We start from the raw sequence: 43,365 nt of genomic DNA, 5'->3' as shown, positions 1-43,365 counted from the left end.
CCCCATCCACAACAAACCTCACTAACATCGTTTCGGCCAGCCTGCCCTACTGCCCTACTGCCCTACTGCCCTACCCCGCCTCAATCTCCGCCTGCAATGCCGCCATATGGGTCGCCGCCGCGGCAGCCGCCGCGCGCTCGATGGCGCGGAAGCGGCTGACCACCGCCAGGCCGACGGCCGTCAGTTGCGCGCCGCCGCCCTTGCGGCCACCGGTCTGCGCCGCGACCAGCGGCTTGCCGAATACCCGGTTCATATCCTCGACCAGGTCCCAGGCATGCTTATAGGACATCTCCATGCCGCGCGCGGCGGCCGAGATCGAGCCGAAAGCGGCGATCTGCTCCAGGAGTTCGATCTTGCCCGGTCCGATCCGCCCGTCGGGATCGAGGTTTATCCGCAAACTCAGCGACGGCATGTTGCTCCTCCGCGACTACACCCGACCCCATACTATAAGCTGTTCAGCGATATCGCTATTCCAAAAAAACATAGCGGTGGTCATCCGTCCGCTTCGACCGGCAAGCCGGCCCCGGTATTCGCCCGGTCGAAGCTCACCGTCTTGATCACGGCGAAGACCTGTCCCCCAAGCCGCAGCGCCAGCGCATGCCGCGATTGTTCGGTGATCCGGGCCAACACGGTTGCGCCGTTGCAGTCGACGCCGACCTCGACCGTCGGACCCTCGCCCGGGCTGATCGCGACGATCGTGCCGGGCAGGATGTTGAGCGCGCTGAGGCCCACCGGCCGTTCGGTGGCGATCATGACGTCGCGCGCGCGGACGCGAATGCGGACTGGCGCTCCCACCATCAAAGCCAACCGCGGCACTCGGATCTCACCGGCGGCCGAGGCAAGCACGGTCATGCCGAAGGCTTCGTCGTGACGCAGCACCTTGGTGTCCAGCACCGCACCGCCCTCGCCGCGCTCTTCAGCCGGCAACAGGTCGAGCCTTTGCATCACCGCCTCGGTCGGGCCGCTGGCGAGGACCTTGCCCTGCGCCAGCATCACCACGTCGCTGGCCAGCCGCGCCACCTCGGCAACCGAATGGCTGACATAGACGATCGGGATCTTCGTCTCGTCGCGCAGCCGCTCGATGTAGGGCAGGATTTCGGCCTTGCGCGCCTCGTCGAGCGAGGCCAGCGGTTCGTCCATCAACAGCAATCTCGGGCTCGCCAGCAGCGCCCGGCCGATCGCCACGCGCTGCTTTTCGCCACCCGAGAGCTTTGCCGGCCGCCTGTCCATGAGCGGCCCCATGCCAAGCAGATCGACGACGGAATCCAGGTCCGCGTATCGCTCCGCTGCCGGTGTGAACCAGCGGCCATAGCGCAGATTGCCGCCCACGCTCATATGGGGAAACAGCCGCGCATCCTGGAATACCATGCCGATCCGCCGCTTGTGCTTCGGCACGAAAATGCCGGCGCGGGTATCGACCAGCACGCGACCGTCGACTTCGATGCGGCCCTTGTCCGGCCGGATCAGCCCGGCAATCACGTTGATCAAGGTGCTCTTGCCGGAGCCCGAAGGTCCGAACAGCGCTGTCAGCCGCCCGGCGCTTTCGAAGCTGGCGTCGGTCGCGAACGCACCCAGCCGATGGTTGATATCGACAACGACCGTCATTCGATGTCCATCCGCCGGCCGATGCGACGCGCCAACACCTCCGAGGCAACCAGTGCCGCCATCGAGATGACGATCGAGATCAGTGTCAGACGGAGCGCGCCTTCATCGCCGCCCGGCACTTGCGTAAAAGTGTAGATCGCCGACGGCAGCGTCTGCGTCTCGCCCGGAATGTTGGAAACGAAGGTGATGGTGGCACCGAACTCGCCCATCGCCTTGGCGAAGGACAGGATGGCGCCGGCGATCAGCCCGGGAAGGATCAGCGGCAGCGTGATAGTGGCGAAAACCCACCAAGGATTGGCGCCGAGCGTTCCCGCTGCCGCCTCCATCCTGCGGTCGACCGCCTCGATCGACAGCCTGACCGCCCGCACCATCAAGGGGAAACCCATGACGCCGCAGGCCAGAGCCGCACCTGTCCAGCGAAACGAGAAGACGATGCCCAAATGCTCGGCCAGGAAGGCGCCGGCCGGACCGCGCCTGCCGAAGGCGAGCAGCAGCAGATAGCCGGTCACGACAGGCGGCAGGACAAGCGGCAGATGCACCAGCCCGTTGAGCAAGGTCTTGCCCCAGAACTGGCCCCGGGCAAGCAGCAGCGCGATCAATATGCCCGGCGGCAGGCTGGCTACCATCGCCACGCTTGCCACCTTGATCGACAGCCGGACCGCATTCCATTCGTCGGGAGTGAGGTCCAGCAGCCAGTCCATGCTGTTTCGTATCTCAGTTGCTCGGCGTGAGTACGGTAAAACCCTGCTCCTTGAACAGCGCGCCGGCCTTGGCGGACCGCAGGCACTTCAGGAAGGCCGGCGTATTCTTGTCCTTCGAATCGGCGGTCTGGGCAACCGGATAGATGATCGGCGGGTGCGAATCCTCTGGGAATGTACCGACCACCTTGACGCCCTTCTCGGCATGCGCGTCGGTGGCATAGACGATGCCAAGACCCGCTTCACCCGTCGAAACCAGCTTCAGCGCCGCACGAACATTCTCGGCCTGCGCCACCTTGCCCTCGACCGAGGACCAGACGCCGAGCGATTCCAGCGCCGCCTTGCCGTACTTGCCGGCCGGCACCGCCTTGACGTCGCCAATGGCGAGCTTGCCGTCGCCGATCAGCCTGGCAAGGTCGAAACCCTTCTCGATCTTGGTTTCCACCGTCGAATCCTTCGACGCCACCAGCACGATCTGATTGCCGAGCAGCTTCACTTCGGTATCGGGCCTCGTCAGCTTCTTGTCGGAGAGATATTTCATCCAGTCGAGGTCGGCCGAGATGAAGACGTCGGCCGGGGCCCCGCCCTCGATCTGCTTGGCCAGCGCCGAACTCGCGGCATAAGAGATCGTCGCGGCCCCGCCGACATCGGCCGCGCAGGCTTTGTTGACGGCGTCGAGCGCGTCCTTGAGGCTGGCCGCGGCAAAAACCACAACCTTGTCTTCGGCATGGGCGGCCGGCACGGCCGCCATCAGCATCGCCGCAAAACCGCCAATGGCGATCGCCCTCAATCCGAAACCGTCGCGCGTCATCGAAATCTCCCTAGCGTTTGGAACCAATCGGCTGTGGCTTGCCAACCGATATATCCGTATGAATATAACAAGGGAAGGCCCGACGCTCTTGGAAAGAGCCCGTGCGACATGGATTGCTCTGGTAAGACAGGCACCACAAACCGCGAACGGACCTCCATGAAGATCAGCGCCCGGACATCCTCAAAGGAACGATCACCGAGACCAACCAGGCCGTGGCCGATCTCAAGCTCGAAAAGCGCAAGCAAGTCTACGCCGCGGTCAGGCATCGGATGTGATGGTCGGGGTCGATTGAGGCCCGCGGCTCTAAGAGCAATTCCAGGAAAAGTGTGAAACGGTTTTCCCGGGAAAAGCGCGCAGCGCTTTCCCTTGGGAATTGCGTAAAAACAAAGAGATAGAGCGGTTCGGCGTTTCCGTGAAACGGTGAACCGCTCTAAACGGCGATCGGCGCCTTGATCGATGCATCGGCGACGTAGTTTTCGAGCCGGAAATCCTCGAAGCGGAAGGCGAACAGATCCTTCACCTCCGGATTGATCCACATCGTCGGCAGCGCCCTCGGCGTACGCCGCAACTGTTCGCGCGCCTGCTCGAAATGGTTCGAGTAGAGATGCGCGTCGCCCAGCGTGTGGACGAAATCGCCAGGCTTCAACCCGGTCACCTGCGCCACCATCAGCGTCAGCAGCGCATAGGAGGCGATGTTGAACGGCACGCCGAGAAAGATGTCGGCGGAACGCTGGTAGAGTTGGCAGGAAAGCCGCCCTTCCGAAACATAGAACTGGAACAGGCAGTGGCAGGGCGGCAGCGCCATCGCTTCCACCTCGGCCGGGTTCCACGCCGAAACGATCAGCCGCCGCGATTGAGGATTGCGGCGTATCTCCTTCAGAAGGTTGGCAATCTGGTCGATTGAGCCGCCATGGCCGTCTGGCCACGAGCGCCACTGCTTGCCATAGACCGGGCCGAGGTCGCCATTCTCATCGGCCCATTCATCCCAGATCGAAACGCCATGGTCGGTCAGGTATTTGATGTTGGTGTCGCCGGCCAGGAACCACAGCAACTCATGGATAATCGACTTCAGGTGTAGTTTCTTGGTGGTGGTGACCGGAAAGCCGCGCGCCAGATCGAACCGCATCTGGTAACCGAAGACGGAACGAGTGCCGGTACCCGTGCGGTCGCCACGGTCGGCGCCGTTTTCCAGCACATGCTGCAAGAGGTCGAGATACTGGCGCATCGGTTCCGCTCGATTCGGTTGTCTGGCCATCATAACCGACAGACAGGCTGCCGAACACAACAAAGCGGCGCTTGCGGTGCTTGCCCTATTTCACTTTCCACCGTTTGCGCCGCCCCTCACCTGCCTCCCGGCATCCTCTCCCCGTATAGGGACGGGGAGAGGGGCGCTGTCATGGGTGGTTTCGCCAATCGCCAGCGTTGCGAGATTGGCGCCAGCGCTGCGGCTGCCCCTTTCTCCCCGTCACTATACGGGGAGTTGAGGAGTGGTCCGCGTAGCGGACGAAAAGCCAATTGCTTGGCTTTTCGAACGACGAACGCCCGGCAGGGCAATGAGGGGCGGCGTCGACTCCGGCAAGTTAAAAATCAAACCGCCTGCTGCCAGCCTTGCAAATCGCAGCACCCCTTCAGAGAGACGCGAGCTTGCCCAGATCCTTTGCGACGAGATAGTAGAAAGTCACCCGGTTCTTGGTGTTGTCCGCGGTCATCGCCTTGCAGGTCTTCTCGATCGCGGCGTCGGCCTTCTGTGCGTCGGCGACGCCGAGCTTCTTGGCGACCCAGCTCTCCTTGACGCGCTCCAATTCCTTCGGATCCGTGCAGGATACCAGGGAGGAATCGCGATTCCTCAGCGCGATGCCGAGATGCTTGACGATTTTCTCGACCACGTTGGCATCGGCGCCAGCATCGTATTTCTTCACATCCGCAAGATAGTCGGCCATAAAAATCCCCTCGTCGGCGCCACGGATCCGATCGATGAGGGCTGTGGCGCGCTCCGCAACTCGTGCGCTCGTTCGGTAACTCCTCACCGTGACAAAGCTTCGGTTGAGACCGCGTGCAAGTCAACCCTCGGCGTCGCGATTTGACACAGGGACAAAGTGCCAAGGTGGCCTTTCATTTCATGCGGTGGCCCCCTATATTCGCTTTGTCGGCTTGACCGACTATGGCGATAAATGGGCGATGAAATAAGCCGTTCGGACCCGGGGGCGGTACCCGGCGCCTCCACCAAAAGCCGCTGTTGAACAGAGCGGTTTTTGCTGGGGGCGAAATAGGATCGACGAAGGTGTAAAGATCGTACTTTTGCCCGGCATTGTACCACCGTTATCGGGCTAAACTTGTAGTTGCCAACGACAACTATGCGGAAGCACGTCTCGCTGCTTAATGCAGTGCGATAGCTTCAAATCAAGCCCTAGGGGTTCGCACTTCTAGGCGGGGTTCGGAGGTACCTGGCAACAGAAACCTCCACTTCTCCCCCTTTCAATACACACGCATCGGCCGCGCCGGCCGGCAGACTTCGCACGACCCAACTTCGCACGGCCCTGGGCCGCGGAGCCGCCGCGTGCTTCTTTCCCAGAGGCGCGGCTGCGCCTCGTGCTGGCCGAGGCTGGACTGACATGAAAAAGGCCGGGTCGAACCCGGCCTTTTCATGTGTTCGTGGCCGCTTACTCCGCTGGCGCCTCGACGGCTTCGCGCGAGCGGCCGAGCGTTATCTTGGCCAGCGTGAACGAAATCACCGCGCAGAGCGTGATGCCGGCGACCATCGGCAGTGGCGTGCCGTCGAAGAACACTCCGGCGACGCCCATGGCGACCGCACCGATGGCGAAATGCAGCGTGCCCATCAGCGCCGAGGCCGTGCCGGCGATCTCGCCATGCTCTTCCATGGCCAGCACCGAGGTGGTCGGGATGACCAGGCCGAGGAAGCCGTAGCCGACGAACAGCAGCGCCGCCATCACGTCGAGCCGGTCGATGCCTGTCGCCATCACCGCGAACAGCACCACCATCGTCGTCGCGTAGCCGGTCACCGCGACACGCACCACGCGCCGCAGGCCGAAGCGCTCGGCCAGCAATCCCGTCAACTGCGACATGCCGATGAAGGCCACCGCATTGATCGAGAAGAACACGCTGTAGACCGAAGGCGACAGCCCGTAATGGCCGATCAGGATGAAGGACGAACTCGACAGATAGACGAAGAAGCTCGCAATACCGAACCCTGCGATCGCCACCAGGCCGAGGAAATTGCGGTCCCCCATCAGGAAGCGGTAGCCGGAAAGCGCCGTGCCGAAGGAGGAACCGACACGCTCTTCCGCCGATCGCGTCTCCTTGAGCGAGGTGGCGAGCAGGATGGTGGCAAGCACCGCCGCACCCGTCACCGTCCAGAACACGGCGCGCCAGCCGAAATTCTCGATGATCTGGCTGCCGGTCAGCGGCGCCAGGATCGGCGACACCGAAAACACCAGCATCAGCAAGGACATCAGCTTGGCGGCTTCATTGCCGGTGTGCAGGTCGCGCACGATGGCGCGCGGAATGGCCATGCCGGCGCTGGCGCCAAGCCCTTGCAGGAAACGGAAAGCGACCAGCCACTCGATGCTCGGCGCCAGCGCCGAACCGATGCCGCCGACCATGAACAGCGCAAGACCGCCATAAAGCGGCAGCTTGCGGCCGACCATGTCGGAGATCGGCCCGACGACGATCTGGCCAAAGCCCATCGACAGGAAGAAGATCAACAGGCTCATCTGCACGGCGGCGGTGCCGGCGTTGAGATCGGCGCCGATCGAAGGCAGTGCCGGCAGATACATATCGATGGCGAACGGGCCGATGGCGGACAACAGGCCGAGCACGACCGCGATGCGGAGGAATTTGGGACTCATGATAAGGCTCTTTCGAATTTGGTTGCCGCCGGCCGGCGACGTCTGACCCTAGGACGTTTCATCCCAGGAGATCCCGACACGTTTCCGCAGCGAAATCTCTTAATATTGTGTCCAGAAATTTAGACACTCTTGTCTAAATCGTCAATCACCTCTATATAGAATTTCATGAAATCGAGCGTCTCTCCTGACATTTTCCCGCCACGCGGCCACGAGGCCAAGCGGGTGTCGATCGTGGACGCCGCCGCTGGCGTGTTCTGCCGCGAAGGTTTTGCCGGCGCCAATATCGACCTGATCGCAGTCGAGGCCGGCGTCTCGCGCCAGACGGTCTACAACCACCACGGCGACAAGGAAAAACTGTTCATCGCCGTGGTGCGCGATCTCACCGAGCGCTGCAATGCCGGCATCTTCGCCACTATTGCCACCTTTCCCGACCAGCCGAAGGATCTTGAAGCGGATCTGACCGGCTTTGCCGTGCGCCTGAACCAGAATTGCATCTGCAACCGCGACGGCAAATTCCTGCGCAAGCTGATCCATACCGAAGGCGAGCGTTATCCCGAACTGTTCGCCGAGTGGCGCGAACAGGGACCGGGCAGGACATGGCCGGCAATCGCCGCCCGCTTCGCCCGCCTCGCCTATGGCGGGTATCTCACGATCGAGGATCCCGACGTGGCGGCACGCCAATTCCTTGGGCTTGCCAATGCCGAACTGCAGACCACCTTCATGCTCGGCGGCACGCCGAGCGAGGAGGAGGTAGTGCAATCCGCGAGGAATGGCGTGCGCACCTTCCTGCGCGCCTTCGGCAAGCGCCGGTCCGTGGCCCTGGTGGAAAAGCAGAGCGCCCTGGCTGGCGCCTGACAATCACGCCGCGGCGGAGCAGCCTACCCGATCAAATCGTCGGCAATAAGTCCTCGCTTCGGCGCGGCTATGGTCTATATGCGGTTTACGCCGCGCTCAAGCTTGATTACAGCTATGCGGACGATTCAACGGAACCCGACATGGCCGACGACCACATCCGCTACGACATTCTGGCCCAGGAGGCGTTGCGCGGCGTCATGCGCAAGGTTCTGGCCGAGGTCGCGCGCACCGGCCTCCCCGGCAACCATCATTTCTTCATCACCTTCCTGACCGGCGCGCCGGGCGTGCGCGTGTCGTCGCGGCTGCGCGAGCGGTATCCCGAGCAGATGACCATCGTCATTCAGTTCCAATATTGGGACCTCAAGGTGACCGACACCGGCTTCGAGGTCGGCCTTTCCTTCTCCGACGTGCCTGAGAAACTCGAAATCCCGTTCTCGGCCGTGCGCGGCTTCTATGATCCGTCGGTCAATTTCGAGCTCGAATTCGACGTCAAGACCGACGACGCGGCGGCCGAGGAGCCGACCGCGCCCGAGCCGCTGGCCGTCGTTTCGGAAAAAAAGCCGAAAGCCGAGAAAAAGGCGGCCGCAGAGGCCGAGAAGAAGCCTGCACCGGCCGATGCTTCCGCCAAGGGCGCCGAAGTCGTTTCGCTCGACGCCTTCCGCAAGAAATAAGCCTCCGAGCCAATGGCCGACATCGTCAATCTCCGCCAGGCCCGCAAGCAGAAGGCAAGGCTGGAGAAGGAACACACGGCCGACCAGAACCGCGCCTTGCACGGCCGCACCAAGGCCGAAAAGGAGCGCGACCGCATGACGGCCGACAGAAGCGAAAGATTCGTCGCCGGACACCGCCGCGAGCCATCCGGCGGCGACGGCGAACAATGACGGTGCCGGCGTGAGCGCCGTCGAAAAGCGTTCGGTGACGATCCGCGGCCACCGCACCAGCTATTCTCTCGAAAAGCCCTTCTACGACGATCTCGTCGCGATAGCCGCCGCGCGGCAATTGACGCTCGCCGCGCTCGTCGCCGAAGTCGATGAGACGCGGCCCCGCGACACCAATCTGTCCTCGGCGCTCAGGCTCTACGTCCTGGAGTGGGCGAAGCGCGGCGGCTAGATACCGTCGACCACGTGTTCCTTCTTCCTGCGTCCGGCGCCGAAACCGAGCAAAGTCGAGCGATCGCGCTCCTCGGCCTGCTTCCTTGACCGCACGCGCATCAAATCCTTCCAGCCGACATAACCGACCAGTTGCTGGCTTTCGCGTGTGACGACCGGCAGATGCGAGACATTGGCGGTCAACAGCTTGTCCGACAGGCCTTCCAGATATTCGTCGGGATAGGCGAGCGTCACCTTGCTTCCGGCAAGCAGGTCGCCGAGCGTCGTCGTCCTGTGCTTGCCGGCGCGTCTCCAGCGCAGGATTGCCGGCGGATCGATGAGGCCGAGCACATGTCCGTTCTCGTCGACCACCGGAAAGCTCGGATGCCGCGTTTCCGGGGCGGTCAGGAACGCGGCCGCGCCATGCAGCGTCATTGCCGCCGGCACGCTCTCGACCTGCGAGGTCATCACCTCGCGCACCCTGGTCAGGGCGAAAGGATCGACGCGATACTCGCGAACCAGATGATGTCCCCTTCTGGCGATCTTCTCGGTCAGGATCGAACGCTTCATCAGGAGCACGGTGACCGCATGCGCCGCCGCGCAGGCGGCGATCAGCGGCACCAGCATATGCGTGTTGCCGGTCAGTTCGACGGCGAAGAAGGTCGCCGTCAGCGGCGCGCGCATCGTGCCGCCCATGGTGGCGGCCATCGCCAGCAGCGCCCAGAAGCCTGGATCCGCCTCCGGCAGGAAACCGGAAAGCACCGCTCCCATTGCCCCGCCCATGATCAACAGCGGCGCGAGCACGCCGCCCGATGTTCCCGAACCGAGCGCAACCGACCAGATAATGCCCTTCACCACAAGCAGCATGAGCGCCGCGGTGGCGACCATGCGGCCGTCCAGCATCTCGGCGATATTGTCGTAGCCGACGCCGAGCGCCTGCGGTTCGATCAGCCCGCCGATGCCGACCACCAGGCCGCCGAGCATCGGCCACCACATCCAGTGAATCGGCAGCTTCTGGAAACCGTCCTCGCAGGCATAGACCATCTGCGTCAGCAGCCCCGACAACAGGCCTGCCGCGACACCGATCGCGATCCAGCCGGCAAGGCCGACAAAGGAAATCTCCATGCCGCCCTGAAACGGAAAGATCGGCCCGGGCAGATGCAGCATGGTGCGCTCGACCTCGGCAATGATCGCCGCGACCGCGACGGGAATGAAGCTGCGTGGTGTCCATTCGAAAAGCAGCAATTCGACGGCCAGCATGATGGCGGCGATCGGCGTTCCGAACACGGTGGTCATGCCGGCCGCCGCTCCCGCCACCAGCAGCGTCTTGCGTTCATTGTCGCTGACCGGCAGCATCTGCGCGATCAGCGAGCCGATCGCGCCTCCGGTCATGATGATCGGGCCCTCGGCGCCGAACGGTCCGCCGGAACCGATCGAGATCGCCGACGACAGCGGCTTCAGGATCGCAACCTTGGCGTCGAGTTTCGAACGCCCGAGCAGGATCGCCTCGATGGCCTCGGGAATACCGTGGCCGCGGATCTTCTCGCTGCCGAAACGCGCCATCAGGCCGATGATCAGTGCGCCGATCACCGGGACGATGACGGCGGCATAGCCGAGCGGCGTATCCTCAAGCTTCAGGTCGGCGAGCGAGAATTGGCCAAAATAGGCGACGTTGGTGGCAAGCCGGATCAGTTTCAAAAGCACGATGCCGGCAAACAGCCCCGCTGTCGCCACCACCACGGCTATCGCCGCCACAAGCAACACCCTGGCGTCGGTGGTGAAATCCCTGAGGTGGCCGGGATTGGGCTGATGCGTCTTCATGGTGGATTTGCTTCCTGGCGGCGGCCGTATCTGATCCGCGGCAGGGCCAACGCGACCGACCGGGACTGTCGGTTGGCTATGTATCGTAACACGATATAAATATTCAAGCCGGTTCTGTTCGAAATCCGTTTGAGCTTTCGCCGGAAAACAAACAAATGTCTGATATGACGCAGCTGCAAAAATCACGCCCCGCCATCAGTCAAGCCGATTACCAGCGTCTCTCCGAGTTTCGGTATCTGATCCGCCGCTTCCTCGAATTCAGCCAGGTGCAGGCCGAAGACGCCGGCCTGACCCCGCGCCAGCACCAGGCACTGCTGGCGATCAAGGGGTTTCCGGGCGGACCGGTCACGGTCGGCGATCTGGCCGAGCGCCTGCGCATCCGCCACCACAGCGCCGTCGAATTGGTCAATCGCCTTTGCGAGGCAGGGCTGGTCGCAAGGGATCAGGACAAGGACGATCATCGGCGCGTGCTGCTGCGGCTGACCGAGCGCGCCGATGATCGCCTGGCCGAGCTGTCGGCCGCCCATCTCGACGAACTGTCCCGCATCGAACCCATGCTGAGGCGCCTGCTCGATCGGGGCGCCGAGTGACTGCCGGCGTCCTTGGCGCGGACAACGCCGGTTATTTTCGCCAACGTCGAATCCTTTGGTCTCGCCGCGACGTCTTGGAGATGAGCGCCTGCGGAATGCAAGGCGGCCAAGAGGATAGGATGCGATGAAACACCACCTGATACGCTACAAGACCAAACCGGAACGGGCCGACGAGAACGAGCGCCTGGTCAAGGCCGTGTTCCAGGAACTGCGCGATAAATCGCCGGAAGGCGTCCGCTACATGACATGGCGGTCCAGCGACGGTACGTTCGTCCACATGGTCGAGATGGAAACCGAGGGCCATGCCGGCATCATTCCCGGGCTTGCCGCATTTGAGGCCTTTCAGGACGGCATCCGGGATCGCTGCATCGACCCGCCGCATCGCGACGTAATGACCATGGTCGGCCATTACCGGATGCAGGCCGAGTAGTTGCGGGTGCAACGACGTCACGGGGAAGGCGTATGAACATAACCGTTCCTGGCGACCAGAGCGCGCTCTTTGACCGGCTGTTCGGGGAATTGCGGCCCAAGCTGCACCGCTATTGCGCCCGCATGACGGGCTCGGTCGTCGATGGCGAGGATGTCTTGCAGGAGGCGATGGCCAAGGCGTTCGAGGCGTTGCCGGATGCCGGCCCGATCACCAATCCGGAAGGCTGGCTGTTCCGCATCGCGCACAATGCGGCGCTCGATTTCCTGCGCCGGCGCACCCGTGAAAAGGCATTTTCCGACGAGGAGCTGGATATGATCGTCGACCCGGCAAATCCCGCCATCGACCGTCAGGCGGCCGCGGCCGGCCTGCATACATTCATGCGCCTTCCCGTCGCCCAGCGAAGCAGCGTCATCATGATGGATGTCCTGGGCTATTCGCTGCTGGAGATCAGCGCCATGCTGGGGACCAGCATCCCGGCGATCAAGGCGGCGCTGCATCGCGGCCGCGGCCGCCTGCGCGAGCTTGCCGACGAACCTGACGACCGCCCGCTTCCCCGGCTGAGCACATCCGAACGTGCGCTGCTCGACGTCTATATCGATCGCTTCAACGCCCGCGATTTCGATGCGGTGCGCGACATGCTGGCCGATGAAGTGCGGCTGGAGCTGGTGGCCAAGGCGCGGCTCAACGGACGCAAGGAAGTCAGCACCTACTTCCACAATTATTCACGGGTCCAGGATTGGTGTTTCGTGCCCGGGTTTGTCGAGGACAGACCGGCGGTTCTCGTCCGCGATGGCGACGATCCGACGGCACCTCCGGCCTATTTCATCCTGCTGGCCTGGCAGGATGGTAGGCTTGCAGCCATCCGCGATTTTCGCCACGCCCGCTACGTCGCCGACAGCGCCAAAATGTCCATTCTTTGAAACGGTTGCCACCGCGGATTGAGCGACGGTAGCCCTGCTCGCTACTCCAACGATTTCAGCAGATTGTCGATCGTGAAGGGATTGGCCTTTGGCTTGGCCGGAGGCGGATTGTCGTTGGCGGGCGGCGACCGCTCGGGCTGCGGCGCCTGTTCCGCGGCCTTGCGTTCAGCCTCGAGCCTCGCCTTTTCCTGCGTGGCGATGCGCATTGCCTCTTCCGTTTTCCGCCGCTCCTGTTCGGCCTCGGCCTTGGCCGCTTCGTCGGCAGCCTGTCGTGCGGCCGCGGCCTTCGCTTCGGCTTCGGCTTGTGCCCTCGCCTCGGCATCCGCCTTGGCTCTCGCTTCCGCATCGGCTTTCGCCTTTGCATCGGCTTCAGCCTGGGCCTGGGCGTCCGCCTCGGCCTTCGCCTTGGCGTCGGCCTCGGCTTTCAACCGCGCCGCCTCCTCTTGTTGGCGCTTCTCCTCGGCCGCCTTTTCACGCGCGTCCTGCAGCGCCGCGTAGTAGCGCACCTCACGCCGCAGCCGCTGCTTTTCGAGCAACGCGGCCTGCATCGCTTCGACGCGCTGCTGCTCCTTTTCCAGCGCGCGCTGGGTCAGGAACTGCGCCAGCGGCTCACTGTCGAACTGCCGTTTCACGGCGCCTAACGGTCCCTCGGCGCTAAAATTCACGACCGGGTCCGAGCCGACCAGCGCCTCGTCGCCGGGCCGATAGGTGATCGCTCCCTTGGCGGAAACCATGGCTGTGTTGAGATCCGCCGTGATGTCGGCGGACAAGGTCGCCGCCGGAGTCTCGAGGCTGATCGGCGGCGCCCGCAGCGTGCCGCCGGCAATCGTGAAGGCGATGTCGGCATCCCCGGCGGCAAAACTTCCATCGCCAGCGATCTCAGGTGCAAAGCCGGCGGTCTTGGCCGCGTCGATGTCGCGGCCGATCGCATCGGCCTTGGCCAGGAACGCGCTGAACGCATCGGGATTGACGCCGGCAATCTGCAAACCCTTGAGCGTCGCCGTGCCGGAGCCGGACAGTGCGGCGACCATGGCGTCGACCGACTTGCCGCTGGTCGACAGCGCCGCCGAGAAGTCGCCCTTGCCGCCGATGCCGGCATCCGGCAGCACGTTGGCCAGATCGGCACCCGCCAGTTTCATCTGGCCGGTGAACAATCCGGTGCCTTCATTGTTCTTCAGTTCGAACAGGCCGGTCAGTGCCCCGCCGAGGAACTTTGCCTTGAGATCTGAAACGCGGATGCCTTCCTGGTCGAGCTTCAGTGAAAAGGCCGCGTCATAGGCTGCGGCGAACGACCCGGCGGCAAGTGCGGCTGTCGTCAGGTCGAGATCGGCCGTGAACGGCAGGCTGGATTTCTGGCTGAACGGAGCCGATGGCCAGACGCCATTCCTGTCGTTGCCGCTCTTGTCGGCTCCACTCTTGTCAGCCCCACTCTTGTCAGCCCTACTCTTGTCGGTCCTGCTCTTGTCGGCAAGAAAAGCGGAATCGCCGAACAGGGCCACGGCCATCGGATCGAGGTCGATTTCGTCAAGCGCCAGCGCGCCGGCCAGGTGTGGCACGCCGTCCTTGGCGTCGACATTGACGTCGCCGGACACCGCCGCTTCGTTGATGGCGCCACTTAGATTGCCCAGCACCAGCAGCCCGTTGCCGTAATCTCCTTGTGCCGTCAGCGACGTCGACATGCCCGCCCCCATGCCTGGCAGCCCAATGCCTGATGTCATCAGCCAGGGTTCGATGTCGGCGGCATCGAGGTTGATCTTGCCTTTGGCGGTGGGCCCTTGCGGCGTTTCCGCAACGGTTCCTTCGAAACCGGCCCTGAAATCATTGCCGGTGAGGTTGAAAGTCGTCGCCAGGCCGCCGCCAAGCGTGCCCTTGGCCTGGATATCCGTAGTAGCTTCCCCCAGCATGCCGAGCGGCAGCGCCGGCAGGCCGTAGAGGGCCAGCAGCGCGGTAGCGTCAGGGTTCCTGGCGTTGAAGGTCAGCGTCGCCGGCGCTTCGACAAGCTTGTCCACCGCTCCGTTCCCCGACAGAGAGGCCGAAAAGGATGATCCGCCGGCTTTGCCTTGCGCGCTCACCGCCAGGCCCGTGGTGGAGTCGCCATTATCGGCGGCACTTGCCACGACGTCGATGCGCGCATCCTGGAACAGGTCGGGATAGGCTGCGGCACGGCTCGCCAGCCCCTCCAGCACGGCATTGTCGGGATAGTGCTGCGCGGCGACGTCGATCAGCGGCTTGAGATCGACAGCAACCACGGAAGCGTCGAGCTTGCCGGTCGGGCTCGCCGGGAAATCCTTGATCCGGCCGGTGGCGCTGATCGAGGCGCCGGCCAGTCCGCCCAGCGACAGCCGGTCGATCTCGAGCAGCCCGTCGCGCAGCCTGAGCGCCGTGTCGACCGTGTCGGCGGTCAAACCGCCGGCGCTGACCGGGCCGGCCTTGATCTGGAAATCGAGGTCGCGGTCGGCGAAGCGGTTGGCGCCCTTGTCGCTGACGAAGATCGAGGCGAAGGCCGCCAGCCCGTCGACGTCGAGTTCGCCGCCCTCGAGCCGCATCAGCACCGACGGCCTGGCATTATCAGGCCGGCTGGAATCGATGCGGCCGGAGAACTTCGCCTTGCCCAGGATCAGTTCGAGGTCGCTGAAGGCCTGGCGCTTTTCCGTGAGATCGACCTTGGCCTTGAAGCCTGCGGCCGGCAGACGGCGGATCGCCTCGTCGACATCCTTCGACAGCCAGGCGGCAAAGCCGGAGGGTTGCGCCACCGCCAGCAAGAGCGAGCCGGTGAAGCCGAAATGGTCCTCGACGCTGAGCATGCCGTCGGCTTCCAGCTTGGCGCGGCCGGGCAAGGTTGCCGCCAGCGATTTCACCGACCAGCCGCCATCGACCGGCTCGGCCGAAAGATGCACGTCGCGTACCGTGGTATCGCCGGCCACCACCGCCGGCAGCTTGACCTCCACGGTGCCGGGGATGGTCGGCTTCGGAAGCCCGAGCAGCGCCTGCTCCAACCCGGCGATGCGCTGATCCAGCGTCAGGCCGGCGCCTGCTTCACCTGTCACCGCTTCGTCGAATTGCACCTGCGCGCCATTGGCCTCGATGGCGAAGCTCGGCTTCTGTCCGAGATCCACCGAAGCCTTGCCTTCGGCGGTGTAGGGATTGTCCAGCGGTCCGGTCTCGAAACGGAATTCGTCGACGCCGAGCTTCTGGTGGTCGAGCGAAAACTTGCCGTTCAGCCGAAAGCCCGGATCGGGCTTGCCGGCGCTGACCTTCACCGTCTTGCCATCGGTGCCGCGCAGTTCGGCGCTGTCCCTGTCGGCGGAGTCCTTGTCTGAATTCGAAATCTTGAACTGGCCGGAATAGACGGCGGCACCGTTGACGATGCCGGCATTACCGTCGGTCTCGATGATGAGCGGATAGGCGTCGGGATCGGCCCTCAGCCGAAGCCGCATCTGCCCGTTGCCTTCGGTCTTGCCGGTGGAGGCGGCGACCGTGGTGCGCAACCCATCCAACCGCAGCGTGCCGTCCAGCCGCCACGGCCCCGCCAGCGACTTGGCCGAAATGGTCGAGTTGATCTCCGACATGAAATGGCTGCGCCCGCCGGCGGCATGGCGCAGTTCGATCTGCCCTTCCGTCACCGTCAGCTTCTCGATCGAGATCTGGGCGGGATCGAAGGGCGAGGACGGCCGCATCGCCCAGTCGACGGTGCCGTCATTGGCGATGTCGATCGTCGCTTTCGGCCGCACCAGCCGCATGTCGAAGATCAGCACTTCGCCGCGCAGGAAGGGCGCCAGCTCGGCATCCATCGAAAACGTCTCGACGGTCATGGCCGGCTGGCCGTCGGGACCGCCGCTAACGGCGACGTTGGAGAAGGTCACCGACGGAAACGGCAGAAGCCGCGCCGTGGCGTCGCCCTGCACCGTCACCTTGCGGCCGAGGATGGCGCTGGCCTCGCGCTCGAAATCGGCGCGATAGCCGGTCCAGTCGACAAAATACGGCACCACCAGCGCCGCGCACAGCACCAGCACCAAAAGGCCACCAAAGATCACGAACAGGCGTGCGAGCATCAGCTCCGAATGGGTTTGATGAAATTCAGCCGCACTCTACCCGCATCCGCGTGTCGATAAAGAGGCAATTCATCCAGTGTTGCGCGATGTCGGACGATCTGAAAACAAATCCTGGAAGGCGGAGATTCTTGGATCTCGGGGAAGAACTGGGACTGCGTGCCGATCGATGCGCAGAACGTCGGCTCCGACCGCGAATGACGGAGCGGCCGCGTGCGAGGCAAAATCGGACTAGCTTCTTTGGCCATCGGGACTAGCTTCTTTGAAAAGTGTCCGCGTTCGTCGACATCGAGCGCCACCAATTCAGTTTTTCGATTTTCGCAGGCTGGCCCTCGCCGCTAGCCTTTATCGCTGCATCCGAGACGACAAACCACAACGTCTCCATTTTTCCCTCCCGAAGGAGACCGGTGTAAGAAACGATTGCATCGCCAGCCGCCGTTTTCCCACCGCCGGCAAAACTGATGCAGTCGCCGCGGTGGACGCCCAGAATCGGAATTTCCTGGCCATGGAAACCGCTGTCCGTCAGCGCGGTCCGAAACGATCCCGATATCCGATTGTCCGCATCGTCGGTGATTTCGACAATGGACCCGTATTGATTCTTCCAGACGCCTTTCCAGTTCATGGGCGGCCGCTCCGCTTTGACGATTTCCGTTGGTTGCCGCAACGTGAAAGCCGAGACTCGGTTCCGAAGGTGGCGGGCAACTGCCGAGCTCGGCTCGAGCCGCCTGGGAAACTTGCGTCGGAGGACTGGCCTAGTCCCTCGGCAATATCTTGCCCGGGTTCATGATATCAAGCGGATCGAGCGCCTGCTTGATGGTGCGCATGATATCCACGCCATGGCCTAGCTCGTGGCGTAAAAAGCCGATCTTGCCCTGGCCGATGCCATGCTCGCCGGTGCAGGTGCCATCCATCGCGATCGCCCGCATGTTGAGCCGCGCGACGAATTTTTCCGACAGCGCAATCTCCTTGGGATCATTCACGTCCATCAGCACCAGCACGTGGAAATTGCCATCGCCGGCATGGCCGACGATCGGCGCGATCAGGCCCATTTCGGCAATATCGGCTTCGGTTTCGGTGACGCATTCGGCAAAGCGCGAGATCGGCACGCAGACATCGGTCGACAGGCCCTTGGCGCCCGGCCGCAGCGTCAGCGACGACCAGTAGGCGTCGTGCCTCGCCTTCCACAATTTCGTCCGTTCCTCGGCGACGCTGGTCCACAGGAACGGCCCGCCGCCATTCTCCTCGGCGATCATCCCGAAAGTCTCGGCCTGTTCGGCAACGCCGGCATCGCTGCCGTGGAACTCGACGAACAGGCACGGGCTCTCCGGATAATCAAGCTTCGAATAGTTCTTCATCGCCCGCATCTGCAAGGCGTTGACCAGTTCGATGCGCGCCACCGGAATGCCCATCTCGATCGTGGCGATGACCGCGTTGCAGGCCGCCTCGACGCTCGGGAACGGGCAGACGCCGCCGGAGATCGCCTGCGGGATGCCTTGCAGCTTCAACGTCAGCGAGGTGATGATGCCGAGCGTGCCTTCCGAGCCGACCAAAAGCCGCGTCAGATCGTAGCCGGCCGAACTCTTTTTCGCCCGTTTGCCGGTCGTCACGGTCTCGCCGTCGGCCATGACGGCCGTCAGCGACAGCACGTTTTCGCGCATGGTGCCGTAGCGCACCGCATTGGTGCCGGATGCCCGCGTTGCCGCCATGCCGCCGAGCGAAGCGTTGGCGCCCGGATCGATCGGAAAGAACAGGCCGGTGTCGCGCAGGTGCCGGTTCAAATCCTCGCGCGTGACGCCGGGTTCGACCGTGCAGTCGAGATCCTGCGGATTGACCGCCAAGATGCGGTTCATGCGCGAGGTATCGACCGATATGCCGCCGCCCGGGGCGTTGGTGTGGCCTTCCAGCGAGGAGCCGACGCCGAAGGCGATCACCGGCACGCGATGCGCGGCGCAGGCGCGCACGATCTCCTGCACCTCGGCCGTGGTGTCGGGAAAGGCGACGCCGTCCGGCGCCTGCGTCGGGATGTATGTCGTCGTATGCGCGTGCTGCGAGCGGATAGCCTGGCCGGTCTGGAAGCGCTCGCCCAACCGCTGCTTGAGGATGCCAAGCACCGCGGCGATGCCTTCCTCGTTGCGTTCGACCGGATTGAGGTCGCTCAGAGCCATGATTTCCTCCGCGAATGGACCAGCGCCCATGCTTGTCATGCATCTATGGATGATGCCTAGTCTCTGTAGACACGCTCTGTCCAGCGCCAGAACAAGGAAGTTTCGATGTCCATCTCCGCCCCCTTCGTCTCCAAGCCCATGGACATCGAGAAGGACTGGATCGACTACAACGGCCATCTCAACATGGCCTATTACAACGTGCTGTTCGACCGCTGCTCGGACGAAGCCTTCGAGGCGATGGGCATGGGGCTGGATTACGTGAAGGGCCGGCGGCTCACCATCTACACCGCCGAAGTCCATGTCTGCTACGTGCAGGAGCTGCATCTGGACCATAAGGTCAGGGTTTCCTTCCAGCTCATCGACCACGACGAGAAGCGGCTGCGGGCCTACCAGGAAATTCGCCATGTCGATGGCTGGCTCGCCGCCACCTCCGAGACCCTGTCCCTGCATGTCGACATGTCCGGGCCGAAGGTGGCGCCCTTCCCGACCGATGTGCTTGCCAAGGTGGAAGCCATGCGCGCCGCGCATTCGGCATTGCCGATGCCGGAACGCGCCGGCCGCTCGATCGGGATTCGCCGCAAGACCGCTTGAAGCCCTCGACCGGCCGCATTAACCTTACCAAGGTTTTAACGGGAACAAGCCAATTGAGCCGTTGAACGACTCAGCGGAGCGGTCGAGAACGATCCGCACAGGGTTGCGATGCGGGCGGCGCGGCGAGCCGGTTCGAGGAACGTGCATGAAAACCGACATCAAGGTCGAGGTGGACAGGCTGGCGGCCGATCCGCGCATATCAGACTATGATTTCTGGCGCTCGCTCAAGAACGTCGACAACGAGATTTTTCATATCGCCAACAACAACGAGCCGATCCCGTTCGACATGATCCGCTGGCGCAGTATCCTCAAGCGCGCCCGCTTGAAGCGTGGTCACGCCTGATCGGCGTGGCAGTGAAATAGCTCCAGGCTTCCCTCATCAACTTGCCGGCCATCTCCTCGTCGCGCCAATGCGTTCCCGTGACGCTCACGGGCCGGGTGAATCGCACTGATCGGTCCTTGAACCAGCCAAAGATGCCCCGCACGGCGTGAATATCCGCCTATTGACACGAGATCGCGTTTGCCCATATAGATGATATGTCATTAAATGATATGTCATTGAACTGGGGCTGGAAATGAGAATACATGCCATCCAGACGGGATCCGTCCGCATCAAAACCGCGCAGATCGAGGGACGAGGGTACGGCCTCGCCAGCATTTTCGCCGACCGGAACTGGTCGGACTGGTTGCCGTCGTTCGCTTGGGCAATCGAGCATGATGAGGGGGTCATCGTCGTCGATACCGGCCAGGCGGCGCATCTGTTGCGTGGACATGGCCGTTCCCTGCATCCGTTTTTCCGCTGGGAGGTGATGTTTCGAGTTGAACCCGAAGAGGAAATCGGCCCACAGTTGCGAGCGCTGGGCATCGCGCCGCGTGATGTCAAACGCGTGGTGCTGACCCATCTTCACATGGACCACGATGCAGGACTCGTCCACTTTCCGAACACCGAGATTTTGGCGGCGCGCGGCGAGATTGAAAAGGCCAAAGGTGCTATGGGGATGATCCGCGGATACCTTCCGCAACGCTGGCCGAACTGGTTTGATCCGATCTCTCTCGAACTCGACGATGGGCCGTATGGACCCTTCGCGGCGAGCAAGCGATTGACCAAGGCAGGCGATGTCGTTGCTGTTGCCACGCCGGGTCACACGCCCGATCACCTCTCCGTGCTGGTCCACGATGGCGACACCACCATTTTCCTCGCGGGGGATACGTCCTACACTGAGAGACTTATGCTCGCCGGCAAAGTGGACGGCGTCAGCCCCGACGCCAAGGCCTCCGCCGCAACACTGGCGAACATCAAGCGCTTTGGTCTTGAACAGCCGACGGTATATCTGCCGACCCATGACCCGGACGGCGCCGCGCGCCTCGCTGCCCGCACTCCGGTGACGGCCTCGCTGCTCCGCCCGCTCGACCCCAGGGGGACCGCATGAGCCCGGAAGAGGAGCTGCGCTTCCTCATTTTAGGTGCGCAGCGAGAGGGAAACCGGCTTCTCGCCGAAATGCTGTCCCCCCTCGGGGTCACGCCGTCGCAGGGGGAAGTCATCTCGTGTCTCAGTACCGGCGGTGAGATGTCGCTCAGTTCGCTCGGCAAGCTGCTGGTCTGCGAGACGGGCAGTCCGAGCCGGCTGGTCGACACACTCGTCGGCCGCGGCATCGTGGACCGGCGTGAGAATGCGCTGGACCGCAGGCAGGTAACCCTGGCGCTGACCGAAGAGGGCAAGCAATTGGCCAAGGGCATCGTCGAGGTCGAAGACAAGCTCTATGGCTGGGTTTCGCAGCGCCTCGGAGCGGAAGGCATTGTGATCGCAGTCGGACAATTGCGGCACCTTGTCGATGGAACGCCGTCGGGTGACGCCATTGCGCGGCGCAAATTGGAGAGAAAGTCGTTCGACGAACCGCTTCCCGGTCGAAAAGGCTAAAAAGGGCAAAGGGGCAAGGAATGTTCGAAATATCGCTGAAGATCGAAAGGCCCGCGGCTACGGTATTCGCATACCTCCAGGATATCGAAGCCGCACCACGCTGGTACTCGGCGGTGGAATCGGTAACAAGACTGTCCGATGGCCCAGTGGGTTGCGGAAGTCGCTTTGTCTTCACTCGCCAAATTGCCGGACGGCGCATCCAAAACACGGTCGAAGTCACCGAATTCCAGGACGAAAAGCTGTTGACGCTCGCAAGCGTGAGCGGACCAACGCCGTTCAGCTATCGCTACCGGCTCGACCGGGATGGCGCCGCGACGATCCTGCACCTCGAGGGCACCATTAGCGGCGACGGGCTGGGCGGACCGATAGCACTTCTGGCTCCGCTCGCATCGCGTTTTTTCGAGCAGGGCATGCGGGCAAACATCGCCAATCTGAAGCGCATCCTTGAAGCAAGACTCGGCCCAGACGCATAGCGGCGCGATGTTTAGCGGATAATCGGCGAACGATTGCTTCGTCTCTTGAGCATCATGCCATGCGCCTGAGCGCCCGCAGCGGCGAACGCGCCGCCACCGGTGACGACTGGATGATGGCCGTGTTTGTCATCGCATAGGGAATGATGCGGTCGATCACTCGCTCCAGTTCGGCCACGGAGCCGACATGCGCCAGCGCGATGAAACAATCCTCGCCGGTCACCCGGTCGCATTGCGCGATCTCCGGCAGGTCGCGGATGATCTCGGCCACGACGGACAATTGCCCCGGCACCGGCCGGATGCGCAGCCATGCCGATAGTGGCAGGCCAAGTGCGGCAGGGTTGATCCTCACCGAATAAGCCTCGATCACGCCGCTCTCTTGCAGCCGTTTGATGCGCTCGGCGACGCTCGGCGCCGACAGGCCGACCGAGCGTGCCAGTTCCGCGGTGCTGGTGCGTGCGTCTTTTTCCAGCAAGCGCAGGATCTTCATGTCGGCCGGGTCGAGATCGATATTTTCGGTTCGAAGGCGTTTCACGAAAATCTCCTTGCTTTCGGCGAAGGGACGATCAAATCGCTTGAGCATCATCCATATAATTCGCGGATATCGCCTGCGATACTGCTCCGATGGATGACCAGACACAAGCCCCGGTTATCAGCTCAGCCCTCGGCGCGCTCGACAGCATGGCGACAAAACTGCCGCCGCATGTCTGGTTCGGCATCAGTGCCGTCTTCCACTATCTTGGACCGGCCTTTGCCGTGCTGCTTTTCCCGCATGTCGGCGTGCTCGGCATGGCGTGGCTGCGCATCGCCACCGCGGCGCTGATTTTCGCGCCGCTGACCCGCCCATGGCGAACCCTCGCCCATGCCGATCGCCCGACGCGGCTGCTCTTGCTCGCCTTTGGCGCCTGTCTGGCGGTGATGAACTGCTCGTTCTACCTGGCGCTCGACCGCTTGCCGATCTCACTGGTGGCAGCGATCGAATTCGTCGGCACCATCGGTGTCGCGCTTATCGGCTTCAGAAGCCCGCGTAATCTCGCCGCCCTTGCCGTCGCCGTCGTCGGCACCTTGCTGCTCATCGACATCAAATGGTCGAGCGATCCGCTTGGACTGTTCTGGGCCTTCCTCAACGGCGCGCTGTTCGTCGGCTACATCGTGCTCGGCCACAAGGTCGCCCGCGCCGGCGCCGGCATCGCTGGCCTGGGGGCGGCCATGGCGATCGCTTTCATCACCGTGCTACCGATCGGCCTTGCCCAAGCATTGCCGGCTTTCTCGGCACCGCAATTGCTGCTCGCCGCCGTCGGCGTCGGCATCTGCTCGTCGGTCATTCCCTACATCTGCGACCAGCTCGCCATGTCGCGGCTGCCGCGCTCGAGCTTCGCGCTGATGCTGTCGCTGCTGCCGGTCACCGCGACGTTGATCGGCGTCATCGTGCTGCGCCAGATTCCGGACGTCAGAGATTGCCTCGGCATCGCTCTCGTCGTCGCCGGCGTGGCCGCCCACAAGCCGGCGAACACAGGCTGAACCCTATGCCGGTTTCTCCTTCAGGCCGGTTTCTTCTTCAGGCCAGTTTCTCCTTCAGGAAAGCGATGGTCCTGCCCCAGGCGAGGTCGGCCGCTTTCTTGTCGTAGCGTGCCGCCGAGGTGTCGTTGTTGAAGGCATGGTTGGCGCCCTCATAGACATAGACTGTGTATTCGACATGCGCGGCGTCGAGTTCCTTCTTGAAGGCGTCGATGCCGGCATTGATGCGGTCGTCCAGCCCGCCATAGTGCAGCAGCAAGGCCGCCTTGATCTTGGACACGTCGGCTGCCTTCGGCTGCATGCCGTAATAGGCGACCGAGGCGCTGAGATCGGGGGCGTTGACGGCCAGCATGTTTGCCGTGCCGCCGCCCCAGCAGAAGCCGATGGCACCGACCTTGCCGTTGCCGTCCTTGTCGGCCTTGAGGAAGGCGACGGTCGCAACGCCGTTGGCGACGGTCTGCGCGGCATCCAGTTTGGTGAACATGTCGCGTGCCTTGTCCTCGTCATCGGGCGTGCCGCCGAGCGGCGACAGGAAATCCGGCGCCAGCGCCACGAACCCCTCAAGCGCCACGCGCCTGGCGACGTCGCGGATATGCGGGTTGAGCCCCCTGTTTTCGTGGATGACCATGACTGTGCCGAGCTTGCCGGTCTGGTTCGCCGGCTTGACCAAATAGCCCTTCATCTCGCCGCTGCTGCCGGGATAAGTGATGTCTTCGCCTTTCACGCGGGCATCGTTCTCGGCGACGATTGCCGCCTGGGCCGAGTTCGCCGCCAGCATTGGCGCGATCGCGGCCGCCGCCGCGCCCGATCCGGCAAGCCTGGTCAGTTGCTCCATGAAGCGGCGGCGATCGAGCGTCAAATGCGTATATTCGTCATAGGCATCGATCATCGCCTGGGTGATGACGGGCTTCGCCTGTGTGGTGTCTGCCTGTGTGGTGTTTGGTTCTGTCGTGGCGGCGGGTTTCGTCATGGCGCACTCCTCGGCTTCGATTTTTGCCCCCTGAGCTACATAGGGACCAGACCGGGATGATCCAGCCGGGCATTGCCGGCACCTTCGTCCGCGGTCGCCGCCCTGGCGCTGCGTTCGGTGGATCGACGGTCAGGGTCCGTGGCGACCGGAACCACCGTATGCAGATGCCCCTATTGACCAAGATTGGCGCCGGCCCACCAAAGGACAGCCCTACTTCGGCAGCGCATACGCCATCACGTAGTCCCCGGGCTTGGTGCCGACCGAGCCGTGGCCGCCGGCGACGATGACCACGAACTGGCGTCCGTCGGCCACCGTATAGGTCATCGGCGTCGATTGGCCGCCGGCCGGCAGCCGGGCCTGCCAGAGCTGTCTGCCTGACGTCAGGTCATAGGCGCGCAGATAGTCGTCGACCGCCGCACCCAAGAAGGCGACGCCGCCGGCGGTGATCACCGGCCCGCCAATGCCGGGGACGCCGACCTTGAGCGGCAGGGGCAGCGGCGTCATGTCGTAGACGGTGCCGTTGCGGTGCTTGTAGGCGATGGCGCCGGTCCGCAGATCCACGCCGGCGACATAGCCCCAGGGCGGCGCCTGGCAAGGAATGCCGAGCGGCGACAGGAACGGCCCCATGACTACCGCATAGGGAGCGCCGTCATTGCGGTTCAGCCCCTGCTCGCTGCCCTTGGTGTCGTCGCCGGGCGCAGGCACATCCGCGCGCGGCACCAGCCTCGACGTGAAGGCCAGATAGGTCGGCATGCCGAACAGCACCTGCCGCACCGGATCGACCGCGACCCCGCCCCAGTTGAAGACGCCGAAATTGCCGGGATAGACCAGCGATCCCTGCAAGGACGGCGGTGTGTAGCGGCCTTCATAGCGCAATTTGTGGAATGCGATCCGGCAGGCCAGCTGGTCGAACATGGTGATGCCCCACATGTCGGCATCCCTGAGCGGCGGCGGATTGAAGGACAGGTCCGACGCCGGCTGCGTCGGCGATGTGTGGTCGCCTTCGATGGCGCCGCCGGGCGCCGGCACTTCCTTGACCGCGATCACCGGCTCGCCGGTGCGCCGGTCGAGCACATAGAGATCGCCCTGCTTGGTCGGCCCGACCAGCGCCGGCACGACGGAGCCGTCGGCCTTGGTGATGTCGATCAGGCTCGGCTGCGCCGGGATGTCCATGTCCCAGAGGTCGTGGTGCACCGTCTGCCGCACCCAGCGCAACTGCCCGGTATTGAGGTCGAGCGCGGTGATCGAGGAGGAGAATTTCTCGACATTGTCGCTGCGCCCGGCGCCGAGCTGGTCCGGCGTCTGGTTGCCGAGCGGCACATAGAGCAGGCCGAGCTTCTCGTCGGCGCTCGGCGTCGACCACATGTTGGGCGAGTTGGCGGTATAGGTCTGGCCGGGCGCCAGCGGCGCCGTCTGGTCCGGATTGCCGGAATCCCAGTTCCACAGCAGCTTGCCGGTGGCGGCGTCGTAGGCGCGGATGACGCCGGACGGCTCCTGCGTCGAATAATTGTCGTTGACCGCCCCGCCGACGATGATCTTGCCGCCCGATATCAGCGGCGCCGAGGTCGAGTAGTAATAGCCCGACTTCGGATAGGGCATGTTGGCCAGAAGGTTCAGCGTGCCGCCCTCGGCGAAGGCGGGACAGACCTGCCCGTTGGCGGCGTCGAGCGCGATCAGCCGCGCATCGGACGTCGGCAGGTAGACGCGTGTCGCGCAGGGTTGCCCGGCGGCGCCGGCGGCATCGGCATAGTAGGATACGCCGCGGCAGGTCTGGTGCTGGCGGTCCTTGTCGAGCTTGACCTTGGGATCGTAGCGCCATTTCTCCTTGCCGGTCGCCGCGTCGACCGCGATGGCAAAATTGTGCGGCGTGCAGATGTAAAGCGTGTCGCCGATCTTGAGCGGCGTCACCTGGTAGGTGGTCTCGCCGACATCGTCCGGCCCTTTCACGTCGCCGGTCTGGTACGTCCATGCCGGCTTGAGGTTGGCGACATTGTCCGGCGTGATCTGGTCGAGCGGCGAATAGCGCTGGCCGAACTGCGTGCGGCCGTAATAGTGCCACTCCCCGGCCGGCACGTCATTGCCGAGATTGGCGTTGGGGACCACCTTGTCGGTGTCGAGTTCGCCGGCGATGTCCTTGGGATCCGTCGTCATCGAATAACCGGCGACCGCCAGCGAGGCGAGCACGGCCAGGATGAGCGGCGCGCGGCCGTCAGGCCCGGCAAGACCCCGCCTCGCCCATGGGGTCAACAGCCACAACGCCACAAGCACGATGATGCCGCCGCGCGGGCCCAACTCCCACCAGTCGAAGCCGGTTTCCCACACCGCCCAGGCAAGCGTGCCGATCACGATCGCCGCGTAGAGCCACAAACCGGTGGACCGGCGCCGGTAGAGCAGCCAGGCGGCGAGCAGGAAGGCGATGCCGACGACGATGTAGTACCAGCTGCCGCCCAGCGACGCCAACCAGATGCCGCCGGCGCCAAGCGCCAAACCGATGAGCAGAAGAATGAGGGAGGTGATGGTGACAGCCAAGATGATACTCCTTCGACTGTTGCGCCTGCGGCGCGGCCATGGGCAACCCGGCATTGCGCTTCTGCCCCGGACGCAACTTTCCCTCGCCTGCCCTGCCTGTCAAGCGTGGGTCATAAGCGGTTGAGCCGGCCTTTGTTCCCTTGGTAATGGCGGCCAGGCCGGTTGCCGCACAAGGTCTTGTGGCCGCATCAGGCACTTTACCCGGAACAAAACGTAGACACTTCTGGTCTTTCGCCCCCGAATCACTACATTCGGAGGGAAGATGTCCGGCTTTTCCGAAGACATGCCCTTTTTCGATGAACCCAATGCGCGGCCCACGGCCCCGTCGGGCATTGCCGCGCGCGCCATGGCTGCCCGCAGCGGCCAGAACAACGCGCCCGACTATCTCAAGGGGTTGAACCCCGAGCAGCGGCTGGCGGTGGAAACCACTGAAGGCCCGGTTCTGGTGCTTGCCGGCGCCGGCACCGGCAAGACCCGCGTCTTGACCACCCGCATCGCCCATATCCTCGCCACGGGAAAGGCCTTCCCGTCGCAGATCCTCGCCGTGACCTTCACCAACAAGGCCGCGCGCGAGATGAAGCAGCGCATCGGCATCCTGATCGGCGAAGGCAATGTCGAGGGCATGCCGTGGCTCGGCACCTTCCACTCCATCGGCGTCAAGCTCTTGCGCCGCCACGCGGAACTCGCCGGCTTGCGCTCCGACTTCACCATCCTCGACACCGACGACGTCGTGCGGCTGATCAAGCAGTTGATCCAGGCCGAGGGGCTCGACGACAAGCGCTGGCCGGCCAAGCAGTTCGCCCAGATGATCGACGGCTGGAAGAACAAGGGGCAAGGTCCAGCCGACATCGCCGAGGGCGACGCGCGCAGCTTCGCCAACGGCAAGGGCCGCGAGCTCTACAAAGCCTACCAGGAGCGGCTGAAGACGCTGAACGCCTGCGACTTCGGCGATCTTCTCTGCCATCCCATCCGCATCCTGCGCGCCAATCCGGATGTGCTGAAGGAATACCACAAGCGCTTCAAATACATCCTCGTCGACGAGTACCAGGACACCAACACCGCCCAATACATGTGGCTGCGGCTTTTGGCGCAGCGGCCCGATGTCGGACGCGCATCAACGTCGACGGATTTGCGATCGGCCGAAGGCCGCAAGCCCGACCGGGCGTCCGAGCCGTTGCGAGGCCCGCGCGGAGGGCCCGCGCCGGCAGGCGCGGAACAGCCCGTGAGCGAAAACAAAGTCAACATCTGCTGCGTCGGCGACGACGACCAATCCATCTATGGCTGGCGCGGCGCCGAGGTCGACAACATCCTGCGCTTCGACAAGGATTTTCCCGGCGCCACCATCATCAGGCTGGAGCGCAACTACCGCTCCACCGCGCACATTCTCGGCGCCGCCTCGCACCTCATCGCTCACAATGAAGGCCGCTTCGGCAAGACGCTGTTCACCGACCGCAACGAACCGGAGGACGCCAAGGTCAACGTCCACGCCGCCTGGGATTCCGAGGAGGAAGCCCGCGCCATCGGCGAGACCATCGAGGCCTATCAGCGCCAGAAGCACAATCTCAACGACATGGCGATCCTGGTGCGCGCCTCTTTCCAGATGCGCGCCTTCGAGGACCGCTTCATCACGCTCGGCCTGAATTACCGCGTCATCGGCGGCCCGCGCTTCTACGAGCGCATGGAAATCCGCGACGCACTGGCCTTCTTCCGCGTCGTTGCCAATGGCGGCGACGACCTCGCTTTCGAGCGCATCGTCAACGTGCCCAAGCGCGGGCTGGGCGAAGCCACCATCCGCCAGATCCACGACACGGCGCGCGCGCTCCGCATCCCGATGCTGGAGGCGGCGGCGACGCTCGCCGAGAGCGACGAGTTGAAGCCGAAGCCGCGCGCCGCCTTGCGCGAGGTCGCGGCCAATTTCGAGCGCTGGCAGAAGGCACTGGAAACCAAGCCGCACACCGAACTCGCCGAGACCATTCTCGAAGAGAGCGGCTACACCGACATGTGGAAGAACGACCGCTCGGTCGAGGCCCCCGGCCGGCTGGAGAACCTGAAGGAACTGATCCGCTCGATGGAGGAGTACGAATCGCTGCGCTCCTTCCTCGAACATGTCGCGCTCGTCATGGATGCCGAGCAGAATGCCGAGCTCGACGCGGTCAGCATCATGACGCTGCATTCGGCCAAGGGCCTCGAATTCGAGACCGTGTTTCTGCCCGGCTGGGAGGAAGGCCTGTTCCCGCACCAGCGCGCGCTCGACGAAGGCGGCCGCTCCGGGTTGGAGGAAGAGCGGCGGCTCGCCTATGTCGGCCTGACGCGCGCCAAGAAGAACCTGCATCTCTGGTTCGTCTCCAATCGCCTCATCCACGGCCTGTGGCAATCGACCATCCCGTCGCGCTTCCTCGAGGAACTGCCGGAAGCCCATGTCGAAATCGCCGAAGCGGGCAATTCCTATGGCGGCTACGGCAATCCCTATGGCGGCGGCTCATTCGCCTCCGGCCGTGGCGGCCAGGGGGCGGGAAGACAGAACCCCTATGGCGCCTCGCGCTTCGACAATGTCGGCGCGGAAAAATCTGGCGCTTTCTCCAACACCTATTCGACGCCGGGCTGGCAGCGCGCCCAAGCCAATCGCACCGAGGCGACCGACCGCAACTGGGGCACCCGCTCGGGCCACCAGGTCGAGCGCATCGGCTATGGCGAGACCGATTCCGGCTACGGCGCCGGCCGCACCTCGGTCAAGGGCCGCACCATCGATGGCGAACTGGTCGCCAAGTCCGTCGCCGACAAGCCGTCCCCGTTCAGCGTCGGCGACCGCGTCTTCCACCAGAAATTCGGCAACGGCAACATCTCCGCCATCGAAGGCAACAAGCTGACCATCGACTTCGACAAGGCCGGCCAGAAACGCGTGCTGGACGGGTTTGTCGCTGCGGTGTGAGTGTGCGCCCTGTTGTCCTACAAGCGACCATTCTCCGGCGGAAGCCCCTACCGTCGTCATCCACGGGCGGAGCAGGAGCGAAGCGACGTCGCGGAGACCCGAGGATCCATTCCGTGATCTTGGCCGAAGGGTGCAGCGGAGCAGAATTCTGCACCGTGGTGACGCGTTTAAGTCGCGGCACAGGATCCTCGGGTCTGCGCCGCGTCGCTACGCTCCTTGCTCCGCCCGTGGATGACGAAGCGATAGGTGTCTGCGCCGATCGTCAAGGCATGCGGTCCGCCAACGAAACAGCCCCTCAACGATACCGCGCCTGGTTCCACTTATGGCCGAGCAGCGACAGGATGATGATCAGGCCGTTGAAGAACTGGACGTAGAAGCCGCTCAGGCCGGCGGCCACGACGCCGGTCTGGATGAACGACACGGTGACGGCGCCGATGGCACCGCCGGCGACGGTGCCGATGCCGCCCCAGGTCGGCGTGCCGCCGACGAACACCGATGCCAGCACCGGCAGGAGATAACCGTCGCCGGCCGTCGGCCACCAGGTGAAGTTGATCATCACCGAGAAGGTGCCGGCGATCGCCGCCCCGATGCCGACGAAGACGAACACTTTCACCCGCACGCGCTTGACGTCGATGCCCATCTGCTGGGCGCTGTCGGGATTGTCGCCGACCACCTTTACCTGCGCGCCGAAGCGGTGGCGGTTGTAGAGCATCGCCGACAGCACCACGAAGGCGATGGCCCAGAATATCTGCACCGGAATGCCGTAGACCTGGCTGGAGAAGATCTTGTAGGCCCAGCTGTCGGCAAGGCCGGTCGGCGCCATCGACCTGCCCTCGTTGATGATCTGGATCAGGCCGCGCAACAGGAAATTCATGCCGAGCGTGGCGATCAGCGACGACAGCCCGCCATAGACGACCAGCGACCCGACCAGGAAGCCGAGCAGCGTGCCGGTGACGAGCGCGGCGATAATGCCGAGGAACGGATCGTAGCCGGCCTGCACCACCAGCGCGAACACCCATGAGGCAAAGCCCATCGTCGCCGGGAAAGACAGGTCGATCTCGCCGCAGGTGACGACGAAGACCAGCGGCACCACCACGAACAGCGCCACCGGCAGCGTCGTCAGCACGGAGCTGTAGAGATACCAGGTGGTGAAGACCGTCGGGTTGGCGATCATGAACACCGCCATCATGATGATGAACACGCCGAGCGTGCCGAGCGAGGCGCGGTTGTCGAGGACGAAGCCGCGCAGCCAGTGGTCGGACGGGTGCTTCCATTCCCTCTGGGGACCGGGGCGGGGAATGCCGGCGGCCGGCTCGTGCAGATCGGGTTCCATGGTCTTGCTCATCGCACTGCCCTCTCCGCATCGCCGGCTTCGTGCAGCCCGGGCAGTCCGCCCGGATGCGCCACGTCTTCCATGAAGTTGATGAGCTCCTCGGCCGACTTGACCTGGCTGCGATCGGTGGTCAATGCCACCTTGCCCCTGTCCAGCACAACGAAGCGGTCGGCGATGTCGAAGACGTGGTGGATGTTGTGGCCGATGAACAGGATCGAGCGGCCGCTCGCCCGCACCTGGCGCACGAAGTGGAAGACCTTGGCGGTTTCGGTCAGCGACAGCGCCGTCGTCGGCTCGTCGAGGATGATCAGCTCCGCCTGCTTGTAGATGGCGCGGGCGATCGCCACGCCCTGGCGCTCGCCGCCCGACAGCTGGCCGACGATCGAGTGCGGCGTGAACACTTTCGAGGTGAAGCCGATCTCGCGCATCAGCCGGCTCGCCTCCTCGATCTCCTTTTCGACCTTCAGCCAGCCGAGAAAACCGGTGAGCTCGCGGCCCATGAAGATGTTGCGCACGATCGTCTGCTGCACGGCCAGCGCCCGGTCCTGGAACACGGTTTCGATGCCGGCGTCGCGCGAACGCGCCGGGCTCCATCCGGTCACCGGCTTGCCGCGCACGAGAATCTCGCCGCTGGTCGGCCTGACCACGCCCGACAGGATCTTGATCAGCGTCGATTTGCCGGCGCCATTGTCGCCGATCAGGCCGACCACCTCGCCGCGGTCGACGCTGAGGTCGACTCCGCCCAGCGCATAGACCTGGCCATAGGACTTCTTGATGTCGCGCAGTTCGATGATGCGTTCGGCCATGACTGTCCTCGCTTCGTTTCCGGGTGCCGGCGGTCCCGCCGGCCGGGCCTGAGCCCCGGCCGGCGGCTTGGGAGGTTCAGCGCAGCGCCTGCTTGGCCAGCTCGGCGACGATCTCGTAATTCTGCGGCGTGACGAAACCGGCGCCGGTGTCGACATTCATCGGCGCCAGCCCCAGCACCACCTGCTGGCAAAGGCTGAGGATCGGCAGGTAGCCCTGCAGGAACGGCTGTTGGTCGGCCGTCAGCTGCACCCAGCCGCCCTTGAAGCCTTCGACGATCTGCGGGCTGGTGTCGAAGCCGAAGTTGAAGATATCGCCCGCCTTGCGTCCCGCCGCCTGCATGTAGGTGGGAACATTGCCGAGCATCTGCCCGCCGGGATAACCGACCGCCTTGACGTCGGGATTGTTGAGCAGTGCGGCGGTGATCACCGGGATCGCGAGGTTCGGATCGGACGCCCATTCGCCACTCGGCGGCGACGACAGCTGGATGACCTCGACGCCCGCTTCCTTCAGCGCCGCGACCGTGCCGCGCTCGCGCGCGCCGCGGCTCTCATTCTCGAACGGGCCAATCATGATCGCCTTGTCGCCGGCCTTCAGCTTGGCCAGCTTGAACGCCTCGGCGCCGAGCGCGCGGCCCTGCTGCTCCTGCTGGGCGCCGACATAGCCGCCGCCGAACGCTGCCGTCACTTTCGGCACCGGCACGTTCTGGTACATCATCTTGATGCCTTCCTTATGCGCCTGTTCGGCGAGCGGCATGATCGACGCATCTCCCGGATGGCCCATCATGGCGATGCCGCCGGGCTTGACGGCGACGGCTTCACGCAGCTGCTGCACCATCTTTTCGATGTCCCAGCCCGAGAAGATGTAGTCGACCTTGGGTCCGAGATCGGCCGCCGCCTGCTTGGCGCCATTGTAGACGATGGTGCCGAAAGCGTCGCCCTCGGCGCCGCCGACGAAGAAGCGGATATGGACGTTCTTGCACCATTGGGCGTCGAGTGCCTGCGCCGGCAAGGTGGAGACGGCGGCGGCAAGCGCCGTGGCGGCTGCCACGACGGTCGAGCGCAGAAATGTTCTCTTCGCAATGCTCATGCACTTATCCTCCCTTTGTGTCCTCGCTAACCGAGGGTTTTCGACATTCGCTTCGGCAGTGCTTTGCGATCTGGCCGGCCGGCTCCTCCCGCCGGCCGCTGTCACGCCGGGTTCGGCAGGTAGTTCGCACCTCCCCGGCATTGCTTGAGATAATCGAGCGCCCGCACCTGGCCAGTGATCTCGAGATCGTCGCGATAGACCGGATCGTGCCAGCCTTCGATGTCGATGGCGCCGCGATAGCCGGCCAGCCGCAATTCGCTGATCACCCGCGTCCAGTCGCTGTCGCCGAAGCCGGGCGTGCGCATCTGCACGAATGACAGCCGGCCGAACACGCCATGCTCGCGGATCACGTCCCAGCGCACCGTCGCGTCCTTGCCGTGGACATGGAAGATGCGCGGCGCCCATTTGCGGATCTGCGGCATCGGGTCGATCAGATAGACGAGCTGGTGGCAGGGCTCCCATTCCAACCCGAGATTCTCATCCGGCAATTCGTTGAACATCAGCTCCCAGGCGTCGGGATTGTGGGCGATGTTCCAGTCGCCGCCGGCCCAGTTGCCGTCCATCGCGCAATTCTCGAAAGCGATGCGCACGCCCTTGTCGGCGGCGCGCTTGGCCAGCGGCCCCCAGACCTCGCGAAAGCGCGGCAGGCTGTCGGGCAGCGGCTTGCCACGGATACGGCCGGTAAAGCCGCTGACCGTCGAGGCGCCGAACAGATGCGCATTGTCGATCACCATCTCCCAGGCCTTCAGCACGCCGCGATCGACATCGCCGCTCTCCAGCGGATTGCCGAACACGCCGAGCGAGGACACGGTGACGTCGGCGTCGCCGATCGCCTCGCGGATCTGGCCGGCCAGACGCGGCAGATCCTTGCCGCCCAGCGTCTGCCAGAAAAAGGGCTGGATGCTCTCGAAGCCAAGCGGCAGGATCTGCTTGATGTAAGCCGCCGGGTCGTCGAGGTTGGCCCGCACCATGGTGCCGATCCTGATGTCGAGAAGCGGGTTTGGCATCATCGTGCATCCTGTGTGATCGCCACGCGGCGTCCGCTCTCGGCGCTTTCGATGGCGCCGAGAACCATGGCCAGGCTCTTGATGTTGTCGGCGCCACGCGTTTCCGGCTCCGTGCCGGTCTCTATGGCCTGCATGAAATCCTTGATGATGCCGAGGTGGCCGCCGATGCGGTCGGCGGCGTCGAGCGGCGGCACGGCGATCGGCTGTGTCTGGTCGAACAGGCCCTCGCGCACCGGCAGCGCGACCTCTGCTCTCACCTCGTCATTGCCGTCCCAGACCAGGCTGCCGCGCTCGGCCACGATGCGCCATGTGCTCTCCCAGCTTGTGCGGAAGCCGGCCGCGCACCAGGAACCGGCATAGGTGAAGACCTTGCCGCCGCCGAGATCGAAGACGGCGCTGGCCGAAGATCCCTGGCTATACCAGGAATTGGCCGGCTCCCATTCCTGGCAATAGACGCTGGCCGGCTCGCCGCCGACCATATAGCGCGCGGCGTCGAACGTGTGGATCGCCATGTCGAGCAGCAGCACATGGCTCATCTCCTCGCGAAAGCCGCCGAAATGCGGCGCGACGAAGAAGTCGGCATGGATGCTTGTCGCCGCGCCTATGGCGCCGGATTCCAGGAACCGCCTGATCCGCCTGACATTGGCGACATAGCGGCGGTTCTGCACGACGGCGTGGATACGCCCCGCCCGGCGCGCGGCATCGACGATGATCCGGGCATTGTCCGGACTGTCGGCCAGCGGTTTTTCGGTGAGCAGATGGCAATGATGGGCGAATGCGGAAAGCGCGACCTCGCGCCGGGCGGCGGGAACCACGACGTCGAACACCGCGTCGGGCTTGGTCTGGTCGAGGACCATGTCGAGATTGGTTCCGATGACGGCGCCGGAAAGCCCGTATTCGCGCGCCCTCGCCTTCGCCCGCTCGGCGTCGAGGTCGACAAGGCCGACGATGGCGAGCCCATCGATCTGCCTCGCGGCATCGAGCCACTGCTTGCTCATCGCTCCGCAGCCGACAAGGACGACATTGATCATCCAGCGCTCCTCCCTCTCGGCCCCTCCAGACCGATCGTCCCGGCATCCACGGCAGCACCGTAAATGTTGTTCCGTAAACGTTTACGAGAACACACCCGAAGGCGTAGAATGTCAACCGGCCGCTGACGAAAATCATCATCGACCGCCTTGGCCTGAGCGGCGGCCGGTGCTAGCCAGAGCGGGGGAGAACTGTCCTTGGCGTCCAGCATCCACGACCTCGCGCGTCACCTGAACATTTCGATCGGCACCGTGTCGCGCGCGCTCAACGGCCGCGCGGACGTCAACGCCGACACGCGCCAGCGCGTGCTCGATGCCGCCAAGCAGTTGAACTATGCGCCCAACCAGTCCGGCCGCAGTCTCAGGCAAGGCGCCACCCGCTCGATCGCCTTCATGCTGCAGCCGCATCCGGGCGACCTGGAATATGGCGAGCCGTTCTTCATTCCGTTCCTGACCGGTTTGCAGGCTAGGCTAGCCGAAAGCGGGCTCGACCTGATCGTGGTGATGGGCGCGCCCGGCGACTATCAGCAGGAGCGCCTGCGCCGTGTCGTCGAAACGCGCCGCGCCGATGCGGTGGTGCTGGCCTGGACGCGACGCGAAGACGAGCGCATCGACTATCTCACCCAGGCCGGCTTCCCCTTCGCCACGCTTGGCCGCAGCCGCTCCGGCGGGATGGCCTATCCCTCGCTCGACCTCGATTTCGAGAAGGCCGGCGCCGACGCGGTCGACCGGCTGGTGTCGCGCGGCCACCGCCGCATCGCCGCCATCCGCCCATCGCTCGACCTGAATTTCGGGCATCTGTTCGTCGCCGGCTACCGCAAGGCCCTGCGGCGGCACGGCATCGAGGTCGATCCCGGGCTGATAGCGGAGGGGTTCATCAACGAGGCCGGCGGCTACCAGGTGACGCCGCGAGTGATGCTCGCGAAAGACCGGCCCACCGCCATCATCTTCAACAATGACGCGATGGCGCTCGGCGGCTGCAAGGCGCTGGCCGAAATGGGCATCAGGCCCGGCCATGACATCGCGGTGATCGTCATCGTCGACACGCCGCTCTGCCGCTATTTCTCGCCGGCGCTGACCGGCTTCCGCCCGGCTCTGGAGCCGATGGGGAAGCGATTGGCCGAAATGCTGCTGGCCTCGCTTCCCGCCTTCGCCGGCCCCGAAGGAACGCGCATCATGCGCGAGGTCTGGCCCCTGGAGCTGATTGCGCGCGACAGCGATTGAGCAGGACTGAAGCCGAGCCCAGCGGCTGCTTTCGCTGCCGGCTTCGCCCGTGCGTCACGCCGGCGGGCAAGCAAATCTTCCCGCCGGTGCTCGTTTCCAACGTCGCGCCCAGAGACTGGCGGAGATGCGACCCCACGCTGTCATGCAAGCATCATGTTCGCGCCGTAGATCGCTTTCGGGGAAGCGCGCGCCATCGTCGATGTGCCGCCTCTTTCAGCTTTTCGTCTTTGGGCCGCTCCGGCACGCTTTTTCAGAAAGAGGATTGTCCATGAAACACCTGTACCGAACCGCGTCGCTCGGCGTCGCGCTGGCCTTGTTCACCGCCTCGACGCCGGCGCTTGCCGACGGCACCGCCGGCGGCGCCAGCTTCGTCAACAAGGGGCTCGTCGGCGTCGGCCGCATCCCGGCAGGCCAGCGCGACAAGTTCGGCGAGACGTTCGGCTCGGGCTCCGGCATGGCGATGGACCCCGCCGGCTGGACGCATGACGTGACCGGCTACAAGGGTTCGCTCTGGCTGCTGCCGGACCGCGGCTACAATGTCGCCGGCACCGCCGACTACCGGCCGCGCCTCAACACCATCGGCATCGAGTTCGCTCCCGTCGCGCCGGGCGCCGCTCCCGCCGCCGGCCAGGAGCAGACCGGCGTCAAGGCGACGCTGGCCGACACCATGCTGCTCACCGACGACAAGGGCGTCAACGCCACCGGCCTCGATCCGCTGTCGGATGTTCGCGCGGCAAGCGGCGACATGCCGATGCTGCCCGCCGCCACCAACGGCAAGCTCGCGCTCGACAATGAAGCGATCGTGCGGCTGCCCGACGGTTCGATGTTCATCTCCGACGAATACGGTCCCAACATCTACCGGTTTTCCGCCGAAGGCCGCCTGCTGTCGGCGACGCAGCCGCCGGCCGCACTGGTGCCGATGCGCAAGGGAACGCCGAACTTCTCCTCGGACAATCCCGGCGCGGGTGCCGCCGAACCCGATCCGAAGGACCCCGAAACGGGCCGCCAGAACAATCAGGGCCTCGAGGGCATGGCGCTGACGCCGGACGGCAAGTTCCTGATCGCTGTGCTCCAGTCCGCGACAAGGCAGGATGGCGGCGATTCCCCCTCGACCCGGCAGAACACCAGGGCTCTGGTCTACGACGCCTCCGACCCCGCCCATCTGAAGCTGGCGCACGAATATGTCGTGCCGCTGCCGGTATTCACCGACGCCAAGGGCAAGACCAAGGTCGCTGCGCAAAGCGAGATCGTAGCGCTGTCGGACACCGCTTTCCTGATGCTGGCGCGCGACAGCGGCAATGGCCAGGGCGTGAAGGGTGACACCTCGTTCTATCGCAGAATCAACATCGTCGATCTCGCCGGCGCGACCGATATCGCCGGCGCCTTCGACACGGCCGACAAGCCGCTCGCGCCCAAGGGCGTGCTCGCCCCCTCGGTGACGCCGGCCAGGCTGGCGCCGTTCATCGACATCAACGACAGTGCGGAACTCGGCCGCTTCGGCCTCCACAACGGCGCGCCGAACGACCACGACAACCTGTCCGAGAAGTGGGAAGCAATGTCGGTCGTGAGCGTGCTCGATCCAAAACTGCCTGACGACTATTTCCTGTTCGTCGGCAACGACAACGACTTTCTCGCCCAGGACGGTTTTCAGGTCGGCGCCTCCTATAAGGCCGATGACGGCGCCAATGTCGATACCATGTTCCTGGTCTATCAGGTCACGCTGCCGGGCCTCGCCAGGAAGTAACGGCCCCCGAAGGTAGTCGCCGAGCGCGCTCACGGCTATCCCGTCGGAGCACCGGTATTCCGCCAGGGTGCATCTCGGTCCGGCCTGCGATATCATCGCAAGCCGGACCCAGATCACTTCGGCGAGCCATCACCCCCATGGACGAAAAAATGCCCACCCGCCGGCGCACCGGCGACCTGACCAGCGGCCCGATCCCGCGCACGCTGCTGCTGTTCGCCTTGCCGGTGCTCGGCTCCAATGTGCTGCAATCGCTCAACGGTTCGATCAATGCCGTCTGGGTCGGCCGCTTCCTCGGCGAATCGGCGCTGACCGCCACCTCCAACGCCAATCTGGTGCTGTTCCTGATCCTTGGCACGGTGTTCGGCATCGGCATGGCGGCCACCATCCTGGTGGCGCAGTCGGTCGGCGCCCGCGACCTGCCCGAGGCGCGCCGTATCGTCGGCACCAGCGCGACCTTCTTCTTCCTCGTCTCGGTGGTCTTCGCCGTCTGCGGCTGGATCTGGGTCGACGCGATCCTCAACACGCTCGCCACACCGGCCGATGCCTTGCCGCTGGCGCGCTCCTATTTGCGCATCATCTTCGTCGCGGTGCCGATGATGAACCTTCTGTCCTTCGTCATGACCGTGCTGCGCGGCGCCGGCGATTCACGCACGCCGTTCATCTTCATGGCGCTCGCCGTCGTCCTCGACATCGTGCTCAACCCGCTGCTGATCCGCGGCATCGGACCGTTCCCGGAACTCGGCATCGCCGGATCGGCCACCTCCACGCTGATCGGCCAGATGGTGAGCGTGATCGCCATCCTGATCGTGCTCTATGCGCGCAAGCATCCGCTGCGGCTCGCCGGCGCCAATCTGGCGCTGCTGCGGCCCGACCCCGCCTTGCTGCGCATCATCGTCTTCAAGGGCGTGCCGATGGGCCTGCAGATGATCGTCATCTCGGCGGCGGCACTGACGGTGATGGGCATCGTCAATTCCTACGGTTCGCAGGTCGCCGCCGCCTACGGCATCGCCGCTCAGCTATGGACCTATATCCAGATGCCGGCGCTGGCCATCGGTGCCGCCGTCTCCTCCATAGCGGCGCAGAATGTCGGCGCCGGGCGCTGGGACCGCATCGGCCGCATCGCCGGCTCCGGCGTCGGCTTCAACCTGGTCCTGACCGGCGCCCTCGTCGCGCTGCTATGGATCTTCGACCGCTCGATCCTCGGCCTGTTCCTGAGCAGCGACAGCGCCGCGATAGACATCGCCGCCCACATCAACTCCGTCGCGTCCTGGTCGTTCGTCCTGTTCGGCATCACCATCGTGCTGTTCGCCACCGTGCGCGCCACCGGCGCCGTGATGCCGCCGCTGATCATCCTGGTGATCTCGGTGCTGGTCGTGCGCACCGGCTTTGCCTATTTCATGCGGGGCGTGATCGGCGAGGAGGCGCTGTGGTGGAGTTTTCCGGCCGGGTCGATCGCCTCGCTGGTGCTGGCCGCGGCCTATTACCGCTTCGGCCACTGGCGCACCATGCACCTGATCGAGAACAGGCCGGCCGCCGGCGAGCCTCCCGACACCGGGCTCGGCGTGCCGCGCCAGCGCGCGAACATGACGCCCGAGACGCCGAACGGCTAGAGCAATTCCAGGAAAAGTGTGAAACGCTTTTCCGTCCGGAATTGCGTAAAAACAAAGAGATAGAGCGGTTCGGCGTTTCCATGAAACGGTGAACCGCTCTACGGCCCGCCCTGCCGCTGCCAGGCGGGTCTCACGGCCTGTTTTTCAACCCAAAGCCCAGCGCTACCAGCGCAAACACGATGATCATGCCGGCGAACGCCAGGCTGGCCGCGATGGGGCTGGCATAGGTCGAGATGATGCCAATGCCGATGACGGGCAAGGCATTGCCGATAAAGCAGCAGATGAAGAAGCTGGATACCACTTCCGCGCGGCGATCTTCAGGCGCGATCTCGTTCACCACTTGCAGGCTACCACGATAGCCGAGTGCGGCCGTCACGCCGCAGCAGGCGGTGGCGGCGATCATCAGCCCCATCGACGCCAGCATCTGCGCCGCCACCACCATGAGGATGCTGGGGATCATCAATGCCAGCGCGGCCAGCATGGCCTTGCCGCTCTGCATTTGCTTCAGCGCCACGATGCTGACCGCGGTGACGATCGCCAATTCGAAGAACAGCGCACCGGCGACGGCGTGATTCGTCTGGTGCAGCTGCTGCGCCAGGATGCTCGGCGCCACCGCGGCGTAGAAGCCGACCAGCGCCATAGCGCCAAAACCGGTCACCGCCGGTGCGACGAAGCGCGCCCGGATATCTTCCGGTACGGAGAGCTTCGGCCGCATGGAAACCTGGCCGAGACCGCGAGGCTTCGCCACCGTTTCGCGCGTGCGCCAGACCAGGACCGTCACCGCCGCGAGTGCCGCCAGATAGACGATGAACGGCAGCCGCAAGGGCCACGGCTCATACTCGGCCAGCAATCCCGAGACGAGCGCGCCAAAACCGAGGCCGAGGAAATTGGTGCTGGTGGCGATGACGCTGGCGCGTGCCTTGTCCGCGTCGGGGAGAAGCTCGGCGATCCACGCGGTTCCGGTCCCCGCGCCGACGCCGATGCCAAGCCCGCTCAGGATGCGCGCCACGTCGAGCGAGACGACGTTGACGGCAAACAGGAAGATGACCGCGCTGACGATGGCGACAGCCATGGCCGCAAGGCTCGCAGGCCGACGGCCGACAACGTCCGACAGACCGCCGAACACCAGCAACGCGCCGAGATTGCCCACCACATAGACTGCGTAGATCAGTGTCAGCGTGATCTGCGAAAAATCGAATTGCTGCTTGTAGATGACATAGAGCGGCGTCAGCATCGTGCTGCCGGCAAACAGCACCGCGATCATCGCGGCGACTACAGGGATTGCCAAGGCGTCGCTGCGAACTTCGTTGTTCCTATGCGCCAAATCGCTGAAGATCATGGCCAACCTCGTCAAGTCTTGGGGGATAGCGATCTCAACGCGCTTTCATCCCCGACGTTCCGAACGGCTGGCAGGCTCCTGACAGTGCGGTGGGCATTGCCCCCCGGCCGTTCGACTGCCGCGGCCGCGGGCGACGTCGCAGCGGAGAGACGACGGCAAGAAAAGTCAACAAGTATCCAACGCAGTTTATCGCGGCCGGCCGCCCGGCGCGGGAATTTCCCTGCATATAGTTGAGGAATTTCTCGCGCGCGGTTTATCGATCCGGCAACATCGGCTAACAATTTACTGTCTTTCGAAATCCATTTGCATTCAGGGGGTATGATCATGGGCAAAGGCAGGGTCGAGGCATTCACCGACGGCGTGGTGGCCATCATCATCACCATCATGGTGCTCGAGCTGAAAGTGCCGCATGGCGAGGATCTCTCGGCCTTGCTGCCGCTATGGCCAATCTTCTTCAGCTACGTGCTGTCCTTCATCAATGTCGGCCTCTACTGGAACAATTTGCACAACATGTTCCACACCGTACAGCGGGTCGATGGACGCGTCTTGTGGGCGAACCTCAATCTCCTGTTCTGGCTGTCGCTGATGCCGGTGACGACGGCCTTCATGGGCGAAAACCATTTCGCCCCGGTGCCGGTCGCCGTCTATGGCGCCGACCTTGCGCTGTGCGCCATCGCCTATTTCATTCTCGTCGTGACGCTCCACCGGCTGCACGGCAACGATACGGCCTTTGCCAGGGCGATCGGCAACGACCGCAAGGGCAAGATTTCGCTTTTCGCCTATCTCTGCGCCATCCCGCTGACCTTCATCAGCCAGTGGATCGGTGTCGCGATCTATGTGCTGGTTGCCCTTGTCTGGCTTGTGCCGGACAGGCGTTTCGCACGGGTGCTCGAAAAATAAGAGAATCTATTCGCGCATCGCTTTCAGCTTTTCCGCCACCGACGCGGCAAGGTCCGCATAGCGCTCCTCCAGCCGTTCCGCCGCCTTGATGATCGCGAAATCATGGCCGAACTTTTCTAGCGCCATGCGCAGTTTCTCGACGAACTCGGCCTGTTTCTCCAGAGCGGCAAACAGCGTCTTCACCTGCGCTTCGCTGATATCGGGATTGGCCAGCATCTGCGGCACCTCGCGCCCCATCTGGTCGCCGGTGGCGGTCTGCTGCTTCAGGATTTCGACCCAGTCCGTCAATCGAAAAGTCTCCATTTGCCGCGGCAACATGCGTAGCATTTGCCACGGCAACATGCGTAGCATTTGTCAGGGCAACATGCGCAGCCCGGGCCCGGCGGGTCAACCCGCGCAAGCGCCGACAAAGGCTTGCGCGAGCCCATCCCGGCGCTAAGTTCGGCACCGTCGAAAGAAGGAACCGTCCCGCATGATCACCGACGCCGAGATCCAGACCGCCCTGCCCGCGCTTGGCCCGGGCAACACCGCCGTCGTCACCGGCGCCGCCAGCGGCATCGGTCTCGCGGCCGCCAGGCGGCTTGCCTTGCTGGGCATGAAGATCGTGCTAGCCGACATCGCCGGGCCCCGCCTTGACGATGCCTCCCGCGCCGTATCGGCAATTGCCGGCGACGATGCCGTGCTTGCCGTGGCCGCCGATGTTTCGAAGCCGGACGAGGTGGACCGTCTCGCCGACAGGGCGTTCGGCGCCTTCGGCGAGGTATCGCTGCTGATGAACAATGCCGGCATAGGCGACAATCCGGGAAAACCCTGGCAGAACCGCGACGCCTGGAAACGGCTGCTGGACATCAATTTCTGGGGCGTCGTGCACGGCGTCGAGGCCTTCGCGCCGCGCATGCTGGCATCGTCCAGGCCGGGCTTGATCGTCAACACCGGCTCCAAGCAAGGCATCACCACGCCGCCCGGCAACCTTGCCTACAACGTCTCCAAGGCCGGCGTGAAGACATTCACCGAGGGCCTGGCGCATGCGCTGAGAAACGAACCTGGCGCCCGCCTGTCGGCGCATCTGCTGATCCCCGGTTTCACCTATACCGGCCTCACCGAAGGCGCGACGGAAAAACCCGCCGGCGCCTGGACCGGCGACCAGGTCGTCGATTTCATGCTGGAATCGCTGGTCAGGGGCGACTTCTACATACTGTGCCCGGACAATGAAGTGGCCAGGCCGCTGGACGAAAAGCGTATGGCTTGGGCGATCGGCGACATCATCGAAAACCGCCCGGCTCTGTCGCGCTGGCACCCCGACCACAAGGATGCGTTCGCGGCCTTCATGAAACGCTGAACGCTCTCAAGCCGCTGTTTTTCTGGCACCGTGCTTCTGCGCCGCTCCTTTCTTGGCTGCCATCTCGGCGATCTTGCGGTCGTGCCGCTTCGCCGCCCGTTCGCATTTGGCGCGGATCTCCTCGA

At 64.2% G+C, this 43,365-nt stretch carries 41 protein-coding genes and 1 other RNA gene (1 of these 42 cut by a window edge); 20 read left to right on the top strand and 22 right to left on the bottom strand.

The window, feature by feature from the left end:
- Positions 1–70: 70 nt before the first annotated feature.
- The 6 genes from NKI49_RS21745 to NKI49_RS21720 form a co-directional block, all read right to left on the bottom strand.
- Positions 71–412, bottom strand: a complete 342-nt coding sequence (locus NKI49_RS21745) for a winged helix-turn-helix domain-containing protein (protein WP_352597828.1) — start codon at positions 410–412, stop codon at positions 71–73.
- A gap of 80 nt (positions 413–492) precedes the next feature.
- Positions 493–1,605, bottom strand: a complete 1,113-nt coding sequence (gene modC / locus NKI49_RS21740; protein ID WP_352597827.1) for a molybdenum ABC transporter ATP-binding protein — start codon at positions 1,603–1,605, stop codon at positions 493–495.
- The gene (gene modB / locus NKI49_RS21735; protein ID WP_352597826.1) at positions 1,602–2,306 is read right to left on the bottom strand and encodes a molybdate ABC transporter permease subunit; all 705 of its coding nucleotides are present in this window, start codon (positions 2,304–2,306) and stop codon (positions 1,602–1,604) included. The genes modC and modB overlap by 4 nt, the downstream gene beginning before the upstream one ends.
- Positions 2,307–2,319: 13 nt before the next feature.
- On the bottom strand, positions 2,320–3,114 hold the full coding sequence (modA, locus tag NKI49_RS21730; RefSeq protein WP_352597824.1) for a molybdate ABC transporter substrate-binding protein: 795 nt from the start codon (positions 3,112–3,114) through the stop codon (positions 2,320–2,322).
- 430 nt (positions 3,115–3,544) lie between these two features.
- On the bottom strand, positions 3,545–4,339 hold the full coding sequence (locus tag NKI49_RS21725) for a thymidylate synthase (RefSeq protein WP_352597822.1): 795 nt from the start codon (positions 4,337–4,339) through the stop codon (positions 3,545–3,547).
- A gap of 403 nt (positions 4,340–4,742) precedes the next feature.
- Positions 4,743–5,054 carry a DUF2853 family protein gene (locus NKI49_RS21720; RefSeq protein ID WP_352597820.1) on the bottom strand — a complete coding sequence of 104 codons (312 nt, stop codon included), beginning with the start codon at positions 5,052–5,054 and terminating at the stop codon, positions 4,743–4,745.
- Between the two features lie 166 nt (positions 5,055–5,220).
- On the opposite strand from NKI49_RS21720, the gene ssrA reads away from it, so the two are divergent.
- Positions 5,221–5,579: a transfer-messenger RNA gene (gene ssrA / locus NKI49_RS21715) on the top strand.
- Between the two features lie 195 nt (positions 5,580–5,774).
- On the opposite strand, the gene NKI49_RS21710 is transcribed toward ssrA, so the two are convergent.
- Positions 5,775–6,980, bottom strand: a complete 1,206-nt coding sequence (locus NKI49_RS21710; protein ID WP_352597819.1) for a multidrug effflux MFS transporter — start codon at positions 6,978–6,980, stop codon at positions 5,775–5,777.
- Positions 6,981–7,145: 165 nt separating this feature from the next.
- Here NKI49_RS21710 and NKI49_RS21705 point away from each other — a divergent pair, with 165 nt between their 5' ends.
- The 4 genes from NKI49_RS21705 to NKI49_RS21690 all read left to right on the top strand — a co-directional run bounded on the left by NKI49_RS21705 (position 7,146) and on the right by NKI49_RS21690 (position 8,945).
- The gene (locus tag NKI49_RS21705; RefSeq protein WP_352597817.1) at positions 7,146–7,835 is read left to right on the top strand and encodes a TetR/AcrR family transcriptional regulator; all 690 of its coding nucleotides are present in this window, start codon (positions 7,146–7,148) and stop codon (positions 7,833–7,835) included.
- Between the two features lie 140 nt (positions 7,836–7,975).
- On the top strand, positions 7,976–8,506 hold the full coding sequence (locus NKI49_RS21700; protein ID WP_027025901.1) for an SspB family protein: 531 nt from the start codon (positions 7,976–7,978) through the stop codon (positions 8,504–8,506).
- 12 nt (positions 8,507–8,518) lie between these two features.
- Complete coding sequence (locus NKI49_RS21695; RefSeq protein WP_352597815.1) at positions 8,519–8,716, top strand: DUF4169 family protein; 198 nt, start codon at positions 8,519–8,521, stop codon at positions 8,714–8,716.
- Positions 8,717–8,726: 10 nt separating this feature from the next.
- Positions 8,727–8,945 carry a ribbon-helix-helix domain-containing protein gene (locus tag NKI49_RS21690; RefSeq protein ID WP_352597813.1) on the top strand — a complete coding sequence of 73 codons (219 nt, stop codon included), beginning with the start codon at positions 8,727–8,729 and terminating at the stop codon, positions 8,943–8,945.
- Here the strand turns inward: NKI49_RS21690 and NKI49_RS21685 are convergent.
- Positions 8,942–10,744, bottom strand: a complete 1,803-nt coding sequence (locus tag NKI49_RS21685; protein WP_352597811.1) for a chloride channel protein — start codon at positions 10,742–10,744, stop codon at positions 8,942–8,944. The two genes, NKI49_RS21690 and NKI49_RS21685, sit on opposite strands and share 4 nt — an antisense overlap.
- A 155-nt stretch (positions 10,745–10,899) precedes the next feature.
- Here NKI49_RS21685 and NKI49_RS21680 point away from each other — a divergent pair, with 155 nt between their 5' ends.
- The 3 genes from NKI49_RS21680 (at position 10,900) to NKI49_RS21670 (ending at position 12,684) form a co-directional block, all read left to right on the top strand.
- Positions 10,900–11,334, top strand: coding sequence for a MarR family winged helix-turn-helix transcriptional regulator (locus tag NKI49_RS21680; protein ID WP_352597810.1), 435 nt, complete (start codon positions 10,900–10,902; stop codon positions 11,332–11,334).
- Positions 11,335–11,458: 124 nt separating this feature from the next.
- Complete coding sequence (locus NKI49_RS21675) at positions 11,459–11,764, top strand: hypothetical protein (protein ID WP_352597808.1); 306 nt, start codon at positions 11,459–11,461, stop codon at positions 11,762–11,764.
- 32 nt (positions 11,765–11,796) lie between these two features.
- Entirely contained in the window at positions 11,797–12,684 is an 888-nt protein-coding gene (locus NKI49_RS21670; protein WP_352597806.1) for a sigma-70 family RNA polymerase sigma factor, read from the top strand.
- A gap of 41 nt (positions 12,685–12,725) precedes the next feature.
- Here the strand turns inward: NKI49_RS21670 and NKI49_RS21665 are convergent, their stop codons facing one another.
- The 3 genes from NKI49_RS21665 to NKI49_RS21655 all read right to left on the bottom strand — a co-directional run bounded on the left by NKI49_RS21665 (position 12,726) and on the right by NKI49_RS21655 (position 18,898).
- Entirely contained in the window at positions 12,726–16,736 is a 4,011-nt protein-coding gene (locus NKI49_RS21665; RefSeq protein ID WP_352597805.1) for an AsmA family protein, read from the bottom strand.
- Between the two features lie 250 nt (positions 16,737–16,986).
- Positions 16,987–17,355 (bottom strand): avidin/streptavidin family protein, encoded by a 369-nt coding sequence (locus tag NKI49_RS21660; RefSeq protein ID WP_352597803.1) that lies wholly within the window; start codon positions 17,353–17,355, stop codon positions 16,987–16,989.
- Between the two features lie 130 nt (positions 17,356–17,485).
- A complete protein-coding gene (locus tag NKI49_RS21655) occupies positions 17,486–18,898 on the bottom strand; it encodes an FAD-binding oxidoreductase (protein WP_352597801.1) in 1,413 nt (470 codons plus the stop codon).
- Positions 18,899–19,003: 105 nt separating this feature from the next.
- Between NKI49_RS21655 and NKI49_RS21650 the strand changes: the two genes are divergently transcribed.
- The 5 genes from NKI49_RS21650 to NKI49_RS21630 all read left to right on the top strand — a co-directional run bounded on the left by NKI49_RS21650 (position 19,004) and on the right by NKI49_RS21630 (position 21,880).
- The gene (locus NKI49_RS21650) at positions 19,004–19,489 is read left to right on the top strand and encodes a thioesterase family protein (protein ID WP_352597800.1); all 486 of its coding nucleotides are present in this window, start codon (positions 19,004–19,006) and stop codon (positions 19,487–19,489) included.
- 145 nt (positions 19,490–19,634) lie between these two features.
- Positions 19,635–19,832 carry a hypothetical protein gene (locus tag NKI49_RS21645; protein ID WP_015317249.1) on the top strand — a complete coding sequence of 66 codons (198 nt, stop codon included), beginning with the start codon at positions 19,635–19,637 and terminating at the stop codon, positions 19,830–19,832.
- Positions 19,833–20,064: 232 nt separating this feature from the next.
- Complete coding sequence (locus tag NKI49_RS21640) at positions 20,065–20,919, top strand: N-acyl homoserine lactonase family protein (RefSeq protein WP_352597799.1); 855 nt, start codon at positions 20,065–20,067, stop codon at positions 20,917–20,919.
- Positions 20,916–21,407 carry a MarR family winged helix-turn-helix transcriptional regulator gene (locus NKI49_RS21635; protein ID WP_352597798.1) on the top strand — a complete coding sequence of 164 codons (492 nt, stop codon included), beginning with the start codon at positions 20,916–20,918 and terminating at the stop codon, positions 21,405–21,407. Before NKI49_RS21640 ends, NKI49_RS21635 begins: the two co-directional genes overlap by 4 nt.
- Before the next feature lie 20 nt (positions 21,408–21,427).
- A complete protein-coding gene (locus NKI49_RS21630) occupies positions 21,428–21,880 on the top strand; it encodes an SRPBCC family protein (protein WP_352597796.1) in 453 nt (150 codons plus the stop codon).
- A 52-nt stretch (positions 21,881–21,932) separates the two neighbouring features.
- Here the strand turns inward: NKI49_RS21630 and NKI49_RS21625 are convergent, their stop codons facing one another.
- Complete coding sequence (locus NKI49_RS21625; RefSeq protein ID WP_352597794.1) at positions 21,933–22,412, bottom strand: Lrp/AsnC family transcriptional regulator; 480 nt, start codon at positions 22,410–22,412, stop codon at positions 21,933–21,935.
- Between the two features lie 89 nt (positions 22,413–22,501).
- Here NKI49_RS21625 and NKI49_RS21620 point away from each other — a divergent pair, with 89 nt between their 5' ends.
- Positions 22,502–23,398 (top strand): EamA family transporter, encoded by an 897-nt coding sequence (locus tag NKI49_RS21620; RefSeq protein ID WP_352597792.1) that lies wholly within the window; start codon positions 22,502–22,504, stop codon positions 23,396–23,398.
- A gap of 37 nt (positions 23,399–23,435) precedes the next feature.
- Here the strand turns inward: NKI49_RS21620 and NKI49_RS21615 are convergent, their stop codons facing one another.
- Together NKI49_RS21615 and NKI49_RS21610 are read right to left on the bottom strand one after the other, a co-directional pair.
- Complete coding sequence (locus NKI49_RS21615) at positions 23,436–24,365, bottom strand: dienelactone hydrolase family protein (RefSeq protein ID WP_352597790.1); 930 nt, start codon at positions 24,363–24,365, stop codon at positions 23,436–23,438.
- Between the two features lie 210 nt (positions 24,366–24,575).
- Positions 24,576–26,894, bottom strand: coding sequence for a glucose/quinate/shikimate family membrane-bound PQQ-dependent dehydrogenase (locus tag NKI49_RS21610; protein ID WP_352597788.1), 2,319 nt, complete (start codon positions 26,892–26,894; stop codon positions 24,576–24,578).
- 262 nt (positions 26,895–27,156) lie between these two features.
- On the opposite strand from NKI49_RS21610, the gene NKI49_RS21605 reads away from it, so the two are divergent.
- Positions 27,157–29,823 (top strand): ATP-dependent helicase, encoded by a 2,667-nt coding sequence (locus NKI49_RS21605; RefSeq protein ID WP_352597786.1) that lies wholly within the window; start codon positions 27,157–27,159, stop codon positions 29,821–29,823.
- Between the two features lie 295 nt (positions 29,824–30,118).
- Here NKI49_RS21605 and NKI49_RS21600 read toward each other — a convergent pair whose 3' ends face one another.
- The 5 genes from NKI49_RS21600 to NKI49_RS21580 form a co-directional block, all read right to left on the bottom strand.
- A complete protein-coding gene (locus NKI49_RS21600; protein ID WP_352597784.1) occupies positions 30,119–31,168 on the bottom strand; it encodes an ABC transporter permease in 1,050 nt (349 codons plus the stop codon).
- Positions 31,165–31,962, bottom strand: coding sequence for an ATP-binding cassette domain-containing protein (locus NKI49_RS21595; protein ID WP_027025488.1), 798 nt, complete (start codon positions 31,960–31,962; stop codon positions 31,165–31,167). The genes NKI49_RS21600 and NKI49_RS21595 overlap by 4 nt, the downstream gene beginning before the upstream one ends.
- A 76-nt stretch (positions 31,963–32,038) precedes the next feature.
- A complete protein-coding gene (locus tag NKI49_RS21590; RefSeq protein ID WP_352597781.1) occupies positions 32,039–33,049 on the bottom strand; it encodes a substrate-binding domain-containing protein in 1,011 nt (336 codons plus the stop codon).
- Positions 33,050–33,150: 101 nt separating this feature from the next.
- Entirely contained in the window at positions 33,151–34,059 is a 909-nt protein-coding gene (locus NKI49_RS21585) for a sugar phosphate isomerase/epimerase family protein (RefSeq protein WP_352597780.1), read from the bottom strand.
- The gene (locus NKI49_RS21580) at positions 34,056–35,087 is read right to left on the bottom strand and encodes a Gfo/Idh/MocA family protein (RefSeq protein ID WP_352597778.1); all 1,032 of its coding nucleotides are present in this window, start codon (positions 35,085–35,087) and stop codon (positions 34,056–34,058) included. Before NKI49_RS21580 ends, NKI49_RS21585 begins: the two co-directional genes overlap by 4 nt.
- Positions 35,088–35,282: 195 nt before the next feature.
- Here NKI49_RS21580 and NKI49_RS21575 point away from each other — a divergent pair, with 195 nt between their 5' ends.
- From NKI49_RS21575 to NKI49_RS21565, 3 genes are all read left to right on the top strand, one after another.
- The gene (locus NKI49_RS21575) at positions 35,283–36,308 is read left to right on the top strand and encodes a LacI family DNA-binding transcriptional regulator (protein WP_352597776.1); all 1,026 of its coding nucleotides are present in this window, start codon (positions 35,283–35,285) and stop codon (positions 36,306–36,308) included.
- A 268-nt stretch (positions 36,309–36,576) separates the two neighbouring features.
- Positions 36,577–38,052, top strand: coding sequence for an esterase-like activity of phytase family protein (locus NKI49_RS21570; protein ID WP_352597774.1), 1,476 nt, complete (start codon positions 36,577–36,579; stop codon positions 38,050–38,052).
- 137 nt (positions 38,053–38,189) lie between these two features.
- Complete coding sequence (locus NKI49_RS21565) at positions 38,190–39,662, top strand: MATE family efflux transporter (RefSeq protein ID WP_502899430.1); 1,473 nt, start codon at positions 38,190–38,192, stop codon at positions 39,660–39,662.
- 130 nt (positions 39,663–39,792) lie between these two features.
- Here NKI49_RS21565 and NKI49_RS21560 read toward each other — a convergent pair whose 3' ends face one another.
- Positions 39,793–41,001 carry an MFS transporter gene (locus NKI49_RS21560; protein ID WP_352597770.1) on the bottom strand — a complete coding sequence of 403 codons (1,209 nt, stop codon included), beginning with the start codon at positions 40,999–41,001 and terminating at the stop codon, positions 39,793–39,795.
- A 324-nt stretch (positions 41,002–41,325) separates the two neighbouring features.
- Between NKI49_RS21560 and NKI49_RS21555 the strand changes: the two genes are divergently transcribed.
- Positions 41,326–41,901 (top strand): TMEM175 family protein, encoded by a 576-nt coding sequence (locus NKI49_RS21555; protein WP_352597768.1) that lies wholly within the window; start codon positions 41,326–41,328, stop codon positions 41,899–41,901.
- Between the two features lie 6 nt (positions 41,902–41,907).
- Here NKI49_RS21555 and NKI49_RS21550 read toward each other — a convergent pair whose 3' ends face one another.
- A complete protein-coding gene (locus NKI49_RS21550; protein WP_352597766.1) occupies positions 41,908–42,189 on the bottom strand; it encodes a hypothetical protein in 282 nt (93 codons plus the stop codon).
- Positions 42,190–42,373: 184 nt separating this feature from the next.
- Here NKI49_RS21550 and NKI49_RS21545 point away from each other — a divergent pair, with 184 nt between their 5' ends.
- The gene (locus tag NKI49_RS21545; protein ID WP_352597764.1) at positions 42,374–43,240 is read left to right on the top strand and encodes an SDR family NAD(P)-dependent oxidoreductase; all 867 of its coding nucleotides are present in this window, start codon (positions 42,374–42,376) and stop codon (positions 43,238–43,240) included.
- A gap of 6 nt (positions 43,241–43,246) precedes the next feature.
- On the opposite strand, the gene NKI49_RS21540 is transcribed toward NKI49_RS21545, so the two are convergent.
- On the bottom strand, positions 43,247–43,365 hold the final stretch of the coding sequence (locus tag NKI49_RS21540) for a low affinity iron permease family protein (RefSeq protein WP_352597762.1). The gene runs 310 nt beyond the window's last position; 119 of the gene's 429 nt are visible here — the last part of the coding sequence; its start codon lies beyond the right edge, outside the window; it ends in the stop codon at positions 43,247–43,249.

This window comes from Mesorhizobium sp. M0587 (genome assembly GCF_040320945.1).
GTDB lineage: Bacteria > Pseudomonadota > Alphaproteobacteria > Rhizobiales > Rhizobiaceae > Mesorhizobium.
This window is presented reverse-complemented; position numbering and strand designations above follow the sequence as displayed.

Excerpts from the sequence above, each read along its gene's own strand:
- NKI49_RS21720 (WP_352597820.1), bottom strand. The coding sequence starts at position 5,054 with ATGGCCGACTATCTTGCGGATGTGAAGAAATACGATGCTGGCGCCGAT.
- NKI49_RS21725 (WP_352597822.1), bottom strand. The coding sequence starts at position 4,339 with ATGCGCCAGTATCTCGACCTCTTGCAGCATGTGCTGGAAAACGGCGCC.
- modA (WP_352597824.1), bottom strand. The coding sequence starts at position 3,114 with ATGACGCGCGACGGTTTCGGATTGAGGGCGATCGCCATTGGCGGTTTT.
- NKI49_RS21560 (WP_352597770.1), bottom strand. The coding sequence starts at position 41,001 with ATGATCTTCAGCGATTTGGCGCATAGGAACAACGAAGTTCGCAGCGAC.
- NKI49_RS21745 (WP_352597828.1), bottom strand. The coding sequence starts at position 412 with ATGCCGTCGCTGAGTTTGCGGATAAACCTCGATCCCGACGGGCGGATC.
- NKI49_RS21620 (WP_352597792.1), top strand. The coding sequence starts at position 22,502 with ATGGATGACCAGACACAAGCCCCGGTTATCAGCTCAGCCCTCGGCGCG.
- NKI49_RS21570 (WP_352597774.1), top strand. The coding sequence starts at position 36,577 with ATGAAACACCTGTACCGAACCGCGTCGCTCGGCGTCGCGCTGGCCTTG.
- NKI49_RS21660 (WP_352597803.1), bottom strand. The coding sequence starts at position 17,355 with ATGAACTGGAAAGGCGTCTGGAAGAATCAATACGGGTCCATTGTCGAA.
- NKI49_RS21685 (WP_352597811.1), bottom strand. The coding sequence starts at position 10,744 with ATGAAGACGCATCAGCCCAATCCCGGCCACCTCAGGGATTTCACCACC.
- NKI49_RS21640 (WP_352597799.1), top strand. The coding sequence starts at position 20,065 with ATGAGAATACATGCCATCCAGACGGGATCCGTCCGCATCAAAACCGCG.
- NKI49_RS21545 (WP_352597764.1), top strand. The coding sequence starts at position 42,374 with ATGATCACCGACGCCGAGATCCAGACCGCCCTGCCCGCGCTTGGCCCG.
- NKI49_RS21580 (WP_352597778.1), bottom strand. The coding sequence starts at position 35,087 with ATGATCAATGTCGTCCTTGTCGGCTGCGGAGCGATGAGCAAGCAGTGG.
- NKI49_RS21590 (WP_352597781.1), bottom strand. The coding sequence starts at position 33,049 with ATGAGCATTGCGAAGAGAACATTTCTGCGCTCGACCGTCGTGGCAGCC.
- NKI49_RS21675 (WP_352597808.1), top strand. The coding sequence starts at position 11,459 with ATGAAACACCACCTGATACGCTACAAGACCAAACCGGAACGGGCCGAC.
- NKI49_RS21555 (WP_352597768.1), top strand. The coding sequence starts at position 41,326 with ATGGGCAAAGGCAGGGTCGAGGCATTCACCGACGGCGTGGTGGCCATC.
- NKI49_RS21650 (WP_352597800.1), top strand. The coding sequence starts at position 19,004 with ATGTCCATCTCCGCCCCCTTCGTCTCCAAGCCCATGGACATCGAGAAG.
- NKI49_RS21645 (WP_015317249.1), top strand. The coding sequence starts at position 19,635 with ATGAAAACCGACATCAAGGTCGAGGTGGACAGGCTGGCGGCCGATCCG.
- NKI49_RS21665 (WP_352597805.1), bottom strand. The coding sequence starts at position 16,736 with ATGCTCGCACGCCTGTTCGTGATCTTTGGTGGCCTTTTGGTGCTGGTG.
- NKI49_RS21635 (WP_352597798.1), top strand. The coding sequence starts at position 20,916 with ATGAGCCCGGAAGAGGAGCTGCGCTTCCTCATTTTAGGTGCGCAGCGA.
- NKI49_RS21700 (WP_027025901.1), top strand. The coding sequence starts at position 7,976 with ATGGCCGACGACCACATCCGCTACGACATTCTGGCCCAGGAGGCGTTG.
- NKI49_RS21705 (WP_352597817.1), top strand. The coding sequence starts at position 7,146 with ATGAAATCGAGCGTCTCTCCTGACATTTTCCCGCCACGCGGCCACGAG.
- NKI49_RS21595 (WP_027025488.1), bottom strand. The coding sequence starts at position 31,962 with ATGGCCGAACGCATCATCGAACTGCGCGACATCAAGAAGTCCTATGGC.
- NKI49_RS21680 (WP_352597810.1), top strand. The coding sequence starts at position 10,900 with ATGTCTGATATGACGCAGCTGCAAAAATCACGCCCCGCCATCAGTCAA.
- NKI49_RS21605 (WP_352597786.1), top strand. The coding sequence starts at position 27,157 with ATGTCCGGCTTTTCCGAAGACATGCCCTTTTTCGATGAACCCAATGCG.
- modB (WP_352597826.1), bottom strand. The coding sequence starts at position 2,306 with ATGGACTGGCTGCTGGACCTCACTCCCGACGAATGGAATGCGGTCCGG.
- NKI49_RS21670 (WP_352597806.1), top strand. The coding sequence starts at position 11,797 with ATGAACATAACCGTTCCTGGCGACCAGAGCGCGCTCTTTGACCGGCTG.
- NKI49_RS21585 (WP_352597780.1), bottom strand. The coding sequence starts at position 34,059 with ATGATGCCAAACCCGCTTCTCGACATCAGGATCGGCACCATGGTGCGG.
- NKI49_RS21615 (WP_352597790.1), bottom strand. The coding sequence starts at position 24,365 with ATGACGAAACCCGCCGCCACGACAGAACCAAACACCACACAGGCAGAC.
- modC (WP_352597827.1), bottom strand. The coding sequence starts at position 1,605 with ATGACGGTCGTTGTCGATATCAACCATCGGCTGGGTGCGTTCGCGACC.
- NKI49_RS21710 (WP_352597819.1), bottom strand. The coding sequence starts at position 6,980 with ATGAGTCCCAAATTCCTCCGCATCGCGGTCGTGCTCGGCCTGTTGTCC.
- NKI49_RS21565 (WP_502899430.1), top strand. The coding sequence starts at position 38,190 with ATGGACGAAAAAATGCCCACCCGCCGGCGCACCGGCGACCTGACCAGC.
- NKI49_RS21630 (WP_352597796.1), top strand. The coding sequence starts at position 21,428 with ATGTTCGAAATATCGCTGAAGATCGAAAGGCCCGCGGCTACGGTATTC.
- NKI49_RS21695 (WP_352597815.1), top strand. The coding sequence starts at position 8,519 with ATGGCCGACATCGTCAATCTCCGCCAGGCCCGCAAGCAGAAGGCAAGG.
- NKI49_RS21600 (WP_352597784.1), bottom strand. The coding sequence starts at position 31,168 with ATGAGCAAGACCATGGAACCCGATCTGCACGAGCCGGCCGCCGGCATT.
- NKI49_RS21655 (WP_352597801.1), bottom strand. The coding sequence starts at position 18,898 with ATGGCTCTGAGCGACCTCAATCCGGTCGAACGCAACGAGGAAGGCATC.